Origin of the sequence: Streptomyces sp. NPDC014734, assembly GCF_043083325.1 — a bacterium.
Classification (GTDB): Bacteria; Actinomycetota; Actinomycetes; order Streptomycetales; family Streptomycetaceae; genus Streptomyces.
In genome coordinates this window covers 1-57,671 of the sequence record NZ_JBIBYN010000004.1, presented here as the reverse complement: position 1 = coordinate 57,671, position 57,671 = coordinate 1, and the positions used below count along the sequence as shown (strand labels likewise).

Genomic DNA, 57,671 nt, shown 5'->3' with positions numbered 1-57,671 from the left:
CGGCGAAACCGCGGGCGGTCAACCGGTCGTTCGGTGTCCCCGCCGCGTACGAGGACAAGCCCGCCGCCACGATCGTGCGGGAGGCGTTCGCGCCGGTGCGCAAGGAGTTCGAGGGCAAGGAGGGCCGCGCACTCGTCGAGGGCTGGGCCCGGGTCATCCAGCGGTACGGACACTGGTCGATGTACCGCTTCCTCACCGAGGCGGCCAAGCTCGACGAACGCACCATCGACCTCGTCGGCACGATCGAGAACCTCACCTCACGGCTCCATCTCGCCTTCGTGCACAGCTTCATCGGGGCCTCGCTGATCAGCCCGGACACGGCGTTCTTCGAACTGCCGGGCGGCACCGCGACGCTCGCCGACCGGATGTACGAGCGGGTCAAGGGCCTGGTGCGCCTCGACCGCCGGGCCACCCGGATCAGTTACGGGAAGAACGGGGTCCGGGTCGAGACGATCTCCGAGGGCGGCGACGGCAAGCCGCTGGTCCGGGAGACGTTCACCGGCGACCGGGCGATCATCACCGTGCCGTTCTCCGGGCTGCGCCACATCCCCGTCTCCCCGCTGCTCTCGTACGGCAAGCGGCGCGCGATCACCGAGATCCACTACGACGCGGCGACCAAGGTGCTGCTCGAATTCAGCCGCCGCTGGTGGGAGTTCGAGGAGAAGGACTGGAAGGCCGAGCTGAACAGGATCAGGCCCGGCCTCTACGACGCCTACCGCAAGGGCAGGGCCCCGGCCGACGGTTCGCTGCTGGGCGCCCACCCGTCGGTGCCGTCCGGTCATCTCCCGCCCAACCAGCGGGTGCACTACGCGGCGTACCGGGCCACCGCCCGCGACCAGCCCGAGGCGGCGCACGTCATCGGCGGCGGATCGGCCACCGACAACCCCAACCGCTTCATGTTCCAGCCCTCCCACCCGGTCGAGGGCAGCGCGGGCGGCGTCGTCCTCGCCTCGTACAGCTGGTCCGACGACGCGCTGAAGTGGGACTCGCTGGACGACGACGAGCGCTACCCGCACGCCCTGGGCGGCGTCCAGGACGTGTACGGGCAGCGGATCGAGGTCTTCTACACCGGCGTCGGCGCGACCCAGTCGTGGATGCGCGACCCGTACGCGTACGGCGAGGCGTCGGTGCTGCTGCCGGGCCAGCACACGGAACTGTTCGCCGATGTGCGTTCGGTCGAGGGGCCGCTGCACTTCGCGGGCTGCCACACCTCGATCAAACCGGCCTGGATCGAGGGGGCCCTGGAGTCGGCGGTCAGGACGGCGCTGGAGGTGCACAGCGGCTGACCGGGCCGCGCCGGAACCGCGCCCGCGCCGCCCTCCCGGTGGCGCGGGCGGCTCAGCGCCTGCCAGGGGTGTGCGGGGCGGGCGCGGGGGCCGTCTCCGCACGGTCGGCCGTCGCCGCCCCGTCCGCGCCGCTCCCGGCGCTGTCCGCGCCCCCGTCGCCGTCCGCGTTCCTTCCGTTCCCGGAGTCCCCGTCGCCGTTCCCGTTCCTTCCGTTCCCGTTCCTTCCGTTCCCGGCACCGCCGGCCGCGTCCTCGTCCTCGTCGGGTGCCACCAGGTCGCGGACCAGCAGGGTGGCCCCGGCGACGGCGCCCGGCATCAGGAAGACGGCGACGAACGGGACGAGGAAGACAAGTCCCAGCGGCACGCCGAAGCCGAGGACCAGCATGCGGCGCCCGCGCAGCAGGGCGAGCCGGTCCTTGAGCACCATGCCGCGCCGCTGGAGCGCGACGGCGGTGAGTTCCTCGGAGAGGAAGTAGCCGGTGACGCAGAAACCGATCACCGGGACGACGGTCTGCCCGACGACCGGAACGAACCCGAGGGCGAACAGCAGCAGCGAGTACAGCCCCACCCGCGCCAGGACCCGGACGCTGTCGACGGTGGAGATCCACAGGTCCCGCCAGAGCGGCAGCCCGGACTCGGGGACCTCGCCGCCCTCCGTGCGGTCGACTTCCTCGGACAGCGACTCGTAGAACGGCTGGCCGACCAGCAGTGTCACGGCGGTGAACGTGATCACGGCGAGGAAGAGGCCGAGGCCGAAGAGCAGCACGGTCAGGGTGGTGCGCAGCAGTGCGGACCACGGCGAGGACCAGTCGTCGGCGAACGGCGTCGCCCACACCACCAGGTCGTCGGCGCCGTAGCCGAGACCGACGAGCGCGGCCGCGTACACGACGAGGGTGATGAGGCCGGGCAGCAGTCCGAATCCGAACCAGCGGCCGTGTCGGCCCACCCACCGCTGACCGGCCACCAGGTATCCGAAACCCACCCCGAGATCGCGCATGGCGTCAGCGTACTGGCGCCCGGGCGGAGGCCCGGACGGCCGAGGGCCGCACCCCCCGTCCGGCGGGTACGGCCCTCGGTCGTCGCGTGCGGTGCGGCGGCGTCGCAGGTCAGGCGACCGACAGCGCCACCTTGATGTTGCCGCGCGTGGCGTTCGAGTACGGGCACACCTGGTGGGCCTTCTCGACGAGCGCGCGCGCCGTGGCGGTGTCGACGTTCGGGATGGACGCGGTGATCGCGACCTCCAGGCCGAAGCCGCCCTCGGGGGTCTTGCCGATGGAGACGGCGGCGGTCACCGTGGAACCGGAGATGTCGGCCTTCTCCTGCCGGGCCACGACACCGAGGGCGCCCTGGAAGCATGCGCTGTATCCGGCGGCGAACAACTGCTCGGGGTTGGTGCCCGCGCCGCTTCCGCCCATGGACTTGGGCGGGTTGACGACGACGTCGAGGTTGCCGTCGTCGGACGAGACCCGGCCGTCACGGCCGTTCTCGGCAGTGGCGACGGCGGTGTAGAGGACGTTGATGTCCTGAATGGTCATGCTGAGGATTCCTCCTGCTGTGCGCCGCGACTCGCGCCCACGATCGCGGCGGCCCGGACGTGAGCCTATCGGTGCGCCAACGCGCCTGTCAGGTGAGGGAAACGATCATTTTCCCGGTGTTCTCGCCGTGCAGCAGGCCGAGGAAGGCGTCGAAGCCGTTCTCGATGCCCTCGACGACGGTCTCGCGGTACTTCAGCTCGCCGGAGCCCAGCCAGCCGGCCACGTCCCGGACGAACTGCGGCTGGAGCGCCGCGTGGTCGCCGACCAGCATGCCCTCGATGCGCAGCCGCTTGCCGATGACCAGGGCGAGGTTGCGCGGGGCGGGGGTCGGCTCGGTGGCGTTGTACTGGGCGATCATGCCGCACACCGTCACCCGGCCGTGCAGCTTCAGTGAGGAGATCGCCGCTTCGAGGTGCTCGCCGCCGACATTGTCGAAGTAGACGTCGATGCCGTCGGGGGCCGCCTCGCGCAGCTGCTCGGCGACGGGGCCGTTCTTGTAGTTGAACGCCGCGTCGAAGCCGTACTCCTCCACGAGGAGCCGGACCTTCTCGTCGGACCCGGCCGAGCCGATGACCCGCGAGGCGCCCTTGATCCTCGCCATCTGCCCGACCTGGCTGCCCACCGCACCCGCCGCGCCGGACACGAACACGGCGTCGCCGGCCTTGAACGAGGCGACCTCGAAGAGGCCCGCGTACGCGGTGAGACCGGTCATGCCGAGCACGCCGAGGTAGGCGGACAGCGGGGCGAGCGAGCTGTCGACCTTCACCGCGCGCTTGGCCGGGACCTCGGCGTACTCCCGCCAGCCGAGGCCGTGCATCACGTGGTCGCCGACCGCGATGCCGTCCGCGTTCGAGGCGATGACCTCGCCGACCGCCCCTCCGTCCATCGGGCGGTCGAGCTCGAAGGGCGGGGTGTACGACTTCACGTCGTTCATCCGTCCCCGCATGTACGGGTCGACCGAGAAGTACAGGTTGCGCACCAGGACGCGGCCCTCGCCGGGAGCGGTGACCGGGGCCTCGCGCAGTGCGAGGTCCTCGGCCTTCGGCCAGCCGTGGGGGCGGGCGACGAGGTGCCATTCACGGCCGGACGTGGGAAGTGCTGCGGACATGGGCTCGGGATCTCCTCAATGCCTCACGGAGTGGGGGAAACTTCGCCCCCGGCCCGCGAGGGCCGACGAGGGCGAAGATGTTTCACAACATGAAACAACCATGCGCCTGAATATTTCATGTTGTCAAGCAACCGGCTATCCTGGGTCCCATGGCCACCACCCGTTCAGACCCTCTGACCCTCGAAGTCGTCGAGCTCATCGGCACCGTCGTGGCGCGCTACTACGAGGAGTACGACGAGGCGGCGGCAGCCCACTCCCTCACCGGGGCCCAGGCTCGGGTCCTCGGGCTGCTCTCCCTGGAGCCGATGCCGATGCGCCGGATCGCCCAGAAGCTGAAGTGCGAGCCGTCGAACGTCACCGGCATCGTCGACCGGCTGGAGGCGCGCGGCCTGGTGGAGCGCAGGCCGGATCCGGCCGACCGCCGGGTGAAGCTGGCCGCCCCGACGGAGAGGGGCGCCCGGACGGCGCGGCAGTTGCGCGATTCGCTCACCTTCGCGCGCGAGCCCCTCGCCGAGCTGTCGGACGCGGAGCGCGCGGCGCTGCGGGACCTGCTGCGGCGGATGCTCGGGGAGCCGGCGGCCCCGGGCGGCGACGCGCGGGCGTGACGGCCGGGGGTGAACGGCCGGGGGACGGTGGCGGTGCGGGTGCCCGGCCGTGCCCTCCCGGGAACCGTGGGACCGTTGGTCCCATGAGTCCGACCGCACCGTCGCACGCGTCAGCACCGTTCGGTCCCCGCGCGTTCCAGCTCGTCCTGCTGCGCCGGATGGCCGACCACCGGCCCGGCCTCGTGGAGGACGCCCGGCGGGAGCTGGGCGCCTCGGCCGCCGAGATGCGGGAGGCGAACCGCCGCTGGCAGGCCATGGTCCGGGGACCGCGCGGGCGTGGCACGCCGCGCCGCTACCGGTCGGTGCTCGGCGAGCCGGAGTCGTCGGCGCCCCGCACGATCGGGGACCTGGAGTGCGAGGCGCTGCGGTGGCGGCTGCCGCTCTGGCCGGACCTGCGGTTCGAGGTGATGGTCGCGCCGGGCGGGGCCGTGTGGAACGAATGGCTGGTCCGGGCGGCGGGGGTGCCGGGGCCGGAGCTGCGCGCGATCGAGGATCTGCGCCCCTGGTCGGCCACGGTGGACGAGGTGGCGCGGGCCTTCGCGCCGGCCCGTCCGTTGGAGGGCGGCGCGCCGACCCGGTGGGCGCTCGCGATCACCGCGCCCGGGACCGGCGAGCCGTATGTCGCCGAGTTCACCTGGGGACTGTTCCAGCGGCTGCTGCCCGGAAGCTGAGGACCGCCCCGGCGGCCGGCGTCCGGGGCCGGGCCGGGCGGCGAACCGCCCGCGCGCCCCGTCGGGCCGTCCCCCCGACGGCCCGGCCCGACGGGCGGGAAGACTCCGAATGGCGCACGATGCGTGGAGGGCCGGCCGCCGCCGGTGACCTTCCACCGCGTTCTCGGGAGAACCTGCCGTGACCGTCAGCCTTGAGCAGTTGCGCCGTTGCCATGTCGCCGTCGATCTCGGGGCCGCCCGTACCCGCGTGTACGTCAAGGGGCTCGGCCTCGTCGTCGACGAACCGAGCGCCGCCGCCATGAACACCCGCACCGGCTCGCTGATCGCCGTCGGTGAGCTCGCCGAGCAGATGACGGGCCGCACCCCCGACTACATCCGGGTGGTCCGCCCGGTCACCGGCGGAACGGTCATCGACATCGAGATGGCCCAGCGGATGCTCCGCCAACTGCTCGGCGAGCGGCTGCGCCGCCAGTTGCGGCGCAAGCCGCGGCTTCGGGCCGCCGCCTGCACCCCGCACGACAGCGATCCGCTCGCCCAGCGGGCCACCGTGGAGACCCTGGTCGGGCTGGGCGCGCGCCGGGTCGAGCTTGTCGACACCCTGATCGCGGCGGCCGTCGGCTGCGGGCTCCCCGTCGAGCAGCCGACCGCCACCATGATCATGGTGTGCGGGGCCGCGACCACCCAGATCGCGGTGCTCTCGCTGGGTTCGATCGTGACGGCGGTACGGGTGCCGATCGGCGGCGACGCCATCGATCACGCGGTGATCCAGTATCTGCGCCAGCATCACGAGCTGATGCTGCCGAGCCAGTCGGTGCGCCCGCTCCATCTGGCGCTCAGCGGGGGCGGTCTGACGCCGCACGGGCCGGCCATGACCGAGATCCACGGCCGGGACGTGGCGACCGGGCTGGCCCGCTCGGTACAGGTCGAGACGGCCGCGGTGCGGGAGGCGCTCCACGCCCCGCTGACCGGGGTGCTCGACGGCCTCGGCAAGGTGCTGCGCGAATGCCCGCCCGACCTGGTGGCCGACCTCACCGAATGCGGCATCATGATGGTCGGCGGCAGTGCGCTGCTGCCCGGCCTGGACCAGATGCTGCGGGAGGCGACGGGCGTGCCCGTGCAGATCGCGGAGCGGCCCGACGTGTGCTCCGTCCTGGGGCTGGGTGCGATGCTGGACGGCAAGATCGAGCCGTTGGTGCTCGACCCGCTCGCCTGCTGAACTCCGCGGGGGGAACGCGCCATGAGCGATGACGCCGCCGAGCCGGACGCGGCCGGTCCGGACGCGACGGACCGGGGCGCGACGGGTCCAGGCGCGGAGTCCCCGTCCCGGCTGCGGAGGATCCTGGAGGCGGTACTGAGCGTCGGAACCGACCTCGACCTGCGCGTCACGCTCCAGCAGATCGTGGACACCGCGACGGCGCTGACCGGGGCCCGGTACGGTGCGCTCGGTGTCCTCGACCCCGAACTCGGCACCATCAGGGAGCTGTTCACCTCCGGTCTGGACGACGCCGGACGCCGGCGCATCGGTGAATTCCCCGACGGGCACTCCGGGATGCTGGGCGCCCTCCTCGACGAGCCGGGGCCGCTGCGCTCCGACGACCTGACCGCCGATCCGCGCTCCTGCGGGGTGCCGCCGGGCCATCCGGTGATGCGTTCCTTCATCGGCGCGCCGATCCGGGTCCAGGACCAGGTGTTCGGCAATCTCTACCTCACCGAGAAGCGCACCGGCCGTTTCACCGACACCGACACGGCGCTGCTCCTGGTACTGGCCTCGCGGGCCGGGACCGCGATCGGCAACGCGCGGCTGTACGGGGCGGCACGGCAGCGGGAGCGCTGGATCGAGGGGGCCGCCGCCGTCACCACCACCCTGCTGACCGGCGGGCACGCCGCCGACGCGCTGGTGACCGTCGCCGAGTCGGCCCGGGCGCTCGCGGACGCCTCCGCCGGGGTGATCCTCCAGCCCACCGAGGAGGGCGGCATGGAGATCGTCACCGCGTCCACCCTCGACGACCCGGCCGGGATCGTCGGCACGACCATCGAGCCCGGCTCCCCCGTACTGGTCCAACTGCTGGGCGGTGAGCCGGTGTTCATCGACGATTCGGCGACCGATCCGCGGATGACCACGCATGTGCGGTCGCGGTTCGGGCCCAGCATGATGCTGCCGTTGCAGAGCGGCGGGCGGCTGATCGGCACGCTCGCCCTGCCCCGGCGGCGCGGTGCCCGCCCGTACACGGCCCTGGACCGGCAGTTGGCCTCGCAGTTCGCCTCCCAGGCCGCGCTGGCCCTGGTGCTGGCGGACGCGCAGCACAACCGGGAGCAGCTCGCGGTGTACGAGGACCGGGACCGGATCGCCCGCGATCTGCACGACCTCGTGGTCCAGCGGCTGTTCGCGACCGAGATGATGCTGGAGTCGACCCGTCGCAGGGCGCCGTCCCCGGAGACGGACGAGTTGCTCGACCGGGCCGTGGACGAGCTGGACTCCACCATTCAGGAGGTGCGGACGGCGATCTTCGCTCTCCAGCAGCCGCCGGCGGAGGCGCCCACCACCTTCCGCGGCCGGGTGCTGCGGGAGACCGGGGGCGCCGCCGCCGTCCTCGGCTTCCAGCCGTCGGTGCACTTCGCCGGGGCGGTCGACGCCCTGGTGCGGGAGCCCGTGGAACGGGAGTTGCTCGCCGTGCTGCGGGGCGCGCTCGCCGCCGCGCACCGGCGGGCCGGGGTGTCGGCGATCGAGGTGGAGGTGGACGCGACGGCGGCCCTGCCCGACGGGCGGCCCGCGGTGCGGCTGGCGGTGGCCGACGACGGCCGCGAGGAGGACGGTTCGCGCTCGTCGACGCTCACCTGGCAGGCGCCGCTCTGAGTGCGATCCGGGTGGTGGAGTGGGCGACACCGGCCTCCCGCTTGAGTCTGCGCAGCAGTCCGTCCAGGGCGGCGGTGTCGGCGACGGTGGCCCGGACGAGGTAGTCGTGGGCGCCGGTCACGTGCACCACTTCGGTGATGCCGGGAAGGGCGAGCACCGCCCGTTCGAACGTCTCGTTGGCCGTGTCGACGCGCAGCGTCACGTCGATGAAGACGACAAGGCCGGTGCGGGTGTCGGCGGCCGGGTCGATGATCACGGTGAAGCCCCGGATCACACCGTCGCGGCGCAGTCGGCGCACCCGGTCCGCGGCGGCGTTGGCACTGAGCCCGACCCGTGCGCCCAGATCGCGGTACGAGATCCGGGCGTCCTCCTGGAGGATGCCGAGGATTTCCCTGTCCAGACGGTCCATATCATGATTGTCCCAGTTTTATCCGGATTGTGGTCCGGGGCGGGGGGCGTGGGCGGGGCGTGCGGGGTGTCGTGAGCGGGGCCCTCGCACCGGCCCCGGGCCCGGTCGCGGGCCGGGTTGCCCCGCATGGCGCAGTCCGGCGGGCCTCCCGGGGCCGTCCGCCCTTGACTGGGTGCGTGGAAACAGCCGTCAAGGAGTCCCCCGCACGAGTCGGCGCAGTGCCGTCGGCCGCCTACCGCAATCTGGTGATGGCCACCGTAGGTTTCGGGCTGACCTTCTGGGCCTGGAACCTGATCGCGCCGCTGGCCGGGGACTACAAGGGGCGGCTGGGGCTCACCTCGTTCGAGCAGTCGTTGCTGGTCGCGGTGCCGGTCCTCGTCGGTTCGCTGGGCCGGATCCCGGTGGGCGCGCTCACCGACAGGTACGGGGCGCGGCTGATGTTCCCGCTGGTCTCGGCGCTGACGGTGCTGCCCGTACTGCTGCTGATCCCGGCGCGGGACTCGTACGGGGCGATGCTCGTCGTGGGTTTTCTGCTGGGCCTGGGCGGCACCACGTTCGCGATCGGCATCCCGCTGGTCAACTCGTGGTTCCCGCCCGCCAAGCGCGGGCTGGCGCTCGGGGTGTTCGGCATGGGGATGGGCGGCGTGGCCCTGTCGGGGTACTTCACGCCGCGGATCGCCGCGCACGGCGACAACCTGCCGTTCCTGGTGGTCGCGGGCGCGCTCGTGGTGTACGCGGCGCTGGCCGCGGTGCTGGTCTCGGACCGTCCCGGCCGTCCGGTGCCGGCCACCTCACTGGCCCGCCGGCTGGGCACGGCGGGGCGGCTGCGGGTCACCTGGGAGCTGTCGGCGCTGTACGCGATCGGCTTCGGCGGCATCGTCGCGTTCGGCGTCTACCTGCCCACGTATCTGAAGACCTGGTACGGCCTCGCGCCGACCGACGCCGGCACGAGGGCCGCCGGGTTCGCCCTGGTCACCGTCGTCTTCCGGCCCATCGGCGGCTGGCTCTCGGACCGCCTCCACCCGGCCCTGGTCACGGCGGCGGCGCTGGGCCTTGCCGCCCTGGCCGCGATCGTCCAGGCGTTCGATCCGACGCTGGCCCCGGTGGGCACGATCGCGTTGCTCTGCATGGCGGCGGGCCTGGGCACCGCGAGCGGCAGCGTCTTCGCACTGGTCTCGCAGGTGACTCCGCAGGCGCAGGTGGGCAGCGTGACCGGGATCGTCGGGGCCATGGGCGGTCTGGGCGGCTTCGTACCGCCGCTGGTGATGGGCGCGATCTACAGCGCGAAGGAGTCGTACTCGATCGGCTTCATGCTGCTGTCGGACCTGGCCCTGGCCGGGTGCGTGTACGCGTACGGCAGGATGCGCAGCGCCCGGCCGGAGGGGGCCGACACGGCCCGGGGGCCGCTGTCCGGCTGAAGTTTCCCCGGGGCGGGGCGTCCCGGAGGCTGTCGGGTGCCCGGACGTGGCAGCGCCCGGCCAGAGGGCACCCGGCAGGCTCTCAGAGGCCCGGGGCGTCGTTCGCCAGCGTGACCACGAGCCGGGCCGTGGTGTTCACGAGTTCCTCGTCGACCGGTTCGCCGCACACCAGGACCCGGTGGTACAGCGGGCCGAGCAGCAGGTCCACGAGCCGGTCGGCGGTGCGTTCGTCGACGCCCGGTCCGTCGCCGCGGGCGAGGAGTGCGCGCAGCCCGGCGACGTCCCGTTCGCGTTGTTCGCGCAGGAATCCGGCACGGAGCGAGGCGGCCGTCTCCTCGTCCAGCTGGGCGTGGCCGAGCAGGGCCCGCATCACCTGGCCGGCCGGCTCCTCGAAGAAGTCGGCGACCCGCCGGAGGTGCCTCTTGAGGCCTTCCTCCGGGTCGTCCTCGCCCGGCTGCCAGGCGAGCGCCTCGCGGGCGTCCTCGCTGAGCGTGTCCAGCAGGATGTCGACCTTCGACTTCCACCAGCGGTAGATCGTCTGCTTGGCCACGCCCGCGCGCTGGGCGATGCCCTCCATGGTCAGGGCGGCGAACCCGCGCTCGACCAGGAGATCGTCCGCGGCCCGGAGCACCGCGACGCGGGCGCTCTCGCTGCGCCGGGGGCCGGTCCTGCTGATGACGGGGCTCCGTTCGCAGGACGGCTGTGCTTTCCGGGTGGCTCCGATGGTTCCCTCAACCTCTCACGTCGTACGTCTCCGTGATTCTGGCACAGCGGAAGTGTGCCGGGGCGGGGTGAGCGGTGGGCTCAGGCGGTCCTCCCGGTGCCGCGCGTCAGGCTGATCAGCACGCCGAGCGCGAGTGCGGCCACCACCGCGCCGAACGTCTCGCCCGCCGGGCGCAGGCCGATCTGCCGGATCAGGACCCCCACCCCGATGGCGGGCACCGCGAGCATCGTGTACAGGATGGCGAAGAATGCGGAGACCGACCCGCCGCGGTGCCGCGGGGCGACGCGCGTGGTGATGCCGCCGAGTCCGTGGCCGACGGCGATTCCGGTCGCCAGTCCGTTCACCGCGGCGCCGGTGATCAGCGAGGTCGGGGTGGCCGTGGCCATGGCGACCGTGATCAGGGTCGCGGCGGCGACGAGACCGGCGCAGGCGACGGGCAGCGCCGTGCGGGGCCCGAGGAAGCGGACCAGGAGCTGGCCGAGGGCGGTGCAGGCGAAGGCGGTGAAGACCACGAGGCCGGTCGGCGTGTGGCCGGACCGGTGCAGCACGGTCCCCAGGAACAGGCCCGTCACGGCGGTGAGGACGCCGAGAACGGCGAAACCGGCGCCCGCCGCCATGACCGAGCGCAGGAAGTCCGCCCGTATCTCGCCCGGGATGCGCAGGGGCTGGAACCGGAGGGAGAAGCCGGTCCGGTGCTCCGCGCTCTCGCCGCTCGACGCGACCCCGAGCACTCCGACGGCGGCGAGCACGAGCATGATCACCCAGGGGGTGCGGAGCGGGGACGGTGCGACGTCCGCCAGGATGCCCGTCAGCAGCGTGCCGCAGGCGAGGCCGCCCATGTTCGCGAACAGTGCGAGCGTGGCGGGCCTGAGGCGGCTGTCCGGTCCGAGCCGTTCGGCGAGGGAGGCGGTGGCCGCACCGGTGACGAGCGCCGCGGAGAAGCCGGAGACGACCCGTGCGGCGAGCATCGTGGGGACGTTCTGGGCGAGCAGGAACACCAGGGCGGCGCACCCGGACAGCGCGGTCGAGGCGATCAGAACGGGACGGCGCCCCACCTGGTCGGAGAGCCGCCCGAAGACCAGCAGGCCGGCCACGACGCCGATGGCGTAGACGGCGAAGACCACGGTGACGGTGAACGGCGTGAAGCCGAAGGCGTCCCCGTACAACGGGTAGAGCGGCGTGGGCGCCGTCGTCCCCGCCATGGTGGTCCAGAAGGCGAATGCCACGGCGAACACGGCGAGGCCGCCGCCGCGGGCCCTTGTCGGCGCGCCGGTCCGATCGGCGCGGTTGGTCGTCTTCTCCACTGAAGCCTCCCGGAAGTGCGATGGCGGCCGGCCCGGACGAGCCAGCAGACGAGACGCACCGTTGCGTCTTCAAGAGACTAGACGAGCCGTTGCGTCTGTTCAATGGTGAATGGGCGCGCCCCCGCACCGATCGATCCGGCATCATCGCCGGATGAGCGGAAACCGGATCACCCATCGCATGGCGGACGGCGTCCGCATACCCGGCACCTGGCGGCACGCCTTCATCCGCAACGGCGACACCCACTTCCTCACCGATCTCTTCATCTACGCCGACGGGCTGATCGACTGCTGGGGGCTGGTGACCGTCGAGGAGTTCCGGGACAAGCTCCGCAGCGGCTGGGTGGCGACCGAGTTCCCCGAGGGCGCCGAGGCGTCGGCACACGATCTGGCCGACTGGCGTTTCGACCGGCCGGAGAGCCGGATCACGCCCGAGCTGCTGGTGGCCGAGGTACGGGACAGCATCGACCGGCTCAACGGCCGCCCGGACTCGACGGGCCGCTGCCTCGCGGCCGTCGACGCCTTCCTCGCCGACCGGACGGAGGAGAACCGGGCCGCGGCCCGCGCCGCGTACCTGGCCATCCCCGAATCGCGGCGCATGTTCGCGCTCGGCGACATGGACCGGAAGGACCGGCCGCTCCGGGTACTGGTGGCGGGGCCGGGCGGCAGGACCGAAACCTCCGGCGAGCCCGTCACCCAGGAGGTCTACGACACGACCCTCGCCTACTTCGAGGAACGGGCCCGGTGGATCGCCGAGCGGCCCTCCCGGGTCCCGGCGGACGGGCCGGTGGCCCCGCACGCCCCGGCGGTGAAGCTGTACCAGTCGTTTCCGGACAGGCGCGTCGCCGATCCGGGGAAGACGGGCCTGCGCAACGACTACCCCGCCCCGGTCGTCATCGGGGAGACCGTTCATCCCTCCGTCGCCCACGCCTACTGGGCGCTGTCGGTCGCCGACCCCGAGGTCCGGGACGCGGTCTCGGCCGCGGCCACCGCAGGGGCGGCCTGGGCCCTCGCGGCCGAAGCCCCGCGCCGCGACGGCTGGGCCCACGCCCGTACCGCGGTGATGACCGAACTGCTGCGGGCCAAGTACGACCAGCACCCCGATCTGGCCGAGATCCTGCTGGCGACGGACGACGCCACCGTGCTCTACGACGACATGTACTCGGACTTCTGGGGCGACAACGCCGGGCGGGGCCGGAACTGGACGGGGCGCCTGCTGGAACTCGTCAGGTCCGAACTGCACGCGCGGCGGGCCGGAATCGGGTGACCGCGGACCGGTGAACCGTTCCGGCGGCGGCCCTCATGCCCCGGGGAACGATGGAGGGCGGGCTCCCCGGGTCGTTAGGGTCGGGCAGATGACACCTCTTCTGCCCGAGCCCGCCGACGCCTCCACGCGGGAGGCCGTCCGGTTCGACGAACACGCGTTGACGTACGAGCGGTTGGCCGCCGCCTCCGCCGCGCTCGCCGCGCGGCTGACCGGAGCCGGCCGGGTCGCCGTCTGGGCCACGCCCACGCCGCAGACCGTGGTCGCCGTCGTGGCGGCGCTGCGGGCCGGGGTGCCCGCGGTGCCGCTGAACCCGAGAACGGGCGCGCGCGAACTCGGGCACATCCTCGCCGACAGCGAGCCGGGTCTGGTGCTGGCCGGGGCGGACGACGTGCTCCCGCCGGAACTGGACGCGCGGCCCCGCGTCGACGTCGGCACTGCCGCGGACGGCGACGCCTCGGTCCCGTTCCCGGAACCGTCACCCGAGTCCCCCGCGCTGATCGTCTACACCTCCGGCACCACCGGCCCGCCCAAGGGCGCGGTCCTGCCCCGGCGGGCGATCGCCGCGTCGCTGGACGCGCTGGCGGACGCCTGGCGGTGGACCGGCGACGACGTACTCGTCCACGCGCTGCCGCTGTTCCACGTGCACGGGCTGATCCTGGGCGTCCTCGGGCCGCTGCGCCGGGGCGGCACGGTGCGGCACCTGGGCCGGTTCTCCACCGACGGGGTGGCCCGGGAGCTGTCGTCCGGCGGCACGATGCTCTTCGGCGTACCGACGATGTACCACCGGCTCGCGGAAACCCTGGACGGGTCCGGCAGCGACGCGGCCGGGCTGGCGAAGGCGCTGGCCGGGGCCCGGCTGCTGGTGTCCGGGTCGGCCGCGCTGCCGGTCCACGACCACGAGCGGATCGCCGCGGCGACCGGGCGCCGGGTCATCGAGCGGTACGGCATGACGGAGACCCTGATGAACACCGGTGTGCGGGCCGACGGGGAACCGCGCCCCGGCACGGTCGGCGCACCCCTGGACGGGGTGGAACTCCGCCTGGTCGAGGAGGACGACACCGTCCTCACCGACCCCGACGCCATCGGCGAGATCCAGGTGCGCGGCCCGAACCTCTTCACCGGCTACCTCAACCGCCCCGACGCCACCGCCGCCGCGCACACCGGGGACGGCTGGTTCCGCACCGGCGACATGGCCACCCGGGACGCCGACGGGTACGTGCGGATCGTCGGCCGCAGGGCCACCGACCTGATCAAGAGCGGCGGGTACAAGATCGGCGCGGGCGAGATCGAGAACGCGCTGCTGGACCACCCCGGCGTCCGCGAGGCGGCGGTCACCGGTGAGCCGGATCCGGACCTGGGCGAGCGGATCGTCGCCTGGGTGGTGCCGGCCGACCCCGCCGCGCCGCCGGCCGAGGGCGAGCTCGCGGACCATGTGGCCGCCCAGCTCGCCCCGCACAAGCGCCCGCGCACGGTGCGCTACCTGGAGGCGCTGCCCCGCAACGACCTGGGCAAGATCATGAAGCGGTCGCTGCGCCCCTGACCGGCCGCCCCCGGTGGTGCGGCGCGAGCACCGTGCCACCGGGTTCCGGGGTCCGGGGTCCGGGCGTCACGGCCGCGGGTCCTTCGCGTCGTATCCGGCGAATCCGCGGTGGCGCAGCCCCAGCAGCGCCACCGCGACGACGCAGGCGATTCCTCCCCCGGTCACAGCCAGGACGGGCGAGGCGAGGTCGGAGACCGATCCGGCCACGAAGTCGCCGAGCCGCGGTCCACCCGCCACCACCACGATGAACACGCCCTGCAGCCGTCCGCGCATCTCGTCCGGCACCGCCGCCTGGAGCATGGTGTTCCGGAAGACCATCGACGTGGTGTCCGCGCATCCGGCGAGTGCCAGGAAGAGCAGCCCGAGCCAGAGCTGACGGGTCAGCCCGAAGACCGCGACGGCGGCGCCCCAGGAGGCCACCGCGAGGAGCACCGCGAGACCGTGCCGGCGGACGCGCCCCAGCCACCCGGAGAACACCCCGCCCAGCAGCGCCCCCAGCGCCGGGGCGGCGACCAGCAGCCCGGTGGTCCTGGCGTCGCCGCCGTACCAGACCACGGCGACGACGGGGAACAGCGCGCGGGGATGGGCCAGCACCATGGCGCACAGGTCGGTGAAGAAGGTCATCCGCAGGTTGGGCCTGGTCCCGAGGAAGCGCAGACCGTCCGCGACCGAGGCCCGGCCCGGCCCGGCGCCCTCCTCCCGTTCCGGGAGCATCGGGGGGAGGCGCCACATCGCGTACAGCGAGGCGGTGAAGGTGACGGCGTCGACGGTGTACGCGGCCCGGTACCCCCACCAGCCGACGACGAGGCCGCCGAGCATCGGTCCGACCAGGGTGCCGGTGGTGCTGGTCATGGAGGAGAGCGCGTTGGCGGCGGGCAACTGCTCGGCAGGCAGCAGCCGGGCGATCATCGAGCTGCGGGCCGGTGAGTTGACCGCGAAGCAGGCAGCCTGCAGGGCGACGACCACGTACAGCGGCCACACCCGCTCCAGTCCGACGACGGCGACGACGACCAGTACGACGGAGAGCACGAACGATCCCGTCGCGCTGACCAGCCCCAGTCTGCGGCGGTCGAGGGTGTCCGCGACGGCGCCGCCGTACAGCCCGAAGACCACCAGCGGCAGGAACGAGCAGAATCCGATCAGGCCGACCGAGAAGGCGGAGCCGGTGATGTCGTAGACCTGGAGCGAGACGGCGAGCGACGTCATGCCCTGGCCGATCCAGGAGACGGTGTTCCCGAACCAGAGCCGCCGGTAGTCGGGGGACGTGCGCAGGGGCGTCAGGTCGGCGAGCAGGCGTGTGCGGCGCGGGGGGCCGGTGCCCGGCCCGGTGGTGGGCGGGGGTTCGGCGGTCGGCCCCGGTACGCGGGCCGGTTCGGCGGGTTCGGCGGCCGGTCCCGGTATGCCGGTCGGTTCGGCAGGTTCTGACGTCTCCGCTGTTTCGCTCACAACGGATGGTAGCGGCCGGCGCGCGGTCACCGGCCCGGCCCCTGCCACCGGGGCCGCCCCGGGCGGCGCGACGCCGCCGGGCCGCTCCCGCGCCGGTCAGCGCCAGTGGATTCCCGAGGGGCGGGCCGGACGGTACGCGGCACCGTCGTGAGGGTGCGCGACACCGTCGTGGGGGTGCGCGGCACCGTCGTGAGGGTGCGCGACACCGTCGTGGGGACGCGCGACACCGTCGTGGGGGTGCGTCCGGCGCTCGAAGAGGGTGGTGTACAGGCCGCGCCGGCCGAGGAGTTGGGCGTGGGTGCCGGACTCCACGAGTCGTCCCTCGTCCATGACGAGGATGCGGTCCGCGTCCGACGCGAGGGCCAGGTCGTGCGTGATCACGATGGTGGTGCGCCCCTCGGCGAGGCGCCGCAGCGGCTCGATGATGCGTTGCGCGGCCAGCCGGTCCAGGCCGGTGGTGGGCTCGTCGAGGAGGAGGACGGGCGCGTCGCGCAGCATCGCGCGGGCGATCGCGATGCGCTGCAACTGGCCGCCGGACAGCCGGGAGGTGCCGGTGGAAATGACGGTGTCATATCCCTGCGGCAGAGTACGGATGAATCCGTCGGCGTCGGCGGCCCGTGCCGCGGCCACGACGTCACGATGGGTCACATCGGTGTGTCCGCAGCCGATGTTCTCCTCGATGGTGTCGTGCAGGACGAGGGTCTCCTGCGGCAACAGGGTGATGTTGCGGCGCACGTAGTCCAGGGGCAGTCGGTCGACGGGCACGCCGTCCAGCCGGATGCTGCCGCTGTCGGGGTCGTAGAACCGCAGCAGCAGCGCCGCCAGGGTGGACTTGCCCGCCCCGCTGGGGCCGGTGATGACCACCAGTTCGCCGGGGCTCGCCGTGAACGAGAAGTCCCGGAGCACCGGCTCCTCGCCTCCGGGGTACCGGAACCCGACCGCACGCGCCTCCACCTCGCCGAGCGCCCGTTCCCGGGGCGGGGCCGGCACGGAGGCGCCGGGGTCGGTGACGGCGGGGGCGGAATCGAGGATCTCCAGCAGGCGTTCGGCCCCGGCGGTCGCCGCGGTGGCGGTCAGCCCGAGCTGGCCCAGGGAGCGGATCGGCGGGTAGAGGTAGCCGATGAAGGCGGCGAAGGCCAGCAGCTCTCCGAGGGTCATCCGGCCCTCGGAGATCTCCCACGCCCCCAGACCGATGATCGTCAGGACGCACAACGTTTCGAGCACCTCGACGAGTTGCTCGTAGAACTCGGTGAGCCGGACCGCCCGCACCGCCGCCTTCAGCCGGATGCGCGCCTTGCCGAGCAGCCGCTCCTCCTCGTCGCGCTGCCGGTTGTACGCCTGCGTCATCACGACGTTGACCAGCGTCTCCTCGACCACCGCCGTGATGGCCCCGTCCGCCGCCCGGCCGCGTCGGGACACGGCGCGCAGCGGTCCGGCGAACCGGCGGGTGATGTACCAGAAGAGCGGCACCATCACGAAGGTGACGAGGGCCAGGTCCCAGCGGAGCCACAGCGCGGCGGCGGCGTAGAAGACGGTGCCGAACAGGGCGGAGGCCGCCCCGACGATGCCGGAGACCACGAGCGCCTCGATGGCCTCCACGTCTCCCGTCAGACGCTCCACCAGGTCGCCACGGCGATTGCGCTGGTAGAAGTGCGGCGGCAGGGTCTGGAGGTGGCTGAAGACACGGGCGCGCAGCCGCAGCACGAAGCGTTCCGCGGTCCAGGCGGCGATCGAGTTGCCCAGGTAGCCCGTCACCGCGCCGATGACCGCCACGGTGAGCCACTGCCCGGCCGGTTTCCAGAAGGCGCCGACGGAGCCGTCCCGCAGGGCGGAGTCGGTGAGTTCGGCGAAGAGCAGCACCGTGATGGTCTCGGCGACGGCGGCCAGGACGGCACACACGAAGACGAGGACGAGCCAGCGGCGGTCCCCCCTGGTCAGCGGCCAGAAGCGCCGGAACGCCACCATGATGCCGATGGGATCGGTACGGATCGGTACGTCCGTCACCGATTCCCGCGAGGGGTCCTGGGAGAGGTTGTGGTCGGAGGGTTCTTCCTGGGGCGCTGGGTGCCTCGGTGAACTGCGCAGGCGCATGGGCGTCACGTCACACAGGCTCTCGGGCCATGGACCGATTCCATGGGCGCGGGCCGCCCCCATACCGCGAGGCCGACCCGCGCCGTAGCACGAGCCTGCCTCGAATCGGGGATGGAGTCAGAGATGCGGGTCAGTAACCCCAACGGCGTCCGCGACGGTCGAACCTGTCGTAGTCGCCGTAGTCGCGGTCTCCGCGTCCACGTCCGCGGTCGTCTCCACGACCCCGTCCGCGCCCTCGGTCTCCGCGGTCCCTGTCCCTGTGGTCGAAGATGCTACGAACCTTCATCTTCGCCTCCTTCGGAGGGTTTGATGTGCCGTCCCTGGTTCCTTCGACGGCACTACCGACACTACGACGACCCCTTGGGACCAACAAGTCGAACAAGCCACAATCCGGACAAAAGATGAAAGTGGCGGCACCTCGTCCCGCGCGTGGCCACGGATCGCTCTCCGCGGGCCCGTTCCGCGCGGCGACGGGTGCCGCGCGGGCCCCGACGTCCGCCTGGGAATCGCACGCACCGGACCGCGTCCACCATCCGGTCCGAGGCCACCCGACAGGCTCTCAGCCGGCGTGCGTCCCGGAACGGTGCGGCCGGGCCGGGAGACCGTCGACGCTGAGGGAGTTCTTCTCCCGCATGTACTCCTCAAGCTGCGTCCGCGTCTTGCGCTCCCCCCATTTGTCCTGGAGGTCCCGCTCCCGCACCAGGGTCATCTCCGGGACCGTGAAGCCGCAGGAATCGGCGATGCGGTCGAGGGACACCACGACGATCGAACGCGGAATCGGGTGGGTCCCGAAGTGCCCGATCAGGCCGTCCCATTCGGACGAGTCGGGGAAGACGCAGCGGCCCTCGCCGTACAGCCGCACGATCTTCGGGCGGGCGGTGAAGGAGCAGAACATCAGGGTGATCCGCCGGTTCTCCCGGAGGTGGGCGATGGTCTCCGCGCCCGAGCCGATGAGATCCAGGTAGGCCACCGTGACGTCGTCGAGCACGGTGAACGTGTCCATGCCGCCCTTGGGCGACACATTGACCCGTCCGTCGGCGGCGAGCGGCGCGGTGGCCACGAAGAACATGGGCGCCTCGGCGACGAAGGACCGCAGTGCCGGGGTCAGTGCCTCGTAGAGCTTGCCCATGGGCCGTTCATCCCCTCTCCGGCGTCGCCGTGCGGTGCGTCCGCGTGCCGTGCGCCTGCCCGGGCCCCGGCTCGGGCCCTTCCTCCGGCCCCGCGGGGCCGATCAGCCGGTCGGGGCGGGGGGCCACCTCGGCGATGGGACGGGGGTGCGCGGGCGCTTCCCGCGGTGTGGTGCGGATGGTGATGGCCGAGGCGAGTTCCCGCGCCCGCCCGCGCGCCTCGTCGGCGTCGGCGCCGCGGACGATGAGCAGGCCGGAGCGGTCGTACGACCAGGCGATGGGCGACACCGTGTCACCGGGCGAGACGCCGATCCGCAGGTCGACGACGTGCGGATCGGCCCGTACGGCCTCGGCCCCGTCCACGGACTCGACGACGCCGGGCTCGGCGGTGAGGAAGCGGATGGCCGCGCCGCACCGGGGGGCGCCGGGGAACTCGGGTTCGCCGTCCCCCGCGTACCAGCGGAAGGCGAGGGCGTCGATGTCGATGCCGTACACCTCCTGGACGAGGTCGGCGATCCGGTCCCCGCCGCGCCGGTTGTGCGACTCCACGAGGCGGGGGCCGTCCGGGGTCAGCTTGACCTCGGTGTGCGACGGGCCGTCCCGCAGACCGACCGCGTCGAGCATCCGCACCACGAGGTCGTCGACCCCCGCGGCGAGGTCCGGGGCCAGCCCGGCGGGCTGCACGTGGCCGATCTCGACGAGGGAGCCGAGCGTCTCCTTCGCGGTGTGCGCCAGGACCACGTGGCGCCCACCGTAGGAGAAGGCCTCGACACTGATCTCCGGGCCCTCCAGGTACTCCTCCATCAGGAAGGTGTGCAGCCCGAACTCGCGGGCCCACTCCGCCACGGCGGGCACGTCCCGGGGGCCGTGCACGCGGCGCACGCCGATGCTGCCGGAACCGAACCGCGGTTTGATCACGGCGGGGCCGTGCGCGGCGACGAACGCGCGCAGGTCCTCCTCGGTACGGCCGAGGCGGGCCGCCGTGGCGTCCACCCCGCGCTCGTCGAGACGGGCCCGGAAGGCCCGCTTGTCCTGGAGGACCCGGACGACGTCGTGCCCGGTACCGGGCAGGCCCAGGGCGGTCGTCGCGGCAGCCGCGGTCTCCAGGCCGTCCTCGATCATCGAGATCACCCGTTCGACCGGGCGGTCGGCGTGCAGGGCCCGGAGCAGTCCGACGACGGCTTCCGGTTCCCGGTAGTCCGTCAGCAGCGCCTCGGAGACCTCCGCGAGACCGTCCGCGGCGAGTTCGCCCGGCTGGTGGATCCAGACCACCTCGAAGCCCGCGGCGCGGGCCTTGCGCAGCGCGGCCGGGGTGCCGCCGACGACCGCCACGCGCCTGATGTCGCTCATGCCCTCAACTCCCGTCCCGCGGCGTTCTCCAGCCAGCGGACCACCTCGACGTTGTCGGCGTCCGCGCCCAGCTCCGTCCCGGCCCGCTCCCACAACTCCCGGCAGGCGGTGCCGAAGGGAGCGGGACCGCCCGCCTCCTCCTGCAACGCGGCGGCGATGCGGATGTCCTTGAGCATCAGCCGCAGCGCGAAGCCCGAGTCGAAGGTACCGGACAGCACATGGTCGGGCAGCTTGGTCTCGGAGGCGTGGTTGCGACCGGTGGAGGCGTTGACGACCTCCAGCATGACGGCGGGCTCCAGGCCGAACGCCCGCCCGGCGAGCATGACTTCGGCGACGGCCGCCAGGTTCACCGCCGACAGCAGGTTGTTGAGGGCCTTCAGCGCGTGCCCGGCGCCGGCCGGGCCGACCCGGTGGATCCGGCCGAGCGCGGACAGCACGCCCTCGGCCCCGGCGAGGGCGTCGGCGTCCCCCGCGGCCATCAGGGTGAGTTCACCGGCACGGGCGGCGGCGGGGCTGCCGGATACCGGGGAGTCCACCACGGCGACGCCGAACCCGGCCGCTCGCCGCCCGAGTTCCAGCGTGTCGGACGGTGCCGAGGAGCCGGTGTCGACGATCACGGTGCCGGGTTCCAGCGCGGGCAGCAGCGCATCGGCCACCTGCCGGACGGCGGCCCCGTCGGGCAGCATCGTGACGACCACCGGGGCCGCCAGGCCCGGCACGTCCGGTGCGGCCGTGACACCGGGGTGCGCCGCCGCACGGCGCACCGCCTCCGCGTCCAGGTCGAGGACGGCCACCTCGTACCCGCGGTCGGCGAGTCTGCGGCACATGCCCCCGCCCATCGCTCCGAGCCCGGCGAAACCCACCCGCATGACGCGATCCGTCCTTCCGTCCACTGTGTCCCCGTCGTCCGTTGCGTCGGGGGTGTCCTTCGCCGTGTCCGCACGGCCGTCCCCGGTCATGCCCCCACCGGTGCCCCGGCGCGGGCCCCGGCGCCGACCGCGACCCGCTCGGCGGCCACGCCCGCGAGCAGGAAGACCGCGGCGGCGGCGATCCAGCCCGCTCCGCCCGCGCCGAGCAGCAGCCCGGTGACCACCACCGGTCCGAGCACCCGTTCCGCGGAAAGTCCCAGGTTGAACACCGCCAGATAGCGCCCGCGCGCCTCGGGCGGCGCCAGTGCGATGGACAGCTCCCAGCCCGCCGAGTTGGCCATGACCTCCCCCAGTGACAGGGCGACGACGGCCGCTCCCAGCCAGCCGACCGCGACCCAGGTGCTGGTGCCGCCCGCAGCGGCGAAGCACAGCCCGGCCGCCGCGAGCACCGCACCGGCCGAGGCCATCAGGCGGCTGGTGCGCCGCAGCCCGTCGGCGAACCGGCTGACGGGGATCTGCAGGACGACGACGAGCCCGGTGTTCAGCGCGAACAGCACGGACACCGTGATCCGCGGCGCGTCGGTGTGCTCCAGCACCCACACCGGCATCGCCACGAGCAACAGCGCGTCGAAGAAGGTGAGCAGGAAGTTCAGCCCGGTCAGCGCGAGGTAGCGCGGATACGGCAGAGCCCATCCGGCGCGCTCCCGGGCCGCCGGGCGTTCGCCCTCCCGCACCCGCAGCACCAGCGCCGCGCCCCCCAGGAAGGCGAGGCCGATCGCGCCGAGGGTGATCCGGTAGGCCAGGAGCGTGTCACCGACCAGTGCCGCGCCCGCCGCCATCGCGCCGACGCCGAGCCCGACGTTGCGCACCACGTTGATCACCGCGAGCACCCGGGTCCGCTCCCGCTGGTCGGGCACCGACCCGGCCACCAGCGACTGCAGGACGGGCGGCGCGGCCCGGTCCACCGCGATCGCGAGCAGGGTGACCACCAGGAACTGCCAGAAGGAGGTGACGAAGGCGTACGTGACGCAGCAGGCCGCGCGGACGGCGTAGAGCACGGCGAGGACCCGCCGCGCCCCGTACCGGTCGGCGAGTTCGCCGCCGAACAGCGACACCGCGAGCGCCACGGCACCGGCCGTGGCGAGCCCCACCCCCACCTGGTTGGCGGTCAGGCCGACCTGGCGGGTGAAGAACGCCATCGAGGAGGCCATGAACAGGCCGATGCCCAGGGACTGGACCAGGGCCGCCGCGGCCAGCCGGCCACCGCCCTCGGGGAGTCGACCGACCCGCATGTCAGTCCGTTCCGAAGGCGAAGTCCACGCGGTCCTCCAGCTCCATCTCCCGGACGATCCGCCGGATGCCGGAGAAGTCCCGCACCAGCAGGTCGTCGCCGGCCCGGGCGCGGCAGTCGGCGACGATCTCGTCCGCGCGCCCGATGCCCGCGTGGGCGAGGACGCCGGGCCACACCTCGAAGTCCTGTGCGACGAAGGCGTGCAGCGCCTGGGGCAGGTAGTCCGTGAACGCCCGGCGCTGCTCCTCGTTGAGGTGCGTGTACAGCGCCTTGGCGACCTCGACCATGACGGAGGAGTGGGCCGACTCGTCGCGGGCGTGCAGCCGGGGGACGAGGGAGTGCAGCGGCTGGACGGTCTCGTCGCGGGAGAGCAGTTCCAGATAGGCGTTGACGCTGATCTCGGAGACGGTCGTCCAGACGAGTTTGAGCAGGTCCCGCTCCCACCGCTCGCTCACCCGGGCGTCGGCTTCGAGGAGCCTGCGGTAGGTGACGGTGTGCGGGTGGCGCGGCTCGTCGGCGACCGCCCGTACCTCCCGGGTGCGTTGCATGGCGACCATGTGCATGTACGTGTGCCAGACCTCGTCGACGTGGGTCTGCTGCACGGCCCGCTTGAGCTGGACGCCCTCGGCGCCCGGGAAGACACCGTGCATGATCATCGCGAAGGTGGGGTTGGCGACGTGCTCCTCGGCGGCGATGACACGCTCGTTGTAGACCAGCCAGGCCGTCGTCAGGACCTTCTGGCGCTGCTCGGGGGTGGCGGCCAGGAAGAGCGGGTGGTCGGCGAACGGCAGCAGCCGGACCGGGTAGTCGGGGAGCGACTCGTCGTACTCCTCGGGTTCGGCGATGCGGTCGAGATCGGTGCGGATGGTCGCGCGGCGCGGCCAGGAGTCGGCGATGCGGCGCAGCACCGTCTCGTCGATGTGCCCGGGCTCCCCGTCGGCGCCGTCGGGTCCGTGGGCGTTCTCGTTCAGGACGGTCACTGCCGCTCCCCTTCCGTTGCTGCCGAGCCGATCGCGTCGGCGAGGACGGTGATGCCGCCCCGCAGGCCGTCCTCGTCGATGACGAGGGGCGGCATGATCTTCAGGACCTGGCCGCGCGCGCCGGAGGTCTCGACGAGGAGTCCCCTGTCGAAGGCGGCCCGGGAGACGCGGTCGGCGAGGCCGTCGTCGGTGAAGGCGAGTCCGCGGATCAGTCCGCGGCCGCGCACGGCACAGCCCAGGTCGCCGAAGGTCCGGGCGAGTTCGCCGAGGAGTTCGTCCAGCAGCGCGGCGGTGCGTGCGACGCGGTCGGTGAAGGCGGGGTCGTCCCAGTTCTCCAGGCAGGCGGTGGCGGTGACGAAGGCGAGGTTGTTGCCGCGGAAGGTGCCGCTGTGCTCGCCGGGTCCGAGCAGGTCGTGTTCGGGGCGGACCAGGGTGAGCGCCATGGGCAGGCCGTAGCCGCTGATGGACTTCGACAGGCAGATCAGGTCGGGCACGATGCCCGCTTCCTCGAAGCCGAAGAAGGTGCCGGTTCGGCCGCAGCCGGTCTGGATGTCGTCGACGATCAGCAGGATGTCGCGTTCGCGGGCCGCCGCGGCGAGGCGCCTCAGCCAGTCGGGGCTCGCCGCGGCGAGGCCGCCCTCGCCCTGCACCGCCTCGACGACGAAGGCGGCGGGCCTGTCGATGCCGCTGCCCGGGTCGTCGAGGAGCCGGACGAGGTGGTCGACGGTATCGGTGTCCGGCCCGAAATAGCCGTCGTACGGCATGCGGGTGACGTGGCCGAGCGGGACCCCGGCGGCGCCCCGTTTGAAGGCGGTGGCGGAGGCGGCGAGGGCGCCGAGCGACAGGCCGTGGAAGCCACCGGTGAAGGCGACGATGTCGGTGCGGCCGGTGACCCGGCGGGCGGTCTTGAAGGCGGCCTCGACGGCGTTGGTGCCGGTCGGGCCGGTGAACTGGACACGGTGGTCGAGCCCGCGGGGGGCGAGGACCACCTCGTGGAAGCGGCGCAGGAAGCGGGCCTTGGCCGAGGTGTGCAGGTCCAGGCCGTGTGCGGGACCGTCGGCGAGGATGTAGTCGACGAGCGCGGCCTTCGCCTCGGGCGGGTTGTGGCCGTAGTTCAGCGCGCCCGCGCCGGAGAGGAAGTCGGTGTACGCGCGGCCCTGTTCGTCCCACATGCGGTGGCCCGAGGCGCGGGTGAAGACGGCGGGGAAACGACGGCAGTAGGTCCGCACCGCCGATTCGAGCGCGTCGAAGACGGCGGTGCCGGACGTCGGTTCGGTGACGGTCAAGACACGCTCCAGGGATCGGTGTCGGTGATGCGCGCGGCCTGGCGGGCGTCGAGCGCGGTGCGCGGGGAGAGCGGGAACCATCCCGCGAGGGTGAGCCGGATCAGTTCGCGCATCCGGTCCGCGATGAGGGCGGGGGTGTACGCCTCGGGCACGTCGGCGGCGTCGATGGTGGGGGTCGGCGGGAAGTAGCGGCCCGGTTTGGCGGGGCGCACCACGGCGTCCCACAGGTTGAGGCTCTGTCCGCCGAGGCGGGCCCGGCCGCTGAACACCGAGTAGACGGGCAGGCCGGCCGGATGGGGACGGCTCAGTGCCTGGTTGACCGGTTCGCTCACCATCTCCACGATCAGGCCGCAGGCCCCCGCGTCGCGGGCGCGGCGGGCGCGGGCGAACAGCTCCAGCGCGTCGTCCTCGGCGTCCCCGTGCCGGCCCAGGCCGGTGAGCTGGGGCGTGTAGCCGATGTGGGCGAGGGTGGGCAGGCCGGTGGCGGCGACCGCCTCCACACAGCGCAGTTCGTCCTCGCCGGCCACCTCGATCTTGACCGCGTCGGCACCGGCCCCGGCGAACCGGGCGGTGGCCTCCCGGGCGGTGGCGGGCGCGGCGGTGGCACCGTCGGGCAGGTCGGCGAGCAGGAACGGGACCCGGGGCGCGGCGAACTCCCGGTCGGTCGCGCGGCGGACCTCGTCGACGAGGCCGACCAGGGTGGACAGTGCCCAGTCGCGTTCGGCGGGGCCGGACAGGACGGTGCTGGGGCGGCCGAGGTGGGTCATGAAGTAGGAGTCGCCGACCATCACGCATTCGACGGGGCTGTCGACCAGGTCGGGGGCGCGCAACGCCTCGGCGAGCCCCTCGATCTCGTAGCCGCGGTAGGCGTTGATCTTCAGGCCGAGCTGGGCCGGTGACTCGTGGCGCCGCAGGTACGGCGCGAGGGCGCCGGCCGGCGGCGGCGCGGTGGCGAGCCGGGGGACCATGGGGGTGGAGCGGCGGGCGGCGTCCTGCGGCTTCGGATCCGAGGCGGAGGAGGGAGCGAGGGCGGAGTCATCGCGACCGACGACAACCCGGGTGGCGGAGTCGCAGGGCGTCGCGAGCCCGCCCTCTCTTGCTCCCCGGCTCGTAAGTTCGGCACTCATGCGGCGCCCTCCCCGTAGACCTTGTTGATGCGGTGGACCGCGTCGCACACCGTCTGCGGCGGCGCGGCGGTGAAGCACAGGCGGGCCCAGGTGTCGCAGTGCGCGCCGAAGACCCTGCCGGGGGCGAGTCCGACGCCCTCCTCGGCGCAGCGGCGGACGAATGCCTCGCCGTCGCCGTGCGCCCGCAGGTCGAGGAAGGTGTAGAGGCCGCCGGTGACGGGGGTGTGCGGGATCTCCAGGGCGCCGGTGGCGAGGCGGCCCGCCTCCGCGGCGAGCCGGCGGCGGTCGGCGAGCTCGGCCGCCGGGGTGGCCAGGGCCTCGTACGCGGCGAACTGGGCGGCCGTGGAGACGGAGTACAGGGTGTGCAGCGACCACTTGGTGAGGATCTCGGTGCAGCCGGGCGGGGAGACGAGATGGCCGACGCGGGCGCCGGGCATCGCGTACGTCTTGCTGCACGAGTGCACGGAGAAGGTGCGCGCGTCGGCGCCGCCGACGGTGGCCGGTTCGAGGAAGCCGTCGGGCGAGAAGTCGTAGTTCTCGTAGGCGTTGTCGGCGATCAGCCACAGGTCGTGCCGCTCGGCGAGGTCGGTGAGACGGGCCAGCTCGTTCGCGTCGAGTCGGTAACCGGTGGGGTTGTTGGGGTTGTTGAAGTAGATGGCGCGGGTGCGGGGGCCGACGGCGGCCTCGACGGCGGCGACGAGGTCGAAGCCGGGGGCCGTGTCCGGGTCGGAGAGTTCCAGGAACACCGGGACCTCGCGGGGCACCCCGCCCGCCGCGTGGACCAGGCCGGTGGCGAAGAGCCACTGCGGGGAGAGGATCAGCACGTCGTCCCCGGGCCGCAGGATCGCGTGCAGCACGACGGCGATGGCGTGGGTGGCCCCGGCGGTGACCAGGATCCGGTCCGGGTCGACGGGGGTGCCGCGGCGCTCCCCCGCCGTGTCGGCGAGGCGCTCGCGGAGCGCGGGGACGCCTACGGGCGGCGCGTGCTCGTGCGGTGCGATGCCGAACTCGGCGCGTTGCCAGGTCCGGGGCTCCGCGCACGGCGGGAACACGGTCTTCCCCTGGTGCAGACCGATCGGCGCCCCGTGCCCGTGGGCCCTGAGCAGCCGCTCGACCGCGACCAGCGGTGAGGGGGGTATCTCGGTCAGCGGACGGCTGAGGGACGGCATGTCGATGTCTCCTGGTCGGCGGTGGCCGGTGTGACGGCGGTCGCGCTGTCCCCGGGCGGTGCGTTCTCCGGGCGGGCCGCCGCGCCCCGGGGCGGGCGGGGCAGGCCGAGGTTCTCGCGGAGGGTGGTGCCCTCGTACGCGGTGCGGAACAGCCCGCGCCGCTGGAGTTCGGGCACCACCAGGCCGACGAAGTCGTCGAGGCCGTCGGGCAGGACCGCGGGCATGATGTTGAAGCCGTCGGCGGCGCCGGTGGTGAACCACTCCTCCAGCTCGTCGGCGAGGGTCTCGGGCGTGCCGATGACGATGCGGTGGCCGCGTCCGCCGGACACCGACCGGTACAGCTCGCGGATGGTCAGGCCCTCGCGGCGGGCCTTCTCGTACACGAGCTGCTGCCGGCTGACCGAGCCCTCGGTGCGGGGCAGTTCGGGCAGCGGCCCGTCCACCGGGTGGCCGGAGATGTCGGCGTCGCCGAGGAGGAGTTTCAGCAGCCCGAGGCCGACGACCGGGTCGACGAGTTCCTGGAGGACGGCGTACTTGTCCTCGGCCTCCGCCCGGGTCCGGCCGACCACGGGGAAGATCCCGGGCAGCACCTTGACCAGGTCGGGGTCGCGGCCGTGCTCGGCGACCTGTTCCTTGATGCCCCGGTAGAACGTCCGCGCCTGGCCGATGTCCTGTGCGGCGGTGAAGACGACCTCGGCCCAGCGGGCGGCGAAGTCCTGCCCGTCGGGTGAGGCGCCGGCCTGCACGATCACCGGGTAGCCCTGCGGCGGACGGGCCACGTTCAGCGGACCGCGCACCCGGAAGTGCTCACCCTCGTGCCCCAGGATGTGCAGCTTCTCCGGATCGAAGAACCGCCCCGACTCCTTGTCGTAGAGGAAGGCGTCGTCCTCCCAGCTGTCCCACAGCCCCGTCACCACCTCCATGAACTCCCGCGCCCGGCGATACCGCGACGCGTGATCCGCCTGCCGGTCCAGATTGAAGTTCCGCGCCTCCGCGTCGGTGACGGAGGTGACGACGTTCCACCCCGCACGCCCCGCGCTCAGGTGATCCAGCGACGCGAACTTCCGCGCCAGGTTGAACGGCTCGTTGTACGACGTCGACGCCGTCGCCGCCAGCCCGATGTGCGTCGTGTGCACCGCCAGCGCCGACAACAGCGTCAACGGCTCGAACTGCACGAGGCGGCCCTGGCGGCTCAGCTCGTCGGTGTCCCGGAACGGGATGCGGATGCCGACCCCGTCGGAGAGGAACACCATGTCGAACAGGCCGCGCTCGGCGGTCCGCACGAGGTCCCGGTAGTGCCCGAAGTCAAGTCCGCCGTCGGCGTGGGCGTGCGGATGGCGCCACGAGGCCACGTGGTAGCCCGGCGCGACCAGAAACGCTCCAAGACGGAGTGTCCGGTGCGGTGTCCGCGTCATTGCGATTCCCCCTTGCGTACGCGATCCGGAGGGGACGGTAGTCAAGGGAACGTGCGGGGCCACGCTTATGGGCACAACGAGGTTTCCCATCGAAAATCCCGTTGTACCCATTGCGCCGAAGTCTTTCCCAAAACCCCCGGGAATCGGCCCGGTCGATCTACTCTGCACGCGGCCCGCGAAACCGGAGGCAGACCCATGGACAAGGCGACTCCCGCACACCCCGGCCACATTGCGGGCACGGCGGCCACGAGAGCCCCGGCGGACGGCGACGACGTCCTGGTCCTCGTCGACAGCGACTACGCCGACACCCCGTACGACCTCTGGTCCGCCGAGGCCGGGGTCCGGCCGTCCCTGCTCGTGTCCGCCCACCGGTACCCGCAGTACCGCCATGTGCCCGGCGCCCGCCCGTTCACCGGGTACGGCACCGACGGCGAGGTCGAACGGGCAGCGCTCGCCGGGGCGCCGACGACGGTGGTGGCCCGTGCGGAGGCGGACGTGCTGCGCGCGGCCCGGCTGCGCGAGGTGCTGGGCGTGCCGGGGCAGGACTTCGCCAGCGCGCTCGCCTTCCGGGACAAGGTGCTGATGAAGTCGCTGCTGCGCGAACGGGGCGTGGCGGTACCGGAGTTCGCGCCCGTGCGGATCCCGCTCGATCTGCTGGCGTTCGTGCGCGAGCACCCCTACCCGGTGGTGGTGAAACCGGCGTTCGGCTCCGGGTCCACCGGGACGCGGGTGCTGCGCGACGACGCGGACCTGGCCGCGCTGCTGGCCGCCGGACTGCCCGAGCACCCGCAGGTGGAACGGTTCGTCGAGGGCGCCATGTACGTCGTGGACGGGCTCGTCGTGGCGGGCGAGCCGCGCGCCGTCTTCGTCTCCCGCTATCTCAACGACTGCCTGTCCTACCGGGAGGGCGCGCACCTGGGCGCGGTGCAGCTGACCCGGGACGACCCCCTGGTGGACCGGCTCGCCGCCTACGCCCGGCACGTCCTGGGCGTGCTGCCGACACCGCGGTGCACCGCCTTCCACCTGGAGGTGTTCCGCACGCCGGAGGACGAACTCGTGCTGTGCGAGGTCGCCAGCCGCACGGGCGGCGCCCTGACCACCGCGGCGGTGCGCGCCGCCACCGGGTTCGATCTCGACCGGGAGTGGTTCCTGGCCCAGGTGCGGGGCTCCGCGCACCCGGTGCGGGAGGTGACCGGGGCGGCCCCGGGACGTTCGGCGGCCTGGGCGGTCTTCTACCCGGAGTCCGGCACACTTGAGGAACTTCCTTCCGGCGCGCCCCCGTTCGTCGTCGAGCAACGGGTGCGTGGCACGGTGGGCGGACAGTACGAGGGCGGCGAGAAGTCCGGGGTGTACCTGGCCGGTTACGTCGTGACGGGCGAGGACGCCGACGAGGCCGGGCGGCGCGTGGGCGAACTCGCCGAGTGGTACGCGGCCTCGGTCCGGTGGTCGGGTGATCCCGGAACCGGCCCCGGGGCCGGTCTTCGAGGCATCGGCGGACCGCCGGGAAAGAACGAGGAACAGTGATGCGCTACATCGTCGTAGGGGCCGGCGCGGTCGGCGGTGCGATCGGCGGGCGGCTCCACGAGGGCGGCCGTGACGTCGTGCTGGTGGCACGCGGCGCCCACGGCAGGGCCCTGCGCGAGGACGGCCTGCGGTTCACCACGCACGAGGGCACCCGGACCCTGCGGCTCCCGGTGGCCGAGGGGCCCGAGGAGGTCGAACTGCGCCCGGACGACGTCCTGGTGGTGGCCGTCAAGACACAGCACACGGCGGCGGCGCTGGCCCCGTGGGCGGGGCGTCCGGTCGAGGGCGGCGGCACGGCCGGCGAGTCGTTGCCCCTGGTCTGCGCGCAGAACGGGGTGGAGAACGAACGACTGGCCCTGCGGCTGTTCCGCCGGGTGTACGGCATGTGCGTGGTCCTGCCCGCCTCCTTCCTGCGTCCCGGCGCGGTCACGGCGGCCTGCGGCCCGTACACCGGGGTGCTGGTCCTCGGCCGCTACCCGTCCGGCACCGACGACACCGCCCACCGCATCGCGGCCGATCTGGAGGATTCGGCGTTCCGCGCACCGGTCGTGGCGGACGTGATGCGTTTCAAGTACGCCAAACTGCTGGGGAACCTCAACCAGACCGTCGAGGCGCTGTGCGGTCCGGTTGCGGCCGGGACCCCCGCCGCGGAGCTGGCCGCGCGGGCGCGGGCCGAGGGGGCGGCGGTGCTGGAGGCGGCCCGGATCGACCACGTCGGCGCGGCCGAGCTGGCGGCGCTGCGGGAGGGCGCCGTGGAGGCACGGCCGTCGCAGGACGGCGAACGCGCGCTGGGTTCGGCCTGGCAGAGCCTGGCACGCGACGCGGGTTCCATCGAAGCCGCCTACCTCAACGGGGAGTTCGTGCTGCTGGGCCGGGTGCACGGGGTGCCCGTGCCGGTCAACGAGACGTTGCTGCGGCTGTCCGAGGCGGCGGCGGCCCGGGGTCTCGCGCCGGGGGGAACCGCGGCGACGGACGTCCTCGCCCTGGTCGACGGCGCCGTGTAAGGGACAGCTCGCCGGTGCCGGGAGCGGCACCGGCGCCGGCGGCCCGCCGATATCGCATCTGTGACGCGACGGTCACGGAGTATGACCGTGATTCCCCCGAAAGCTCCCCCAGGCAAAGTCCGCGCAAAGAATCTCTTTACCCGAGCGTGATTGCCGCCGCGCCGCCCATCGGAATCAATGAATTTCGGGCGGCACCGAGCGGCCACTCCCCGGCGAGGTCACACGGTCAACCACCGTGCCACGCCTGCCTGATGAGTGTTGCGTGGGTTTCGGCCGCACTGGCCGATATCCGCGCATCGGATTGACCGGAGCGGGGGTTTCATGTCCGGACGCGCGCCTGCGTTCTGCACGCCGGCACGAAGACGGGAAAACATACGCACACACGAACAGCGCAACGCGCTGCACTTGCTCGTCGGCCTGCTGGAAATGGCCGGACAGGGCAGAACGACCACGACGGAGCGCATATCCGAATCGCCCGTACGAACCCTGTTGGTCGGCAAGACCGTGGCTGCCGCGCGATGCGGGATCCGCTTGTCGGTGAGCGAGGATTCGTCCTCGCACCGGTACCGGGACCGGTCGATCGAACTGGTCAGCATCGCGGGGAACCTTGTCGACAACGCCGTGGACGCGCTCCTGGCACACCGGCCGGCGTCTCCGGACGGGCCCCGGATCGAGGTGGACCTGCGCGAGCGGGCCGGCCTCACCGAGCTGCGCGTCTCGGACAACGGGCCCGGGGTGCCCCCGGAGCTGCGGCGCTGGATCTTCACCGACGGCGCCTCCACCAAGCAGCACCGGGACGGCCGGCCCCGCGGGCTGGGGCTGGCCCTCGTCGCCGGTCTGGTGTCGGACCGCGGCGGCACCGTCATGGTGGACGGGCGCGAGGGCGGCGGGGCGGTGTTCACCGTCCGGATGCCCCCGGCGGTGCCCGTCGGCGATCGGGGGGCGCCGTGATCGACGTTCTCGTGGTCGACGACGACTTCCACGTCGCCGAGATCAACGCGCACTACGTCTCCCGCGTCCCCGGTTTCCGGGTGGCGGGGCGGGCCCATGACGCCGCCTCGGCCTTCGCCGCCGTGCAGTGCGGAGGCGTCGACCTGCTGCTCCTCGATCACTACCTGCCGGACGAGAGCGGACTGTCGCTCACCCGACGGCTGCGCCGGGAGGGCCCGGACGTCGACGTGATCATGGTGACGGCGGACAACCGGCCCGCCTCCGTGCAGGAGGCGCTGCGGGCCGGGGTGCTCCAGTACGTGGTCAAACCGTTCACGTTCGACGGGCTGCGCGGAAAACTGGAGGCGTACGCGCAACTGCACGGGACCCTCGGGGACGCCGCGCTGGACCAGGACAGGATCGACCGGGTCATGGGCACCCTGCGCGCCTCGGCCACCGCCGGTCCGATGCCCAAGGGGTACACGGAGCGGACGGCCCGGCTGATCCGGCAGATCGTGTCGCGGGCCGGCGGGCCGGTGTCCGCACACGAGGTGTCCACGCAGGCAGGGGTCAGCCGGTCCACGGCCCAGCGGTACCTCAAGTACCTGGAGGAACAGGGGCGGTTGCACCTCACCCTGAAGTACGGCGACAGCGGACGGCCCGAGCACCACTACTCCGCGTCCTGACGGTGCCGCCCGCCATCCGACGTGGCGGGCGACACCCGGGGCGGGTGGTCCGGTGGTCACACCGCCGATCCGCCCACGTCGCGCACCCGGAGCTGGAACTCCAGGTGCGCGACGGCCTCGCGGGCCGCGGCGACCGCCTCCTCGGCACATCCGCCGAGGGCACGCGCGTACGCCACCCGTGAGTCCGAGGAGGTGAGCCCACCGACCTCGGCGCCCGCACGGGCGCTCACCCGGGCCTCGGTCACTCCCGGCACGGCGCGCGCCTCCGCCAGCCCGGTGACCTCCCCCAGCAGCCCGCGGGCGCCGAGCACCGCGAACCAGATCGCCGAGGCGCGCGGCTCCCGGGGTGCCGCGAGCGCGGCCCGCACGTCCGGCAGCACCCGCTCCCCCAGCGTCTGCCGCAGCGCGCACGCGTCGAGGTCCACCCCGGTGGCGTCCAGCGTGAGGGCCGGGATCTCGTCACCGCCCATCCGCACGTGCGTCTCGATCACCCGCGGCCCCGCCGGGCCCAGCACCACCTCGGTGTGGGTGACGCCGAAGGTCACGCCGAGCGCGTCCAGGACACCGGCGACGCAGGTGTGGATCTCCTGCCGCCGTTCCCCGGGCAGTTCGGCGGGCGAGACGTGGCCGAGCTCGACGAAGGTCGCCGGGTCGGAGTACTTGGCGGTGATCGCGACCACCTGGTGCTCGCCCCGCTCGGAGACCGCCTCGACACTGAACTGGGGGCCCTCGATGAACTCCTCCACCAGCACACCCGGGTTGACCAGCCCGAGGTAGCTGCCGCCGGCCCGGTCGAAGACGCCGGCGAGGTCGCTGTCGGCGGTCACCCGGGCCACCCCGGCACTGCCCGCCCCCGAGACCGGTTTGACCACGCAGGTCCCGTGCTCGCGGACGAACGCCCGCAGGGCGTCGGCATCGGCGACCCGGGCGTGCGCGGTGGTGTCGAGGCCGGCTTCGGCGAGCCGGTCGCGCATGGCCTGCTTGTCGTGGACCAGGGACACCGTCCTCACACTGTGGCAGGCAAGCCCGAGGGCCTCGCCGATCGCGGCGTAGCGGTCCTGGTCCCGTTCGCCGAAGGTCGCGATCCGGGTGAAGGGGTGCCGGGCGTGCGCGGCGGCGGCCAGCGCGATCCACTCCTCGTCGGGGGCGTCGCCGCGCACCCCGATCACCCGGGCGTTGCCCGCCGGTTCCCGGACCTTGTACAGGTAGTCCAGGTGGACGATCACCGAGGTCTCGGTGCCGGGTCGGGCGGCGCGCAGCCGGGCGGGGAAGTCGCGGCCGGTCCCGACGACGAGTACGTGCTCAGGCATGACAGCTCTTTTCGGTTCTGCTCGGTGCGTTCCGGTGGGTCATCGGGGCGGTTCCGCGTCGGTGGGAACCCAGTCGGCGGCGGCGGACCACCACTGGGCGATCTCCTCCTGGTACGCGTGCACCCGTGCCGCGGTGTCCGCGGTGACCAGGGCGTCGGCGGCGGACTGCGTGAGGTGCTCCACGCCGCGCCCCACGGCCCCCGGGGCCAGCCGCACGGTGAAGTCCGCCACGGTCACCGGGCACGGCTTCGTGGGCGGCACGAAGACGCCGCGGCCCGGGGGCAGGATGATCCAGCCGCAGACGCCCTCGGGCGGCGGCGGCTGCTCGGTCAGGGCGAGCGGGCTGCCGCACTGGGCCCGCAGCCCCTCCCTGGCCAGGTGCACGCCGAAGGCCCGCTCGTACGCCTCCGCGATCAGCGCGCCGCCCGCCCGGCTGGCGATCTCGCACAGCACCGGCTCGCCGTCGGCCCCGGTCCACGCCTCCAGGTGGAAGGCGAGCGGGACCGAGGAGCCCGGCAGGGCGGCGAGCACCTCGTGCGTCAGCCGGGTCAGCGTCCCGAAACGCGGGTCGTCGGGGGCGAGCATGATGCCGCTCAGGTGCGAGTGGTCCTGCAGCCGCCCGGCGAGCCCCTCCGTGCCGTACCGGGACGGCCAGCAGTGCACGGCCCTGCCGTCCCGCATGATGCCGTCCACGTGGAAGAAGTCGCCGTGGACGAAGCTCTCCACCATCCACTGCCCGGGCAGGTAGGGCACGTCGGAGGCGTTCTGCCGGTCCAGGAAGTCGGTGACGTCCCGCGGGCCGCGCAGCACCGAGACGCCCTCCGAGCCCGCTCCGAAACGGGGTTTGACGACGGCCGGGAAGCCCACCGCGTCGAGGAAGTCGAGCAGGTCCGCCGGGGAGTCGACCGCGGTGAACTCCGGGACCCGGATCCCTGCCTCGCGGGCGATCCGCTTCATGACGACCTTGTCGCGGTAGGCGGTGGCGGAGGCGGGGTGCTGGCCGGACAGCCCGAGCCGGGCGCGCAGCCGGGCGGCCCGCAGGACGTCGTTCTCGCTGCTGCTGGCGACCAGGTCCACGCCGTGGGCGCGCGCCGTCTCCTCCGCGATCGCCTCGGTGGCCCAGGAGTGGTAGTCGGGCACCAGGCGGTGCATCGGGAAGTGCTCGGCGAGGATGTCCTCGGCCCCGCGGACGGCCTTCGGCGTGGTGATCAGGACGACCCGGTCGGCGGTGTCGTCGAGCCACTCGTGCAGGGGGCGCTGGAGGAGCGGCTGACGGGAGAACAGCAGGACTTTCGGCATGGGTTCAGATCCTTGACACGGTGGAGGAGGTCACGGGCCACAGCCGTCCGTGGAGGTGCACGAGGCTTTCCCCGGGCTCCCCCTCGCGCACGTCCTCGACGGAGGCCACCACCAGGTGGTGGTCGCCGGTCCTCGACCGGTGCTGCCGGGCGCACACCAGCCAGCCCAGGCAGTCGTCGAGCAGCGGCACCCCGTGCGCGCCCCGGTGCCAGCCGGTGGGCGGGGCGAACCGGTCGGCACCGGGCGTCGCGAACCGCTGGGCGAGTTCCGCCTGGTGCGCCCCCAGCAGCTGGATGCCGAACCACTCCGCGTCCTGGACCTGGGCCCAGGTGCTGGAGGAGTCGGCGAGCGCGAAGGAGACCAGGGCCGGGTGGGCGCTGAGCGAGGTGAACGACGTGATGGTCGCGCCGGCGGGCCCGGCCGGGCCCTGGGCGGTGAGGACCGCGATCCCGGAGGGGTGGGGGCGCAGCACCGCGCGCAGGGCCGTCGCCTCGACGGTCATGTGGCGGCCCTCCCGGCGGAGCGGAACGCCGGCCGGTGCAGGCCGAGGTTCTCGCGGAGGGTGGTGCCCTCGTACGCGGTGCGCATCAGCCCGCGCCGCTGGAGTTCGGGCACCAGGAGATCGACGACGGCGTCGAGGCCGTCGGGAAGGTAGTCGGGCATGATGTTGAAGCCGTCGGCTGCCTCGTTCACGAACCAGTCCTCCAGCTCGTCGGCTATGGTCTCCGGCGTGCCGAGCAGGAAGCGGTGGCCGCGCCCGGCCGCCACGGACAGGTACAGCTCGCGAATGGTCAGGCCCTCGCGGCGGGCCTTCTCGTAGAGGAGCTGCTGCTTGCTGGTGGAGCCCTCGGTGGGCGGGAGTTCGGGCAGCGGCCCGTCGAGCGGGTATCCGGAGATGTCGACCATGCCGAGCTGGTACGACAGCATGCCGAGGCCGACGACCGGGTCGACGAGGTCCTGGAGGGTGGCGTACTTGTCCTCGGCCTCCGCCCGGGTCCGGCCCACGACGATGAACGCGCCGGGCAGGATCTTCACCTGGTCGGGGTCGCGGCCGTGGTCGGCGACCTGCTTCTTCAACCCGCGGTAGTAGTTCTGCGCGCCGTCCAGGGTCTGCTGGACGGTGAAGACGACCTCGGCCCAGCGGGCGGCGAAGTCCTGCCCGTCGGGCGACGATCCGGCCTGCACGATCACCGGGTAGCCCTGCGGCGGACGGGCCACGTTCAGCGGACCGCGCACCCGGAAGTGCTCACCCTCGTGCCCCAGGATGTGCAGCTTCTCCGGATCGAAGAACCGCCCCGATTCCTTGTCGTACAGGAACGCGTCGTCCTCCCAGCTGTCCCACAGCCCCGTCACCACCTCCATGAACTCCCGCGCCCGGCGATACCGCGACGCGTGATCCGCCTGCCGGTCCAGATTGAAGTTCCGCGCCTCCGCGTCGGTGGCCGAGGTGACGACGTTCCACCCCGCACGCCCCGCGCTCAGGTGATCCAGCGACGCGAACTTCCGCGCCAGGTTGAACGGCTCGTTGTACGACGTCGACGCCGTCGACGCCAGCCCGATGTGCGTCGTGTGCACCGCCAGCGCCGACAACAGCGTCAGCGGCTCGAAGTGGACCATGCGGCCCTGGCGGCTGAGTTCGTCGGCGTCCCGGTACTTGGTGCGCACCCCGGCTCCGTCGGAGAGGAACACCATGTCGAACAGACCGCGTTCGGCGGTCCGCACGAGCGAGCGGTAGTAGTCGAAGTCGAGTCCGCCGTCGGGCCGGGCGTTGGGGTGCCGCCAGGCGGCTACGTGGTGGCCCGGCGCGGGCAGGAAGGCGCCGAGCTTCATCGTGCGGCGTTGCGAGCTCACGTGGATCTCCAAGGGGCGGGGGAACGGACTTCGAGGGACCGCCGCGGCCGGCCGTCGGCCGGCCGCGGCATCCGGTCAGCCGAGGCGGCGTACCGGTTCGCCCGCCAGGAACGCCTGGATGTCCTCCACGGCGTGGCCGTAGTACGTCGCGTAGTTGTGCTGCGAGACGTAGCCGAGGTGCGGGGTGGCGAGCAGGCGGGGGGCGGTGCGCATCGGGTGGTCGGCGGGGAGCGGTTCGACGTCGAAGACGTCCACTCCGGCGCCGGCGATGCGGCCTTCGTGCAGGGCGGCGAGCAGCGCGTCCTGGTCGACGATGGCGGCCCGCGACGTGTTGATCAGGTAGGCGGTGGGCTTGAGCAGGGCGATCTCGTCCGCGCCGAGCAGGCCGCGGGTGCGGTCGCCGAGCGCGAGGTGGATGGAGACGAAGTCGCTGCTCTCCAGCAGCGCCTCCTTGTTCGCGGCGAGTTCGACGCCGAATTCGTCGGCGCGTTCCTTGGTGAGGTTCTGGCTCCAGGCGACGACCTCCATCCCGAAAGCGAGTCCCACCTGTGCGACCCGGCTTCCGATCTTGCCGAGGCCGAGCAGCCCGAGGCGGCGGCCGTGCAGGTCGGCGCCGACGGTGGACTGCCAGGGGCCGCCCTCGCGCAGCGCGTTGTTCTCGGTCACCAGGCCGCGGGCGAGTCCGAGCAGGAGCGCCCAGGTCAGCTCCAGCGGCGGGGTGGAGGAGCTCGCCGTGCCGCAGACCGTCACGCCGTTGCGTTCCGCGGCGGCGAAGTCGATCACCGAGTTGCGCATGCCGGAGGCGACGAGCAGCTTCAGCCGCGGCAGGCGGTCCAGCAGCGAGGCCGGGAACGGCACCCGTTCGCGCAGGGTGACGACGATGTCGAAGTCGGCGAGGGACAAGGCGAGTTCGCCCTCGTCGACGAGGTGTTCACGGAAGGTGACGACCTCGACCCGGTCCTGGAGCGGCGTCCAGTCGGCGGATCGCAGCGCGGCGTCCTGGAAGTCGTCGAGCACGGCACAGCGCAGTCGCATGTCAGTTCTCTCCGTTTTTCGTGCCGGTGGTGGTGGCGCCGAGGCCGGGGGCCGTCGGCAGACCGATCACACCACGGTCGACCGCGGCGCCGGTATACGGGTCGCCGACGAGGCCGAGGTGGCCGTCCAGGTCGAGTTCGTCGGCGAGCGGCGCCAGCTGGGCCATGGCGGTGACCCCGAGAGAGCTCTCCAGCTTGCAGCCGAGCATGACCCGCAGCCCGGCGTGCCGGGCGAGTACGACGGTCTCGCGGGCCGCGAGGAGCCCGCCGCACGTGACCAGCTTGACGTTGACGCCGCCGACCCGGCCGGCCAGCCGTGCCACGTCCTCGGGTCCGGCGCAGTCCTCGTCGGCGTAGACCGGCAGGGGCGCGTTCTCGTGGACGTACCGCAGCGCCTCCGGGTCGCCGGGCGGCACCGGCTGTTCGAGCAGTTCGACGCCGTGCCGGTGCAGGGTGCGGGCGACCCGCAGCGCCCGTTCGGGGTCCCAGGAGCCGTTGCCGTCGACCCGGATGCGCCCGCCGTACACCGAGCGCAGCACCCCGGCGCGGCTGCCGTCGTCGTCCGGAGTGAACTTCAGCTTCAGCACCGGCCAGTCGGCGAGCGCCCGTCCGCGGGCCAGGAGTTCGTCGTCGGGGCAGGCCCCGATGGACAGGGCGGTCGGGGCGACGGGCAGCCCGTCCAGACCCAGCAGCCGGTGCAGCGGCTGTCCGCATGCCTTGCCGAGCAGATCGTGCAGCGCCATGTCGACGGCCGACCGCGCCGCCGGTCCGATCCCGGCGTCGGTCAGCCGGCCGAGTACCCGTCGCAGTGCGTGGGGCGAGGCCGTGTCCGTGAGCACCGGGGCGCAGGCGTCGATCTCGGCGGGGTCGGCGCCGCGGGCGGTGCCGTGCCCCGTCAGGCCTTCCCAGGTCAGCTCGACGACGCTCTGCCGCACCTCGGTGGTGACGCCCGTGTTGCTGGCGAAGGGCTCCTTGAGCGCGATCTCCATGGCTCGGTGTTCGAATCTCATCCGCCTGCCTCCTCGAACGCCGCGACCACCCCGCATGCCTGACGGAAGGTCAGGTCGCGGAAGCCCTCCGGCTCGACGGGCACCGCGTCGCCGCGCTCCTCGCCGTCGGCGGGCACGCCGCTGCCGCTGACGAAACGGCCCCGCAGATAGGGCGACAGCCGCTCGCCGTGCGTCGCGAACCAGCCGAGCGCCTGCTCGTGGGAGTCGCCGGGACCCGCCGCCCGCAGCCGCGCGAAGAGTTCCGCCAGCAGTTCGGCGTCGGCCCTCTCCGTGCTGGGCGGGCAGAGCATGAAGACCTGGGCCGGCAGCAGCACGAAGGCCACCGGGGCCGCCTCGTCGAAGTGGCGTACCAGCGGTGCGGTGATGGCCCGCAGCGAGCGGACGGTGGACCGGCGCGTCAGGTAGCCGCCGCGGCGCGGCGGGCAGCCCGCCATGGCCCGCGCACCCCAGTGCGCATGGGTGATGAAGGGGCTCTCCCGGACGCCGGCCGGCCGGTCCGGGCGGTGGGTGCCGAGCAGGGCGAACAGCACGTTGGTCAGCTGGAGCGACATCACCGGGAGCACCGGTGGCAGTTCCGGCAGCCGGTCGAAGAACGCGGCGGGTTCGACGAGGGCGCGCACCAACGCCATCGCCGCTTCGGCGAGCGCGCGGGCCGAGGGGTAGCGGTGCCCTTCGAGGACGTACCCCTCGCCGTCCCGCCTCAGGTCGCAGCGGTCCACCTCACCGGCGGGCCGGGCCGCGTGGCTGATCAGTTCCGACAGCCGGGTGCCCTGCTTCGCGGTGGCGTCCGCCTGTTCGATCAGCAGGGTCAGCATGTCGGTGACGAGGGGGCCGTTGTCGGCGAGGACGGCCGCCCACTGGGTGAAGCGGAAGCCGGGGATCTCCCGCATGCGCCGCCAGTGCAGTTCGACGAGCGGGACGAGTTCGCCGTCCACCTCGGCCCGGGTCAGCGGGCAGAACAGCGGGCGGGAGCGGTCGCGCCGGACGAAGCGGCGCCCGTCCCAGGTGTGCAGGGCCAGGGTCTCGCGGGTGCCCTTCTCGATCAGCGAGCCCGGCTGGTAGGCCTCGTCGCCGCCCTCGGTTGCGGCCTCGGTGCGGGTGAAACCGTAGATCAGCGGGTAGCCGTGGCCGCCGCCGCAGATCGCGGTGTTGAAGTCCATCGGCCCGGACCGGCCCCGGGCGATGTCGTCCCAGTTGCCGAGGTGCCCGGTGCGCGGCGGCAGCAGTCCCTCGTCCCGGTGGATCAGGTCGAGCACCGTGCCGATGCCCACGCCGTGGGTGCCGAGGTGCACCGGGGCGAAGGCCTTGGCCCCGGCGGCGAGGGCGTCGGCCGACGCGGCGGACCGCAGGCCCAGTTCGTCGAGGAGGCCCCCGTTCACCGCGCCTCCCCGTCCCGCAGCCGGGCCAGCAGATGCGGCAGGGTGCCGCCCGCCAGCAGGACGTCCCACTCCCCCGCCGACCGGACGTCGGCGCGCAGCACGAACGTGGTCCCGTCGGCCTCGGCGCGTACCGTGCCGGTCTCGCGCGCCCCGTCGAGTTCCAGGTGGAACGTCTCCCGGCCGGACAGGCCGAGCCTTTCGGGGTCCTGCGGCAGCAGCAGCGGCAGGATGCCCATGGCGCACAGGTTGGCGCGGTGGATGCGCTCGAAGCTCCGGGCGAGGACCGCCCGTACGCCCAGCAGCCACGGCCCCTTGGCCGCCCAGTCCCGGGAGGAGCCCATGCCGTAGGAGTGCCCGGCGAGCACGATCAGCGGGGTGTCCTCGGCGGCGTAGCGGCGCGCTGCCTCGTACACGGGCAGCCGCTCGCCGCTGGGCAGATGGAGGGTGGTGCCGCCGCTGTCGCCGTCGCCGACCAGGTGGTTGCGCAGGCGGGGGTTGCTGAAGGTGCCGCGGGCCATCACCTCGTGGTTGCCGCGTCGCGAACCGTAGGAGTTGAAGTCGCGCACCCCGAGCCCGCCCAGGTGGCGTCCGGCCGGTGAGTCGGCCGGGATCGCGCCGACCGGGGAGATGTGGTCGGTGCTGACGTCGTCGCCGAGCACGAGCAGCGCGCGGGCGCCGGCGAGGGGGCCGGTGCGGGGGCCGGCGTCGACGTAGGCCGGGGGGCGGATGTAGGTGGAGTCCTCGTCCCAGGCGAAGACCTCGGCGTCCGGGGCGGTGAGCGCCGCCCAGCCCCGCCGCTCCCGGGGGTCCCCGGGCTCCTCCGCGAAGACCTCGGGTTTCACGAACTCGGCTTCCAGGGCGCGCAGTTCGGTGTCGTCCGGCCACAGGTCGCGCAGCATCACGGGGGTGCCGTCGGCGGCGGTGCCCAGGGGTTCGCGGTCCAGGTCGGCGCGGACGTTGCCGACCAGGGCGAGCGCGACCACCAGGGCGGGCGAGGCCAGGTACCCGGCCCGGACCTGGGCGTGCACCCGGGCCTCGAAGTTGCGGTTGCCGCTGAGCACCGCGGCGACGGTGAGCCCGGCACGGTCGACGGCCTCGCCGACGCCCTCGTTCAGCGGGCCGCTGCCGCCGTTGCAGGTCATGCAGCCGTACCCGGCGACGTGGAAGCCGAGCCGTTCCAGGTCGTCGAGGAGCCCGGCGTCCCGCAGATAGCGGGTCACGGCCCGGGAGCCGGGGGCCAGGCTGGTCCTGACGTGGGCGGGCACGCCCAGACCGCGCCGCACGGCCCGCCGGGCGAGCAGTCCGGCGGCCAGCATCGACCTCGGGTTGGAGGTGCTGGTGCACGACGTGATGGACGCGATGACGAGGTCGCCGTCGGTGACACCGTCCTCGGTCCGGGGCGCGGCGGGATGCAGGGCGGCGAAGGAACCGGGCAGGTCGCCGAGGCCGATCCGCTGGTCGGGGCGGCTCGGCCCGGCCAGGTTCGGCCCGATCTCCCCCAGGTCGACGTCGATCACCCTGCCGAACCGGGGTTCGGCGTCCTCGCGCAGCAGGCGCTGGCGGCGGCAGTACTCCGCCACCAGGGCCGTGTCCCGCTCGTCGCGCCCGGTGATCCGCAGGTAGTCCAGGGTCTCGTCGTCCACCGGGAAGAAGGCGGACATCGCGCCGTACTCGGGCGCCATGTTGGCGATGGTGCAGCGGTCGGGGGCCGACAGGGCGGCGACGGACGGGCCGGTGAACTCCAGCATCAGCCCGCGTACGTTCTCCCGGCGCAGCCGTTCGGTGAGCGCGAGCACCACATCGGTCGACGAGGTGCCCGGCCGCACCGCACCGGTCAGCCGCACCCCGGCCACGGGCGGGACGCGGATCGGCTGGGCGAGGCCCAGCATGAGGGCCTCCGCCTCCAGGCCGCCGACGCCCCAGCCGAGGATGCCGAGGCCGTTGACCATGGTGGTGTGGCTGTCGGTGCCGATGACGGTGTCGGGGTGGAGCAGGTCGCCGGGCCCGTGGGCGACGACGGTCGCGAGCCGTTCCAGGTTGATCTGGTGCACGATGCCGCTGCCCGGCGGGATGACCCGCAGCCCGTCGAAGGCCCCCTCGGCCCACTTCAGGAACGTGTACCGCTCCGCGTTGCGGCGCAGTTCCAGCGCCTCGTTGCGGGCGAGCGCGTCCGGCCGCCCCGCGACATCGGTCTGGACGGAGTGGTCGACGACCACGTCGACGGGCAGCGCGGGGTTGACGCGCCCCGGTTCGGCCACCCGGTCGCGCAGCGCCGCCAGGTCCACCAGGAGCGGGATGCCGGTGTAGTCCTGCACGAGGATGCGGGCCGGCCGGAACGGCATCTCCAGGCCGGGGTCCTCCCCGGCCGCCAGCCGCTTGCCGAGTGCGGCGGCGGCCGCGTCGTCCCCGGCTCTGAGCAGGGACTCCATCAGCACGCGGCCGGTGTACGGGACGGCCCCGAGGTCGAAGCCGTTCGCGTCGGCGCACTCCGGCAGGCCGTACAGCTCGGCCGGCCGCCCGGCGAGCCGGGTCCTGATCGGCGCGGTCATCGGGCGCCCACCTCCCGTATCGCGGGGAAGTCACGGTGCTGCGGGCCGACGTAGTCGAGCAGCGGCCGGATCAGGACGTTGTCCGCCTGCTGCTCCAGCGCCTGCGCCACCCAGCCGGCGGTGCGGCCGATGACGAACAGCGGCACCGCGAGGTCGTCGGGGAGGCCCAGCAGCCGGTAGGCGAGGCCCGCGTAGAGGTCGACGTTGGCGGCGAGGCCGTGCCGCCCGTAGGGGCGCATGGCCTCGGCGACGGCGTCCAGGATGTCGAGACCGCTGTGGTCGCCGCGCTCCCGGCTCAACTCGACGACGGTGGCCCGCAGATGGCGCACCCGGGGGTCCTCGGTGCGGTAGACGCGGTGGCCGAAGCCCATCACCGGTTCGCCCCGGCCGCGCAGTTCGGCAACGTACTCCCCGGCACGCCCGGGCTCGCCCACGTCGTCGAGCAGCCTCATGACGCGCTCGGCGGCGCCACCGTGCACCGAGCCGGCGAAGGTGGCGACGGCCGCGGTCACCGAGGCCGTCATCCCGGCCCGGGAGCCGGTGGCGACGCGGGCGGCGAACGCCGAGGCGTTGGAGCTGTGGTCGGCGTGGACGATGAGCCCCTTGTTGAGGAACCGGACCGCGGCCGGTGTGGGCCGCTCGCCGAGCAGGGTGGTGAGGAACGCCTCCGCGTAGGACATCTCCTCGTCCGGGAGCGACGGTTCGCGGCCTTCGCGGAAGGCGTGGTGGGCGGCGACCAGCATCGGGATCCGGGCGATCAGCGCGATGCCGGTGTCACGGGCCTGCTCGTACGTCTCGTCGACGGTGGCGTCGCGCCGGGGCCCGAACGCGCCGAGCGCGGAGACGGCGGTGCGCAGCGCGTCCATGGGGTGGGCGTGCGCCAGCGAGCGGACCAGGTCGAGGACCGGTCCGGGCAGCCAGCGCGCGGCGCGCAGCTCCTTCTCGAAGGCGGACAGGGCTGTGGCGTCCGGGAGTTCGCCGTGGACGAGCAGGTGGGCCACCTCCTCGAAGGAGGCGCGCTCGGCCAGGTCGTGGATGCTGTAGCCGCGGTACTCCAGGACTCCCTCGGCACCGTCGATGCGGGTGATGGTGGTCCGGTCGAAGCTGACGCCGTCCAGACCGCGGTGCACGGTGTCGCGGCGGCCGGCGGCGGGGGCCGGGGCCGGGGCGCTGCCCTCGGCGAACTCGCGGATCGCCACCACCGAGCGCAGGGAGAGCGTGAGTTCGTCGTCGACGGTCACGCCGTAGGCCTCTTCGAGGGCCACCATCAGCGAGACGTGGCCGAGCGAGTCCCATTCCCGGATCGACTGGTATTCGAGGGCGTCGGTGACCCGGTCCTCGGTGATGCCCAGGGTGCGGGCGACGAGGGCGTCGACGCTGCTCATGGTTCCCCTCCTGAGGTTGGTCGTGCGCGATGTCGTGGGGTCGGGCGTCGGCATGGGCCGCACGGTGCCGGGCCTGCCGGGCACGGCGTCATAAGTCGGGCGTCAACGCGGTTCGGACACGGCGTCCCGCACCGCCCGCGGACGCGGACCGGACGCGGCGTCCCCGACCTCGTGCGGACGCGGACCGGACGCGGTCTCGTCCAGCCATCGGATCAGGGCCGGGCGGTCCACCTTGCCGTTGGCGTTGACGGGCATCTCGTCGACGACCCGCACGGTCCTCGGCACCATGTAGGCGGGCAGGCCGTCCGCGCAGGCGTCGGCCAGGGCGGTGGGGTCGGCGGTGCCGGACACCACGGCGGTGACCGTCTGGGCGTCGGGCCACTGGAGTGCCACCGCCTCCGGGGCCCCGGCCCGGCGCAGGGCTCCCTCGATCTCGCCGAGTTCGACGCGGTGGCCGCCGATCTTGACCTGCTGGTCGTTGCGGCCGAGGCAGACGTACTGGCCGTTCAGGTACCGCACCAGGTCGCCGGTACGGTAGTAGCGCAGGCCGTCGCGTTCGAAGTACCGCCGGGCCGTCAGCTCGGGGGCCCGCCAGTAGCCGGGCGTGGTCTGCGGCCCGGCCACGCACAGCTCGCCCGCTTCGCCGTCCGGCACGTCGGCGAGCCGTTCGTCGACGACGACGGCGTCGAGCCCCGGATAGGGCCGTCCGATCGGGACGTTGTCGTGGACGCATTCGGCCGGGCCGGTCGCCGGGTCCCAGCGGTAGGCGGTGCAGGCGATGGTGAGTTCGGTCGGCCCGTACAGGTTCTCCACGGTGGAGTGCGGCGCCGCCGCCTGCCAGTCCTCGGCGATGGCACGCGGCAGCGCCTCCCCGCAGAAAAGGCTCCAGCGCAGCGTCGGCATGGTGCCCGGCCGCAGCACTCCGCGACGGCGCAGCACGGCGGCGACGGACGGCACCGAGAACCAGACCGTGATGCCGTTGCGCTCCAGGTACCGGAAGGGCGCGAGCAGCTCGATGGGGTCCATGGAACACACCCGGGCACCGTTGTCCCAGGCCATGAACAGATCGAAGACCGACAGGTCGAAGGTCTGGTCGAAGGTCTGGGTGAGGCGGTCGTCGGGGGTGAGGCGGTAGCGGTCCCGGTTGGCGTCGAGGAAGGCGCGCACGTTGCCATGGGTGACCGGCACCCCCTTGGGCCGGCCGGTGCTGCCCGAGGTGAACAGGAGGTACGCCAGGTCGTCGGGGCCGGGGCCGGGCAGTTCCGCCGACGGCGCGAACCGCGCGAGGTCGGCCGCGTCCAGCACCCGGTACCCGTCGAGCCCCGGCACCTCGGTCCGCGCCGTGTCGGGCAGCAGGACGACGGGGCGGCGCTCCAGCCCCTCCAGGAGTTCGGGGAGCCGGGCGGCCGAGGCCGCGTCCGCGAGGACGGCGTCGACCTCGGCGCGGGCCAGCATGGTGCGGGTCCGCGCGGCCGGGAACTTCCGGTTGAGCGGGACGAAGGCGGCGCCCGCGAACAGTGCGGCGGCCACACCCAGATAGGAGACCTCGCTGCGGTCGGCGAGCACCCCGATCCGGCGGGGCCGGCCGTCGGCCGCCTCGACGAGGGCGGCGGCCCAGCGCCGTGCGACGGTCGCGGTCTCCTCGTACGTGTAGTCGCGACGCCCGATGGTCAGGGCGACGCGGTCGGGAAGGACGCTCGCGTGATGGAGCAGGCCGGCGCCCAGGCTTCGGTCGAGTGCTGTGGTCATGTCGGTCCGAACTCCGTTGACGGGAAGCCAGTGTCGTGACCGGCCGTGTTCGCCCGCGACGGGGCGGAGATTGCCGGGACGGGCACGGGGCCGACGCTAGCCCCAGACGGAACGGGCCGGTCCCTTGAGACCGCACTTCTCCTTAAACGAGTAAATCCTCTTCTGCTCATAGGTCTCGTACTGTGCGCACGCGGCTCAACGAGCAGAACGGGATTTTCGCGCTCAATTCCTTTTGTGGGCGCAAGCATCGACGGCTCCGACGGTGACCTAGCCTCGCCGGGAGAGAAGAGCGGGGAGAGAAAGAGCGAGGAGCGTCATCGGAATGAAATCCCTCCTGCCTCCGCCCGGACCCGCACGCCTCCTCACGGTCATCACCATGGTGATGACGCTCGGCCAGGGGCTGTGGATGGCGCTCAGCTCGATCTACGCGGTGACCGTCCTGCACCTGACGGTCGGTCAATTGGGCATCAGTGTGAGCGTGGCCGCCGCGATCGTCCTGTTGTGCAGCATCCCGCTCGGGCATCTCGCCGACCGGGCCGGCCCGCGGACCGTGCAGATCTGGTCGTTCCTGGTGCTGTCCGTGCTGACCTGCGCACTGCTGTTCGCCGACGACTTCTGGCCGTACATGGTCATCGTCTCCGTCCAGGGCATCGCCTACCGGTCCGGCCGCTCCGCGCGCAAGGCCATGATCGCGGGTCTCATTCCCTCGGCGAACCGGGTGACCGTGCTCGCCCAGGTGCGCGCGGCCTCCAACGCGAGTGTCGCGGTCGGGGCGTGCCTCGCCGGTCTGGTGCTCGCGGTGGGTTCGCGTGTGGCGTTCCAGGGGGCGGTGGGCTTCATCGCCGTCACCTTCCTCCTCACCGGCCTGCTCACGTTCAAGGAACCGTCCGTGCCGCCGGTTCCGGCGTCGGCGGGTCCGGCGCTCGCGGTGCTGCGGGACGGCCCGTACCTCGCGTTCGCCGCCCTGGACGGGCTGCTGACCACCCACGCCATCCTGCTCGACGTGGTGCTGCCGCTGTGGGTGATCCAGCACACGGGGGCGCCCCGTTGGGCGAGCGCGGCCATCCTGCTGCTCAACACCGTCCTGGTGGTGGCCGTCCAGACCCGGGCCGCCCGCGGCGCGGATCACCCGGCGGCCGCCGCGCGGGCAAGTTTCCAGGGCGCGGGCTGCGTCGCGGCCGCCTGCCTGGTGTTCGCGCTGAGCGACGGGGTGGCCATCGCACCGGCCTGCCTGCTCCTGGCGGTGGGCGCCGTCGCCCACGCCCTCGGCGAAGTGCGTCAGGCGGCGGGTAGTTGGGGCATCGCCTTCGACCTGGCCCCGGACCACGCCCAGGGCCAGTACCAGGCCACGCACGCCATGGGCGCCGACATCGGCAAGATGATCGCCCCTGCGGTCTTCACCTGGCTGGTGCTCGATCACGGGGCGCTGGGATGGGTGATCCTGGCCGCGGCGTTCGCCGTGCTGGGCGCGGCGATGCCCGCCATCGTCGCCCGCGGACTGCGCTCCCGGTCGGCCGCCGCCGACGAGGTGCCCACGACCGGCTGACCGGTCATCCCCGCGTGCCGCGACGCCGCCCGTCTCCTCCCTCCCTCTCTTCTCTTCCCTTCCCTTACCTCGCCCCCCGTCCCCGTCCCCGTTCTCGTCCGGCATCACCTACGCAAGGGCTACGGCCTTCGCCCGCGGCCGTTACAGGAGTTCATCATGACCACGTGGAACGTCGCGCCGCGCAGTGTGAACCTCCAGGGCATCTGCCTGGTGGACGAGGCGCACGGCTGGACCGTCGGGGACGGCGGCATGATCCTCGCGACACGCGACGGCGGCACCGGGTGGTCGCCCCAGGGCGACACGGACAAGGATCTGCGCGCGGTGTCGTTCGTCGACACACGACGGGGCTGGGCCGCGGGCCGCGACGGGGTCCTGCTGCGCACCGAGGACGGCGGCGGGCACTGGCGACGGCAGGAATCGGGCACCGAACGCAACCTCTACGGCGTCTCGTTCGACCCGTCCGGCCGGACCGGCTGGGCCGTCGGGGACGGCGGCACCGTGCTCGCCTCCCACGACGGCGGGAACAGCTGGCGGCACCGGCGGACCGGGTCCGACGCACACTTCACGCGTTGCTTCGCCCTTGACGAACGGGTGGCCTGGATCGTGGGCAGAAAGGGCGCGATCCTGGCGACGACGGACGCCGGAGCGACCTGGACGGCCCACGACGGCGGTACCCGGGACGATCTGCGGGGCGTCCTCGCCGTCTCCCCCGACCGTTGCTGGGTGGTCGGGCGCGGGGGGACCGTGCTGCGCACCGAGGACGGCGGAGCCACCTGGGCCGGGGCCGACAGCGGCACCGAGCTGGACGTCTACGGGGTGTGGGCGGCACCGGACGGGCGCACGGTGTGGATATCGGGCGACGACGGAATGATCCGCGTCTCCACCGACGGAGGCCGCACCTTCTCTCACCTGTCCAGCGGCACCGGCAAGGACGTGGTCACGCTCGCCTTCGCACCCGACGGGCTGCGCGGCCGGGCGGCCGGCGACGACGGCCTGATCCTGGCCACCGAGGACGGGGGCCACACCTGGAACCCTCAGCTCAACGGCGTGCACAAGGACTTCGTGAGCGTGCACGGTGAGGGGCCGGTCCGCTGGGTGGTGGGGCAGGACGGCGCCGCAGCCGTGACCGTCGACGGGGGCGCCACCTGGCGCGACGCCTGCGCCGAGGGCAGCCCGCTGCTGTGGGCGGTGCGCGGCGCGGGCGACGGGCTGCGGGCCTGGGCGGCGGGCGACGACGGCACCGTCCTCGCCACCAACGACGGCGGCACCACCTGGCACCGGCGGACCACCCCCACCACCGAGGATCTGCACGCCCTGCACCTGACCGCGTCGCGCGGCTGGGCCGTCGGCACCGCCGCGACCGTACTCGCCACCACGGACGGCGGCACCACCTGGCACCGGCAGGACATCCCGGCCACCGGGCACCTGCACGCCGTGCACGGCCCGGACGACGGGCTGCGGGCCTGGGCGGCCGGCGACGACGGCACCGTCCTCGCCACCACCGACGGCGGCACCACCTGGCACCGGCAGACCACCCCCACCACCGCCGCCCTGACGGCCCTGCACGCCGTCGACGCCCACACGGTGTGGGCGGTCGGCCGGGCCGGCACACTCCTGGTCACCCGGGACGGCGGCACCACCTGGTCCCTCCGGGACAGCGGCACGGACGCCGCGTTGTGGGGCATCGCGTTCACCGCCTCGGGCGAACTCGGCTGGGCCGTCGGGGACGCGGGCACGATCCTGTCCACCTCGGACACGGGGGCCCGGTGGCGGCGCCAGGACGGCACCGCCGCCAACAACCTCAAGGGCGTATGGGTCTCGCCCGACGGCAAGGGACTGAACGCCACCGGGGACGGCGGTCTGGTCCTCGGCAGCGAGGACACCGGGGAGACCTGGCGCACGCATGTCTCCGGCACCGGCAAGAACCTCTACGGCGTGCACGTCCTCCCGGACGCGGACGGCGGCTGGGTGGTCGGCGACGGCGGCACGGTCCTCGTCTCGCGGGACGCGGAACGGTGGAGTCCGCGCCCCATCGGCCCTGCCACGAACCTGTACGGGATCGCGGCTCCGGACGCCGACACGGCGTGGGTGGCGGGCCGGGGCGGAACCGTCATGGTCACCCGCGACGGCGGCGCCACCTGGCAGGCCCAGGAGACCGGCACCCGCGCCGACCTGCTCTCGGTGCACCTGCGTCCCGACCGGCGCACCGGTTGGGCCGTGGGCGACCGGGGCACGATCCTCGCCACCGACGACGGAGGGGCGACCTGGCTCCCGCGGTCCGGCGCACCGGCCGGAGTCGCGCTGTGGACGGTGGCGTTCGCGGACGACCGGACCGGCTGGGCCGTGGGCACCGGCGGCACCCTCCTGAACTCCCGTGACGGCGGCGCCACCTGGCTGCCTCAGGACCCCGGCGGCACGGACGACCTGGTCGGCCTGCACGTCGTCGACGACCGCCGGTGCTGGGCCGTGGGCGACGACGGAACGGTCCTCGGCAGCGACGACGGCGGCGCCACCTGGCACCGCCGCACCGTCGGCACCACCCAGAGCCTCAACGCGGTCCACTTCGCCCCCGACGGCCGCGTGGGCTGCGCCGTCGGCCGCAGCGACACCGTGCTGTTCACCCGGGACGGCGGGGCCAACTGGCTTGCCCGATCGACCGGTTCGGGCATGTCCCTGTGGGCCGTGCACATCTCCTCGGAGCTGTGTTGTTGGATCGTGGGCGACGAGGGAGCCGTACTGTCGACGAGAGACGGCGGCGCCAGTTGGCAGCCGCACTCCTACAGCCCCGAGAAGGACGCGCCGCCTCGGCCCCGCGCCCACAACAGCAACAGCAACAGCAACAGCAACAGCAACGAAACAGGGAACCCATGACAGACACCCCCACCGCCGCGCCCGTCCCCGCATCCGAGTCCGCATCGGCATCCGCGTCCGTGTTCGCGGAGATCCCGACCACCACCCTCGCCGACGTCCTGGGCCGTGCGCAGGTCATGGGCACCGGCATCCGCCCGCTGTGGTCGCCGGTGCCCCGCGTCGCCGGACCGGCGTTCACCGTGCGGTGCCCTCCCGGTGACAACCTCATGTTGCACGCCGCCATCCACCGCGCCGAACCCGGGGCCGTCATCGTCGTCGAGTCGGGCGACCCGGATTACGCGCTGGCCGGCGGAAACGTCTGCGCCGTCGCACAGCGCCGGGGTGTCGTGGCCTTCGTCGCCGACGGGCTGATCCGCGACCTCGCCGAGGTCCGGGAGATGGGCTTCCCCGTCTTCGCCCGCGGGGTGATCCCCTTCCCCGGCGGCAAGAAGGTCGTCACACCTCTCAACACCGAAGTCCACTGCGCCGGCGTCACGGTGAACGCCGGGGACATCGTCGTCGCCGACGAGGAGGGCATCGTCGTCGTCCCCTCCGCCCGCGCCGAGGAGACCCTGGCCGCCGCCCGGGCCAAGCTGGCCAAGGAGGCCGGCGAGACCCTCGACGCCTGGGAGGACGCCCACCGCACCCGCATCGACAAGATCCTGCGCGACCAGGGCTTCGAGGGCTGACGAGCACGGCGGGGGCCGCCGCTCAAGGAGTGGCGGCCCCCGCGAAGAAGCACGACGCCCCCGTCCCATCCCGCGTACTCGCGGCCGGCGTCGGCGGTGTCGTCGGAATCGGGAACCCGCACTCGGCCCACGGCCTTCCCCGCGCTCGGCCCACGGCCTTCCCCGCACTCAGCCCACGACGTTCCCCGCACTCAGCCCGGAGCCGACCGGGACGTCGGCGGGATCGCCGCCCTGGGAGGCGACCCTGTTCTCCCCGTCGACGAAGACCACCCGGGGGACGAGGTCACCGGCCTCGCGGTCGTCGACAGAGGCGTACGCGATGATGATGACGAGGTCTCCGGGGCTGATGAGCCGCGCGGCCGCGCCGTTGATACCGATGACGCCCGAGTCGCGGGGCCCCTCGATGACATACGTGGACAGGCGGGCTCCGTTGTCGATGTCGACGATGTCGACCTTCTCCCCGGGAAGCAGGTCAGCGGCCTCCATCAGGTCCTTGCTCACCGTGACGGATCCGACGTAGTGCAGGGCCGCCTGGGTGACGGTGGCCCGGTGGATCTTGGACTTCATCATGGTCCGGTACATGTCACTCATTCCTTGGGTCTCGCGTCGGAGCGGGCCGGCGCCCGGATGGCCGGTGGACGGTGCCGAATGCCCGGTGGCCGGTGGATCGGTGCCCGATGGATCGGTGGCCGGTGGATCGGTGCCCGGTGGCCGGTCAGAGGAGGGCGCCGAGGCGCCGCCGGAAGTCCCCGATCACCTCGACCTCGTGGTCGACGAGGAAGAAGTGACCGCCGGTGAAGGAACGTGCCTCGAACGGCGCGGTGGTGAGCTCGGACCAGGCCCGGACGTCCTCGGCGGACGGCCCGGGGTCCGACTCCCCGTAGTAGGCGGTGATCGGGATGCTCACGGCAGGGGCCTTGGGACCTGCCGCATAGGCGTCGAGCAACTCGTAGTCGGAACGGATCGGCGGCAGGACCAGCTCCTGCAGCTCGGGGTCGCGCAGGAGTTCCGCGCCGGGCCCGCCGAGACCGTGCACGGTGGCCAGCAACTGCTCGTCGGTGAGGTCGCCGTTGGCGACGCGCTTGAGACGGTGCGGTGCCCCCCGGCCCGAGACGAAGAGCGCCACGGGGGTCTTCGTGGCGTCGCGTGCGGCGAGCAGGGCGGCCACCTCGTGGGCGACCGACGCGCCCATGCTGTGCCCGAAGAAAGCCGTGGGCGTGCCCAGGTGAGGAGCCAGCGCGTCGGCGATCTGCTCGGCGAGTTCCGTCATGTCGCCGATGAGCGGGTCGATGATGCGCTCCTCGCGCCCCGGGTAGCGGACCGCGCTCACCTCCCACCCCTCCGGCATCGCCGGGTGCCAGGTACGGAAGAAGCTCGCCGTACCGCCCGCGTGCGGGAAGCAGACGATCCGTGCCCGGGGTGAGGCGACGGGCTGGAAGGTTCGCAACCACGGTGTGCGGAGGGCGGAGGAAGGGACCATGGGCGGGACCCTAGGCGTGCGTCTTATCGACGCCCTATCGGTTTCCCAACCGGCCGACGGCATGCGTCGCACGGTCCGGGACACCGTATTGCGAAGCATGCTCGATAACGAGACGAAAGCTGTGCGACCTACCTTCTGAGCTGGCGTGATGACGGTGGTCAGGGGTCCCCGGGGGGCACGGATTCCCTGTCCCGCGCCACTGGCCCCCTTTCGGTCGCGCCGGTCCCGGGACCCGGCCGCACGGCGCGGCGCGGCGGATTCGGGGCATCGGTGCCGGGGCACCTCGGCGGGCCTATCCGACCGGCCCACCACGAGCATCACTACGGACTGCACTAGGAGTCAGCGGCATGGCTGGAACATCGAGGCACGGTTCGGAGCTGCCGGGCGTGGGCATTTCGGTGCCTGCCGCGTGGAACGACACGCAGCGGGAGGTGCCCGTCGCGAGTCTGCACGAGCTGTTCGCGCAGCAGGTAGCGCGGACACCGGACGCCGTGGCGGTGCTGTGCGGGGACGACCGGCTGACCTACGCGGAACTCGACGCCCGCGCCGACCGCCTCGCCCACCTGCTGTCCGGCCGGGGCGCCGGACCCGAGCGCTACGTGGCAGTGGCCCTGCCCCGGGGCCTGGACCTGCCGGTCGCACTGCTCGCGGTGGCCAGGACCGGCGCCGCCTACCTGCCGGTCGACCCGGAGCACCCGGCCGAGCGGATCGGCTACATCTTCGCGGACGCGGACCCCGTGTGCGTCCTGGCCACCACGGCTACGGCACCGCGCCTGCCGGTGGAGGCCTCGCTGCTGGTCGCCCTGGACACCGCGGAGGTCCGGACGGAACTCACCGCCCTGCCGGAGACCGCACCGGCCCCCGCCGCGGTCTCCCCGGACCATCCCCAGTACGCCATCTACACCTCCGGTTCGACGGGCCGTCCCAAGGGCGTCGTCATCACCGGCCGCAACCTTGTCAACTTCCTGGCCGCCATGCAGGAGCGATTCGCCCCGGCCCCCTCGGACCGGCTGCTGGCCGTGGCCACGGTCGCGTTCGACATCGCGGGCCTCGACTTCTACCTGCCTCTGCTGTCCGGCGCCTCGGTGGTCGTCGCGACGTCCGAACAGGCCCGGGACGCCGCCCGCATCGCCGAGCTGCTGACCGATCGCGGCATCACCCTCATGCAGGCCACGCCGTCACTGTGGCAGGGCCTGATCGCCCAGCACCCGGAGGCGGTGCGCGGTCTGCGCATCCTGGTCGGCGCGGAGCCGCTGCCACCGGCACTGTCCCTGCGGATGCGGGAGCTCGCCGCGAGCGTGACCAACCTGTACGGCCCGACGGAAACCACCGTCTGGTCGGTCCTCACGGACGTCACCGAGGACGGACGCGCACCGATCGGCCGGCCGATCGGCAACATGCGGATGTACGTCCTGGACGCCGCGCTGCATCCGGTCCCGGTCGGCACGCCGGGCGAACTGTACATCGCCGGGCACGGTTTGGGACGCGGCTATCTGGGCCGCCCCGACCTGACGGCGGAACGTTTCATCGCGAACCCCTTCGACGCGGCCGGGTCGCGCATGTACCGCACGGGCGACCTCGTGTCCTGGCGCCCCGACGGCCTGCTGGACTATCACGGCCGCGTCGACTTCCAGGTGAAGGTGCGCGGTTTCCGCATCGAGCTGGGCGAGATCGAGGCGGTCGTCGCGGCCGACCCTGCCGTGGCCCAGGTCGTCGCGGTGGTCCGCGAGGACCAGCCGGGCGACCAGCGCATCGCGGCCTATGTCGTGCCGGTCGGCGGCGATTCCGCCGTCGACGTGACCCGGCTCCGAAAGCGCGCCGCGGAGGTCCTGCCCGCGTACATGGTCCCGGCGGCGTTCGTCGTGCTCGACTCCTTCCCGCTGAACCCGAACGGCAAGGTCGACCGCAAGGCGCTGCCCGCACCGGACTTCACGGCGGCTGCCGGGGCGGCGGGGACGGGTGCCTCCGGACGCCGGCCGCGCGACGTGCGTGAGGACGTCATGTGCGCGCTGCTCAGCGAGGTGCTCGGCGTCGAGCGCGTGGCGGTCGACGACAGCTTCTTCGACCTCGGCGGCCACTCGCTGCTGGCCACCCGCCTCATCAGCCGGATCCGCGCGGCCTTCGGCGTGGAACTTGCCATGCGAGACCTGTTCGAGGCGCCGACCGCCGCCGGTATCGCGGGGCGGCTCGAAGAAGCCTCGGGCACCCGGCCCGCACTGGCCCCGAAGGAGCGGCCGGAACGACTGCCGCTGTCCCCGGCCCAGCGGCGCCTGTGGTTCCTGCACCAACTGGAGGGCCCCGGAGCCACCTACAACCTGCCCATGACCCTGCGGTTGTCGGGTGCGTTGGACGTGCCGGCCCTGCGGGCCGCCCTGGGCGACCTGGTCGTCCGGCACGAGAGCCTGCGTACCGTCTTCGCCGAGACGGACGGTACGCCCTACCAGCGAATCCTGGACGGAGAGGCGGCCCTGCCGGTCGTCGACGTCGTCGAGACGACGGCGGACGACCTGGGGACGGCGCTGGCGCGGGCCGCCGAGTACGCCTTCGACCTGGCGTCCGAGATCCCGCTGCGGGCCACTCTGTTCACCCTCGGACCGGACGAGCACGAGTTGCTGCTCCTGATGCACCACATCGCCGGGGACGGCTGGTCGCAGACGCCGTTGGTGGGTGATGTGTCGGTGGCGTACGCGGCCCGTCGTGAGGGCCGGGCCCCGGCGTGGGAGCCGCTGCCGGTGCAGTACGCCGACTACGCGTTGTGGCAGCGGGACCTCCTCGGCGACGAGTCCGACCCGGAGAGCGTGATCGCCCGCCAGATCGACCACTGGCGCACCGCACTGGCCGGGCTGCCGGAACAGCTCGAACTGCCTGCCGACCGGTCACGCCCGGCCGAGGCAAGCCACCACGGCGAGACGATCCCCTTCCTGTGGGACACCCAACTCCACGAAGCAATCGTCCGCCTCGCCCGCGAACACCAGTCGACCGTCTTCATGGTGGTGCAGTCCGCCCTCGCCGCCCTCCTCACCCGCCTCGGAGCCGGCACCGACATCCCCATCGGCACAGCCGTCGCCGGCCGGACCGACGACGCCCTCGACAACCTCGTCGGCTTCTTCGTCAACACCCTCGTCCTGCGCACCGACACCTCCGACAACCCCACCTTCACCGAACTCCTCGACCGCGTCCGCGACACCGACCTCGCCGCCTACGCCCACCAGGACGTCCCCTTCGAACGACTCGTCGAGATCGTCTCCCCCACCCGGTCACTGTCCCACCACCCGCTCTTCCAGGTCATGCTCACCTTCCAGGGCAACGACACACCCGCCCAACTCCCCGGCCTCACCGTCGAACCACACCTCATCCAGGCCGAATCAGCCAAATTCGACCTGTCCTTCGACATCGAGGAACGCACCACAGCCGAAGGACACCCCGCAGGCGTCCACGGCTCCGTCGAATTCGCGACGGACCTCTTCGACCGGGAAACCGCCCACGCCATCGCGGAACGACTCGAACGACTGCTGCGCTCGGTCACCACCGACCCGTCGCGGCCACTGAGCACCCTGGACATCCTCTCCGCGCAGGAACAGCGGCAACTGCTGCGGGAATGGAACGACACCGCACACACCGTTCCCGACGCCACCCTGCCCGACCTGTTCCAGGCCCAGGCCACCCGCACCCCGCACGCCATCGCCGTACAACACGACAACAACACCCTCACCTACACGGAACTGAACACCCGGGCCAACCGCCTCGCCCACCACCTCATCAGCCAGGGCATCGGCCCCGAACAGTACGTCGCCCTCGCCCTCCCCCGCAGCCCCGACCTCGTCACCACCATCCTCGCCATCCTCAAGACCGGCGCCGCCTACCTCCCCATCGACCCCGACTACCCCACCGACCGCATCACCTACATGCTCCACAACTCCACACCCGCACTCCTCATCACCGACACCACCACAACCACCCAACTCCCCACCACGAACACCCCCCACCTCACCCTCGACACCCACCCCCACCACAACCAGCCCACCCACAACCCCACCGACACCGACCGCACCACCCCACTCCACCCCCACAACCCCGCCTACATCATCTACACCTCAGGCTCCACCGGACGCCCCAAAGGCGTCATCGTCGAACACCACTCCCTCAACCACTACCTCGCCTGGGCACACCACCTCTACCCCTCCATGAACCAACAAGCCCTCGTCCACTCCCCCATCGCCTTCGACCTCACCATCACCGGCCTCCTCGGCCCCCTCACCACCGGCGGCACCGCCCACCTCATCGAACTCAACGACCACACCACACCCCCCACCACACCCCCCACCTTCGTCAAAGCCACCCCCTCCCACCTCACACTCCTCAACACCCTCAACCCCACCTTCTCCCCCACCCAACAACTCGTCCTCGGCGGCGAATCACTCACCACCGAAAGCCTCACCACCTGGCGCAACAACCACCCCCACACCACCATCATCAACGAATACGGACCCACCGAAACCACCATCGGCTGCACCTCCCACACCATCC

45 protein-coding genes (1 of these 45 running past the window's edge) are annotated in these 57,671 nt (G+C 72.9%); 16 read left to right on the top strand and 29 right to left on the bottom strand.

From position 1 onward, the window contains the following. Positions 1 to 1,286, top strand: partial view of a flavin monoamine oxidase family protein gene (locus ACF1CT_RS08965; protein ID WP_391783115.1) — the 3' portion only. The gene continues 694 nt to the left of window position 1, outside the view; 1,286 of the gene's 1,980 nt are visible here — the last part of the coding sequence; its start codon lies beyond the left edge, outside the window; its stop codon occupies positions 1,284 to 1,286. 52 nt (positions 1,287 to 1,338) lie between these two features. Here the strand turns inward: ACF1CT_RS08965 and ACF1CT_RS08960 are convergent, their stop codons facing one another. From ACF1CT_RS08960 to ACF1CT_RS08950, 3 genes are all read right to left on the bottom strand, one after another. After that, a complete protein-coding gene (locus ACF1CT_RS08960) occupies positions 1,339 to 2,283 on the bottom strand; it encodes an EI24 domain-containing protein (RefSeq protein ID WP_391783114.1) in 945 nt (314 codons plus the stop codon). A 109-nt stretch (positions 2,284 to 2,392) separates the two neighbouring features. Further along, positions 2,393 to 2,821: an organic hydroperoxide resistance protein gene (locus ACF1CT_RS08955; protein WP_391783113.1), complete on the bottom strand. Its 429-nt coding sequence runs from the start codon at positions 2,819 to 2,821 to the stop codon at positions 2,393 to 2,395. A gap of 88 nt (positions 2,822 to 2,909) precedes the next feature. Then, the gene (locus tag ACF1CT_RS08950; RefSeq protein ID WP_391783112.1) at positions 2,910 to 3,929 is read right to left on the bottom strand and encodes an NADP-dependent oxidoreductase; all 1,020 of its coding nucleotides are present in this window, start codon (positions 3,927 to 3,929) and stop codon (positions 2,910 to 2,912) included. 149 nt (positions 3,930 to 4,078) lie between these two features. Here ACF1CT_RS08950 and ACF1CT_RS08945 point away from each other — a divergent pair, with 149 nt between their 5' ends. The 4 genes from ACF1CT_RS08945 to ACF1CT_RS08930 all read left to right on the top strand — a co-directional run bounded on the left by ACF1CT_RS08945 (position 4,079) and on the right by ACF1CT_RS08930 (position 8,059). Continuing rightward, on the top strand, positions 4,079 to 4,534 hold the full coding sequence (locus ACF1CT_RS08945) for a MarR family winged helix-turn-helix transcriptional regulator (RefSeq protein WP_391783111.1): 456 nt from the start codon (positions 4,079 to 4,081) through the stop codon (positions 4,532 to 4,534). A gap of 83 nt (positions 4,535 to 4,617) precedes the next feature. Beyond that, positions 4,618 to 5,205 carry a hypothetical protein gene (locus tag ACF1CT_RS08940; RefSeq protein ID WP_391783110.1) on the top strand — a complete coding sequence of 196 codons (588 nt, stop codon included), beginning with the start codon at positions 4,618 to 4,620 and terminating at the stop codon, positions 5,203 to 5,205. Between the two features lie 178 nt (positions 5,206 to 5,383). Beyond that, entirely contained in the window at positions 5,384 to 6,421 is a 1,038-nt protein-coding gene (locus tag ACF1CT_RS08935; protein WP_391783109.1) for a rod shape-determining protein, read from the top strand. Positions 6,422 to 6,442: 21 nt separating this feature from the next. After that, complete coding sequence (locus ACF1CT_RS08930) at positions 6,443 to 8,059, top strand: GAF domain-containing protein (protein WP_391783108.1); 1,617 nt, start codon at positions 6,443 to 6,445, stop codon at positions 8,057 to 8,059. On the opposite strand, the gene ACF1CT_RS08925 is transcribed toward ACF1CT_RS08930, so the two are convergent. Continuing rightward, entirely contained in the window at positions 8,037 to 8,468 is a 432-nt protein-coding gene (locus ACF1CT_RS08925; protein WP_391783107.1) for an Lrp/AsnC family transcriptional regulator, read from the bottom strand. The two genes, ACF1CT_RS08930 and ACF1CT_RS08925, sit on opposite strands and share 23 nt — an antisense overlap. 176 nt (positions 8,469 to 8,644) lie before the next feature. Between ACF1CT_RS08925 and ACF1CT_RS08920 the strand changes: the two genes are divergently transcribed. After that, the gene (locus tag ACF1CT_RS08920; protein WP_391783106.1) at positions 8,645 to 9,886 is read left to right on the top strand and encodes a nitrate/nitrite transporter; all 1,242 of its coding nucleotides are present in this window, start codon (positions 8,645 to 8,647) and stop codon (positions 9,884 to 9,886) included. An 82-nt stretch (positions 9,887 to 9,968) separates the two neighbouring features. On the opposite strand, the gene ACF1CT_RS08915 is transcribed toward ACF1CT_RS08920, so the two are convergent. Beyond that, positions 9,969 to 10,517: a TetR/AcrR family transcriptional regulator gene (locus ACF1CT_RS08915; protein ID WP_391783105.1), complete on the bottom strand. Its 549-nt coding sequence runs from the start codon at positions 10,515 to 10,517 to the stop codon at positions 9,969 to 9,971. Positions 10,518 to 10,690: 173 nt separating this feature from the next. After that, positions 10,691 to 11,914: an MFS transporter gene (locus ACF1CT_RS08910; protein ID WP_391783104.1), complete on the bottom strand. Its 1,224-nt coding sequence runs from the start codon at positions 11,912 to 11,914 to the stop codon at positions 10,691 to 10,693. 151 nt (positions 11,915 to 12,065) lie between these two features. Between ACF1CT_RS08910 and ACF1CT_RS08905 the strand changes: the two genes are divergently transcribed. After that, positions 12,066 to 13,178, top strand: a complete 1,113-nt coding sequence (locus ACF1CT_RS08905; RefSeq protein WP_391783103.1) for an NADAR domain-containing protein — start codon at positions 12,066 to 12,068, stop codon at positions 13,176 to 13,178. A gap of 88 nt (positions 13,179 to 13,266) precedes the next feature. Continuing rightward, positions 13,267 to 14,718: an acyl-CoA synthetase gene (locus ACF1CT_RS08900; protein ID WP_391783102.1), complete on the top strand. Its 1,452-nt coding sequence runs from the start codon at positions 13,267 to 13,269 to the stop codon at positions 14,716 to 14,718. A gap of 66 nt (positions 14,719 to 14,784) precedes the next feature. Here ACF1CT_RS08900 and ACF1CT_RS08895 read toward each other — a convergent pair whose 3' ends face one another. The 11 genes from ACF1CT_RS08895 to ACF1CT_RS08845 form a co-directional block, all read right to left on the bottom strand. Beyond that, the gene (locus ACF1CT_RS08895) at positions 14,785 to 16,011 is read right to left on the bottom strand and encodes an MFS transporter (protein WP_391783430.1); all 1,227 of its coding nucleotides are present in this window, start codon (positions 16,009 to 16,011) and stop codon (positions 14,785 to 14,787) included. A gap of 249 nt (positions 16,012 to 16,260) precedes the next feature. Next, positions 16,261 to 18,129 (bottom strand): ABC transporter ATP-binding protein, encoded by a 1,869-nt coding sequence (locus ACF1CT_RS08890; protein WP_391783429.1) that lies wholly within the window; start codon positions 18,127 to 18,129, stop codon positions 16,261 to 16,263. A gap of 685 nt (positions 18,130 to 18,814) precedes the next feature. Continuing rightward, positions 18,815 to 19,384 carry a pyridoxamine 5'-phosphate oxidase family protein gene (locus ACF1CT_RS08885; RefSeq protein WP_391783101.1) on the bottom strand — a complete coding sequence of 190 codons (570 nt, stop codon included), beginning with the start codon at positions 19,382 to 19,384 and terminating at the stop codon, positions 18,815 to 18,817. A 7-nt stretch (positions 19,385 to 19,391) separates the two neighbouring features. Then, positions 19,392 to 20,732: an ATP-grasp domain-containing protein gene (locus ACF1CT_RS08880; RefSeq protein WP_391783100.1), complete on the bottom strand. Its 1,341-nt coding sequence runs from the start codon at positions 20,730 to 20,732 to the stop codon at positions 19,392 to 19,394. Next, the gene (locus ACF1CT_RS08875; RefSeq protein ID WP_391783099.1) at positions 20,729 to 21,601 is read right to left on the bottom strand and encodes an NAD(P)-dependent oxidoreductase; all 873 of its coding nucleotides are present in this window, start codon (positions 21,599 to 21,601) and stop codon (positions 20,729 to 20,731) included. The genes ACF1CT_RS08880 and ACF1CT_RS08875 overlap by 4 nt, the downstream gene beginning before the upstream one ends. An 86-nt stretch (positions 21,602 to 21,687) precedes the next feature. Then, positions 21,688 to 22,893 (bottom strand): MFS transporter, encoded by a 1,206-nt coding sequence (locus ACF1CT_RS08870; RefSeq protein ID WP_391783098.1) that lies wholly within the window; start codon positions 22,891 to 22,893, stop codon positions 21,688 to 21,690. A 1-nt stretch (position 22,894) separates the two neighbouring features. Then, complete coding sequence (locus tag ACF1CT_RS08865) at positions 22,895 to 23,872, bottom strand: diiron oxygenase (RefSeq protein WP_391783097.1); 978 nt, start codon at positions 23,870 to 23,872, stop codon at positions 22,895 to 22,897. Further along, complete coding sequence (gene ectB / locus ACF1CT_RS08860; RefSeq protein ID WP_391783096.1) at positions 23,869 to 25,158, bottom strand: diaminobutyrate--2-oxoglutarate transaminase; 1,290 nt, start codon at positions 25,156 to 25,158, stop codon at positions 23,869 to 23,871. The genes ACF1CT_RS08865 and ectB overlap by 4 nt, the downstream gene beginning before the upstream one ends. Further along, entirely contained in the window at positions 25,155 to 26,285 is a 1,131-nt protein-coding gene (locus ACF1CT_RS08855; RefSeq protein WP_391783095.1) for a 3-methyl-2-oxobutanoate hydroxymethyltransferase, read from the bottom strand. The genes ectB and ACF1CT_RS08855 overlap by 4 nt, the downstream gene beginning before the upstream one ends. Next, complete coding sequence (locus tag ACF1CT_RS08850; protein ID WP_391783094.1) at positions 26,282 to 27,454, bottom strand: pyridoxal phosphate-dependent aminotransferase; 1,173 nt, start codon at positions 27,452 to 27,454, stop codon at positions 26,282 to 26,284. Before ACF1CT_RS08850 ends, ACF1CT_RS08855 begins: the two co-directional genes overlap by 4 nt. Beyond that, positions 27,430 to 28,869: an LLM class flavin-dependent oxidoreductase gene (locus ACF1CT_RS08845; protein ID WP_391783093.1), complete on the bottom strand. Its 1,440-nt coding sequence runs from the start codon at positions 28,867 to 28,869 to the stop codon at positions 27,430 to 27,432. The genes ACF1CT_RS08850 and ACF1CT_RS08845 overlap by 25 nt, the downstream gene beginning before the upstream one ends. Positions 28,870 to 29,064: 195 nt before the next feature. On the opposite strand from ACF1CT_RS08845, the gene ACF1CT_RS08840 reads away from it, so the two are divergent. The 4 genes from ACF1CT_RS08840 (at position 29,065) to ACF1CT_RS08825 (ending at position 33,013) form a co-directional block, all read left to right on the top strand. Then, positions 29,065 to 30,393 (top strand): acetyl-CoA carboxylase biotin carboxylase subunit family protein, encoded by a 1,329-nt coding sequence (locus tag ACF1CT_RS08840; RefSeq protein WP_391783092.1) that lies wholly within the window; start codon positions 29,065 to 29,067, stop codon positions 30,391 to 30,393. Next, positions 30,393 to 31,397, top strand: a complete 1,005-nt coding sequence (locus tag ACF1CT_RS08835) for a ketopantoate reductase family protein (RefSeq protein WP_391783091.1) — start codon at positions 30,393 to 30,395, stop codon at positions 31,395 to 31,397. The genes ACF1CT_RS08840 and ACF1CT_RS08835 overlap by 1 nt, the downstream gene beginning before the upstream one ends. Before the next feature lie 537 nt (positions 31,398 to 31,934). Further along, positions 31,935 to 32,348, top strand: coding sequence for a sensor histidine kinase (locus tag ACF1CT_RS08830; RefSeq protein ID WP_391783090.1), 414 nt, complete (start codon positions 31,935 to 31,937; stop codon positions 32,346 to 32,348). Then, on the top strand, positions 32,345 to 33,013 hold the full coding sequence (locus ACF1CT_RS08825) for a response regulator (protein WP_391783089.1): 669 nt from the start codon (positions 32,345 to 32,347) through the stop codon (positions 33,011 to 33,013). The genes ACF1CT_RS08830 and ACF1CT_RS08825 overlap by 4 nt, the downstream gene beginning before the upstream one ends. Before the next feature lie 56 nt (positions 33,014 to 33,069). Here ACF1CT_RS08825 and ACF1CT_RS08820 read toward each other — a convergent pair whose 3' ends face one another. The 10 genes from ACF1CT_RS08820 to ACF1CT_RS08775 all read right to left on the bottom strand — a co-directional run bounded on the left by ACF1CT_RS08820 (position 33,070) and on the right by ACF1CT_RS08775 (position 46,579). Next, on the bottom strand, positions 33,070 to 34,323 hold the full coding sequence (locus ACF1CT_RS08820) for an ATP-grasp domain-containing protein (RefSeq protein WP_391783088.1): 1,254 nt from the start codon (positions 34,321 to 34,323) through the stop codon (positions 33,070 to 33,072). A gap of 39 nt (positions 34,324 to 34,362) precedes the next feature. After that, complete coding sequence (locus ACF1CT_RS08815) at positions 34,363 to 35,622, bottom strand: acetyl-CoA carboxylase biotin carboxylase subunit family protein (protein ID WP_391783087.1); 1,260 nt, start codon at positions 35,620 to 35,622, stop codon at positions 34,363 to 34,365. A gap of 4 nt (positions 35,623 to 35,626) precedes the next feature. Next, positions 35,627 to 36,124 (bottom strand): flavin reductase family protein, encoded by a 498-nt coding sequence (locus tag ACF1CT_RS08810; RefSeq protein ID WP_391783086.1) that lies wholly within the window; start codon positions 36,122 to 36,124, stop codon positions 35,627 to 35,629. Then, positions 36,121 to 37,473: an LLM class flavin-dependent oxidoreductase gene (locus ACF1CT_RS08805; RefSeq protein WP_391783085.1), complete on the bottom strand. Its 1,353-nt coding sequence runs from the start codon at positions 37,471 to 37,473 to the stop codon at positions 36,121 to 36,123. Before ACF1CT_RS08805 ends, ACF1CT_RS08810 begins: the two co-directional genes overlap by 4 nt. Positions 37,474 to 37,548: 75 nt before the next feature. Beyond that, positions 37,549 to 38,508 (bottom strand): D-2-hydroxyacid dehydrogenase family protein, encoded by a 960-nt coding sequence (locus ACF1CT_RS08800; protein WP_391783084.1) that lies wholly within the window; start codon positions 38,506 to 38,508, stop codon positions 37,549 to 37,551. Between the two features lies 1 nt (position 38,509). Then, positions 38,510 to 39,517 (bottom strand): mandelate racemase/muconate lactonizing enzyme family protein, encoded by a 1,008-nt coding sequence (locus ACF1CT_RS08795; RefSeq protein WP_391783083.1) that lies wholly within the window; start codon positions 39,515 to 39,517, stop codon positions 38,510 to 38,512. Then, positions 39,514 to 40,896 (bottom strand): DUF6025 family protein, encoded by a 1,383-nt coding sequence (locus tag ACF1CT_RS08790; protein ID WP_391783082.1) that lies wholly within the window; start codon positions 40,894 to 40,896, stop codon positions 39,514 to 39,516. The genes ACF1CT_RS08795 and ACF1CT_RS08790 overlap by 4 nt, the downstream gene beginning before the upstream one ends. Continuing rightward, a complete protein-coding gene (acnA, locus tag ACF1CT_RS08785; RefSeq protein ID WP_391783081.1) occupies positions 40,893 to 43,445 on the bottom strand; it encodes an aconitate hydratase AcnA in 2,553 nt (850 codons plus the stop codon). Before acnA ends, ACF1CT_RS08790 begins: the two co-directional genes overlap by 4 nt. Continuing rightward, complete coding sequence (locus ACF1CT_RS08780) at positions 43,442 to 44,830, bottom strand: citrate/2-methylcitrate synthase (RefSeq protein WP_391783080.1); 1,389 nt, start codon at positions 44,828 to 44,830, stop codon at positions 43,442 to 43,444. Before ACF1CT_RS08780 ends, acnA begins: the two co-directional genes overlap by 4 nt. Positions 44,831 to 44,932: 102 nt before the next feature. Next, on the bottom strand, positions 44,933 to 46,579 hold the full coding sequence (locus ACF1CT_RS08775) for an amino acid adenylation domain-containing protein (protein ID WP_391783079.1): 1,647 nt from the start codon (positions 46,577 to 46,579) through the stop codon (positions 44,933 to 44,935). Between the two features lie 322 nt (positions 46,580 to 46,901). Between ACF1CT_RS08775 and ACF1CT_RS08770 the strand changes: the two genes are divergently transcribed. The 3 genes from ACF1CT_RS08770 to ACF1CT_RS08760 all read left to right on the top strand — a co-directional run bounded on the left by ACF1CT_RS08770 (position 46,902) and on the right by ACF1CT_RS08760 (position 51,664). Beyond that, complete coding sequence (locus tag ACF1CT_RS08770; protein WP_391783078.1) at positions 46,902 to 48,125, top strand: MFS transporter; 1,224 nt, start codon at positions 46,902 to 46,904, stop codon at positions 48,123 to 48,125. A 156-nt stretch (positions 48,126 to 48,281) separates the two neighbouring features. Beyond that, complete coding sequence (locus tag ACF1CT_RS08765) at positions 48,282 to 50,996, top strand: WD40/YVTN/BNR-like repeat-containing protein (RefSeq protein WP_391783077.1); 2,715 nt, start codon at positions 48,282 to 48,284, stop codon at positions 50,994 to 50,996. Beyond that, positions 50,993 to 51,664, top strand: coding sequence for an RraA family protein (locus tag ACF1CT_RS08760; protein WP_391783076.1), 672 nt, complete (start codon positions 50,993 to 50,995; stop codon positions 51,662 to 51,664). The genes ACF1CT_RS08765 and ACF1CT_RS08760 overlap by 4 nt, the downstream gene beginning before the upstream one ends. A 168-nt stretch (positions 51,665 to 51,832) precedes the next feature. Here ACF1CT_RS08760 and panD read toward each other — a convergent pair whose 3' ends face one another. Continuing rightward, complete coding sequence (panD, locus tag ACF1CT_RS08755; RefSeq protein ID WP_391783075.1) at positions 51,833 to 52,246, bottom strand: aspartate 1-decarboxylase; 414 nt, start codon at positions 52,244 to 52,246, stop codon at positions 51,833 to 51,835. Between the two features lie 133 nt (positions 52,247 to 52,379). Further along, entirely contained in the window at positions 52,380 to 53,144 is a 765-nt protein-coding gene (locus ACF1CT_RS08750) for a thioesterase II family protein (protein ID WP_391783074.1), read from the bottom strand. Positions 53,145 to 53,491: 347 nt separating this feature from the next. On the opposite strand from ACF1CT_RS08750, the gene ACF1CT_RS08745 reads away from it, so the two are divergent. After that, on the top strand, positions 53,492 to 57,671 hold a 4,180-nt coding region (locus ACF1CT_RS08745), incomplete at its 3' end, for an amino acid adenylation domain-containing protein (RefSeq protein ID WP_391783073.1).

Excerpts from the sequence above, each read along its gene's own strand:
- ACF1CT_RS08905 (WP_391783103.1), top strand. The coding sequence starts at position 12,066 with ATGAGCGGAAACCGGATCACCCATCGCATGGCGGACGGCGTCCGCATA.
- ACF1CT_RS08885 (WP_391783101.1), bottom strand. The coding sequence starts at position 19,384 with ATGGGCAAGCTCTACGAGGCACTGACCCCGGCACTGCGGTCCTTCGTC.
- ACF1CT_RS08940 (WP_391783110.1), top strand. The coding sequence starts at position 4,618 with ATGAGTCCGACCGCACCGTCGCACGCGTCAGCACCGTTCGGTCCCCGC.
- ACF1CT_RS08795 (WP_391783083.1), bottom strand. The coding sequence starts at position 39,517 with ATGAGATTCGAACACCGAGCCATGGAGATCGCGCTCAAGGAGCCCTTC.
- ACF1CT_RS08820 (WP_391783088.1), bottom strand. The coding sequence starts at position 34,323 with ATGCCTGAGCACGTACTCGTCGTCGGGACCGGCCGCGACTTCCCCGCC.
- ACF1CT_RS08780 (WP_391783080.1), bottom strand. The coding sequence starts at position 44,830 with ATGAGCAGCGTCGACGCCCTCGTCGCCCGCACCCTGGGCATCACCGAG.
- ACF1CT_RS08775 (WP_391783079.1), bottom strand. The coding sequence starts at position 46,579 with ATGACCACAGCACTCGACCGAAGCCTGGGCGCCGGCCTGCTCCATCAC.
- ACF1CT_RS08760 (WP_391783076.1), top strand. The coding sequence starts at position 50,993 with ATGACAGACACCCCCACCGCCGCGCCCGTCCCCGCATCCGAGTCCGCA.
- ACF1CT_RS08890 (WP_391783429.1), bottom strand. The coding sequence starts at position 18,129 with ATGGTGGCGTTCCGGCGCTTCTGGCCGCTGACCAGGGGGGACCGCCGC.
- ACF1CT_RS08900 (WP_391783102.1), top strand. The coding sequence starts at position 13,267 with ATGACACCTCTTCTGCCCGAGCCCGCCGACGCCTCCACGCGGGAGGCC.
- ACF1CT_RS08770 (WP_391783078.1), top strand. The coding sequence starts at position 46,902 with ATGAAATCCCTCCTGCCTCCGCCCGGACCCGCACGCCTCCTCACGGTC.
- ACF1CT_RS08835 (WP_391783091.1), top strand. The coding sequence starts at position 30,393 with ATGCGCTACATCGTCGTAGGGGCCGGCGCGGTCGGCGGTGCGATCGGC.
- ACF1CT_RS08880 (WP_391783100.1), bottom strand. The coding sequence starts at position 20,732 with ATGAGCGACATCAGGCGCGTGGCGGTCGTCGGCGGCACCCCGGCCGCG.
- ACF1CT_RS08950 (WP_391783112.1), bottom strand. The coding sequence starts at position 3,929 with ATGTCCGCAGCACTTCCCACGTCCGGCCGTGAATGGCACCTCGTCGCC.
- ACF1CT_RS08810 (WP_391783086.1), bottom strand. The coding sequence starts at position 36,124 with ATGACCGTCGAGGCGACGGCCCTGCGCGCGGTGCTGCGCCCCCACCCC.
- ACF1CT_RS08815 (WP_391783087.1), bottom strand. The coding sequence starts at position 35,622 with ATGCCGAAAGTCCTGCTGTTCTCCCGTCAGCCGCTCCTCCAGCGCCCC.
- ACF1CT_RS08850 (WP_391783094.1), bottom strand. The coding sequence starts at position 27,454 with ATGCCGTCCCTCAGCCGTCCGCTGACCGAGATACCCCCCTCACCGCTG.
- ACF1CT_RS08875 (WP_391783099.1), bottom strand. The coding sequence starts at position 21,601 with ATGCGGGTGGGTTTCGCCGGGCTCGGAGCGATGGGCGGGGGCATGTGC.
- ACF1CT_RS08800 (WP_391783084.1), bottom strand. The coding sequence starts at position 38,508 with ATGCGACTGCGCTGTGCCGTGCTCGACGACTTCCAGGACGCCGCGCTG.
- ACF1CT_RS08945 (WP_391783111.1), top strand. The coding sequence starts at position 4,079 with ATGGCCACCACCCGTTCAGACCCTCTGACCCTCGAAGTCGTCGAGCTC.
- ACF1CT_RS08925 (WP_391783107.1), bottom strand. The coding sequence starts at position 8,468 with ATGGACCGTCTGGACAGGGAAATCCTCGGCATCCTCCAGGAGGACGCC.
- panD (WP_391783075.1), bottom strand. The coding sequence starts at position 52,246 with ATGTACCGGACCATGATGAAGTCCAAGATCCACCGGGCCACCGTCACC.
- ACF1CT_RS08765 (WP_391783077.1), top strand. The coding sequence starts at position 48,282 with ATGACCACGTGGAACGTCGCGCCGCGCAGTGTGAACCTCCAGGGCATC.
- ACF1CT_RS08750 (WP_391783074.1), bottom strand. The coding sequence starts at position 53,144 with ATGGTCCCTTCCTCCGCCCTCCGCACACCGTGGTTGCGAACCTTCCAG.
- ACF1CT_RS08930 (WP_391783108.1), top strand. The coding sequence starts at position 6,443 with ATGAGCGATGACGCCGCCGAGCCGGACGCGGCCGGTCCGGACGCGACG.
- ACF1CT_RS08870 (WP_391783098.1), bottom strand. The coding sequence starts at position 22,893 with ATGCGGGTCGGTCGACTCCCCGAGGGCGGTGGCCGGCTGGCCGCGGCG.
- ACF1CT_RS08840 (WP_391783092.1), top strand. The coding sequence starts at position 29,065 with ATGGACAAGGCGACTCCCGCACACCCCGGCCACATTGCGGGCACGGCG.
- acnA (WP_391783081.1), bottom strand. The coding sequence starts at position 43,445 with ATGACCGCGCCGATCAGGACCCGGCTCGCCGGGCGGCCGGCCGAGCTG.
- ACF1CT_RS08960 (WP_391783114.1), bottom strand. The coding sequence starts at position 2,283 with ATGCGCGATCTCGGGGTGGGTTTCGGATACCTGGTGGCCGGTCAGCGG.
- ACF1CT_RS08855 (WP_391783095.1), bottom strand. The coding sequence starts at position 26,285 with ATGAGTGCCGAACTTACGAGCCGGGGAGCAAGAGAGGGCGGGCTCGCG.
- ACF1CT_RS08845 (WP_391783093.1), bottom strand. The coding sequence starts at position 28,869 with ATGACGCGGACACCGCACCGGACACTCCGTCTTGGAGCGTTTCTGGTC.
- ACF1CT_RS08955 (WP_391783113.1), bottom strand. The coding sequence starts at position 2,821 with ATGACCATTCAGGACATCAACGTCCTCTACACCGCCGTCGCCACTGCC.